Raw genomic sequence first — 47,861 nt, 5'->3', positions numbered from 1 at the left:
GGTGAAGAAGTCGAAATCGTCGGCATCCGTCCGGTTCAGAAGACGACCTGCACGGGCGTTGAAATGTTCCGCAAGCTGCTCGACCAAGGTCAAGCTGGTGACAACGTCGGCGTTCTGCTGCGCGGCACCAAGCGTGAAGACGTTGAGCGCGGCCAGGTTCTCTGCAAGCCCGGCTCGATNACGCCGCACACGAAGTTCGTGGCTGAAGCCTACATCCTCACCAAGGAAGAAGGCGGTCGTCACACGCCGTTCTTCACCAACTACCGTCCGCAATTCTACTTCCGTACCACCGACGTGACGGGCATCATCCGCCTGCGCGAAGGCGTGGAAATGATCATGCCTGGCGATAACGCCGAGCTGGACGTTGAACTGATCACCCCGATCGCCATGGAAGAGAAGCTGCGCTTCGCTATCCGTGAAGGTGGCCGCACCGTCGGCGCCGGCGTCGTTGCCAAGATCGTGGAATAGTTGAAGGCGAGGGGCCGCAGGATACGTACTTTGGCCCCTCGACCCCGATACACGACGGTGGTTAGATAACGACCGATAAAACTAAAAAGACCTCCGGCTTTAGGGCCGGGGGTCTTTTTAGTTTTGCAGGCTGCTAATTAATCGCTGTCGCGTTATGGGATCAAAGGGCCTGCGGCCCTTCGCCTTCAAACCTCACCTAAGACCGGCGCAACCACCTGATCCCAGATATCACCACCGGAACGCCCCATAGCGCCACCATGATTGATGGTTTCGAGCGGGCCGTCTGACATGTAGATATGCAGCGGCACGTAGCGCATATTGAGCGGGCCTTCCTCGATCTGCACAGCCGGGAAATCCAGACCGAATTTCGTCAGGTCGGGCTCCAGGCGCAGGTGCAGCGCTTCATCGAGATAACCGTCTGTGAAATCGAAATGGCTGCGCATCCGCCAACTCACCACATCGGAGACGTGCGGCAAGATGCGGCGGGTATTCTCGGCCGCCACAAAAGCCGGCAGGAACTGCGTGATCGGATCGTAGCCCCATTGCTGGAGCGCGACGGTGGCGTCCACCACACCATAAGGCGGAATCACCACCCAGGCATGGCCCAGAACGGCATCTTGGAAATCCTGAAAATCGTGCCGGTAAAACCCGCAGCACAGACCACGGGTGAGGACTTCGAAAGTGGTCGAGCCAATGACGCTGAAACTCCAGATGCCAAGCCGGTCGAGCATCCGCGCCATCATGGTCGAGGCCTCGACGCAGCCGCCGTGCCAGTTGTCAGCCTCAAAGGCGGAAATGATCAGTTCGCACAGCTTGGGCACGACGGTTCGCAAATGCGCATCATAGGCTGCGTCACGCGGACGAAGCTGCACCCAGCGCGCATAGGATTCGCGCAAGCTGGTCGGATTGAGGCTTGAGGGCTGATCGTAAAAACCGAATTGGGAGGTATCGACGCCGGCCGCGCGCAACTCGGCATCGAGCTTGCGAAACTCGTTGTCTGAGTCGGCCAGGGGAGAGGAGGGTTCCGGCCCTGACGCTTGCATACACTTGCCTTTTAAAGAGGGAATATGGCGGTTAGCCTGTTCGAAGGATGAAGTCCACCACGATCAGAAATCCATGCGGTTCGATGCGACGATATGTTCTGTTTGGAGATGAAATGGCTATAGGCGCAGGGCAGGTTTGGCGCTATGGTTTGCACATGCGAATACTTTTCATGTTGGCGGGTTTGTTGTTTGTCGGGCTGGGCATCATCGGGGCCTTTCTGCCCGTCATGCCGAGCACGGTGTTTTTCATCGTTGCCGCCATTTTCTTCGCGCGCTCCAACCCGGCGTGGGAGGCGAAGATCATGAACCATCCGAAGATCGGCCCGCCCATCCGCGCCTTTCGTGAGCGCGGCGCCATCACCCAAAGCGCCAAGATCGCCGCTGTTTCGGCCATGGCGGTCAGTTCCGTACTGTCGGGCTATCTTATGCGCCACCACGGCTATTGGGCTTTCGTGCCAAGTATGGTTTGTGCCCTATGCGCCGTCTTCATCCTGACGAGACCCTCCCAATAAGAAACCTGATCCGCAACCACAATACGGAAACAAACGGCGCACGCTAAAAGGAAATTGGTCGTATCGGCTGCAACCGCTTGACGCAGGCGTCAGGCACGGACTAGCTTCACCGCCTTGGCCTACGTTGGGAGTGCGCCTGTGAAATCCGTCCGTTTACCCCTGGTCCTGATGGGATCGTTTTTGATGACCACCACCATGATGACGGGAGCCACGATGGCGCAGACACCAGTCGCCAGCGCGCAACAGGCCTACCTTACGCCAGAGCGCGTCTTCGCCGATCCGGCGCTTTCCGGCCCCGGCGCCAGCGGCGTCAAGTTATCGCCCGACGGCACGCTGCTGACCTGGCTGAAGCCCAAGGACAGCGATCATAATATTCAGGACCTATGGGCCGTGCCTGTTAAGGGCGGCGAGCCGTTTCTCTTGGTCGACGCTAACAGCCTGTCCTCGGCGGACAAGGTGCTTTCCGAGGCCGAGAAGTCACGCCGTGAGCGGATGCGCGTGTCGGCGCGTGGCGTCGTGGCTTACGAATGGTCGGAGAACAGCCAGTCGATCCTGCTGCCGCTCGATGGCGACATCTATCTCGTCGATCGCGCCAGCCGCAAGGTCAGCCGCCTGACCGAAACCGCCGGGGATGAGGTGGACGCCAAGCTGTCCCCCAAGGGCGGCGCGGTCGCCTTTGTCCGCGACCAGACCCTGTATCTCAAAGATCTAAAGACTGGGACCGAGACCCAATTGTCGCCGAAGGGCGAGGGCACCACCACCTACGCTACGGCCGAGTTTATCGCCGAGGAAGAACTCGATCGTCACACCGGATATTGGTGGAGCCCGTTGGCGACCCAGATCGTCTACCAGAAGACCGATGAAAGCGGCGTCGACATCGCCCAACGGGTCGAGATCGGCGGCGAGGGTGTCAAGATCATTGATCAGCGTTATCCGTTTGCCGGCAAGCCTAACGCTGTGGTCGAACTGTACGTAAAGACGCTTGGCGGCGGCGATGTGAAGGTGGATCTCGGCAGCAATCCGGACATCTATCTGACGCGGGTCAATTGGGCGAAGGATGGTAAGAGTTTCTACGTTCAGCGTCTGAGCCGCGACCAGCACACGCTGGACCTGCTTCAGGTCGATCCGGTGACTGGCGTTTCAAAAGTCATCCTGTCAGATACATCTGGCACCTGGGTTGAACTACACGATGATTTCCGCCTGCTGGCCGATGGCAGCTTCATCTGGTCATCCGAGCGCGATGGCAACAAGCACGTCTATTACTATGGCTCAGACGGCAAGCTGATCCGTCAGGTGACGCATGGCGACTGGCCGGTCGATAGACTGGCTGATATCAATGAAAAGACCGGTGAGCTTTATTTTGAGGCCTCGAAGGAGACACCGATCGAGCACGGCCTGTACAAGGTCAGCTACAAGACGCCGGGTGAGCCGGTGGCCCTTACAAAGGCCGGCGGCTGGTGGTCGGTCTCGGTCTCCGGCGGCGGTGCGGCCTTTATCGGCAGCTATTCCGATCCAAAGACCCCGACGCAAAGCGCGCTTTACGATGGAACGGGCAAGCGACTGCGCTGGATCGAGGAAAACAAGCTCGACGCCAAGCATCCCTACTATCCCTACAAGGACACCTATAGCCAGCCGGAATTCGGCGAACTGACGGCGGCCGATGGCGAAAAGCTGGAATACTACCTCCTCAAGCCGCGCGGTTTCGACCCGGCGAAAAAGTATCCGGTCATCGTGTCGATTTACGGTGGTCCTGCTGCCAAGACGGTCAAGAAGACCTGGGTCTCGCCGGCCACGCGTCTGTGGCAGGAATCCGGCTATATCGTCTTCTCGCTCGATAACCGCGGCACCCCCGGTCGTTCGGTCAAGTTTGGCCGCTCGATCTACAAGTCGTTTGGCGGACCGGATATCGACGATCAGATCATGGGCGCCAACTGGCTGAAAACCCTGCCCTATGTCGATGGTGACCATATTGGCATCACCGGCTGGTCACAGGGCGGGTTCGTGACCCTGATGGCGATGACGGCCAAAGATACGCCGTTTGCCGCCGGCGCCGCTGGTGCGCCGCCGTCGCAATGGCAGCTTTATGATACCGCCTACACCGAGCGTTACATGTCGACCCCGCAGGATAATCCGAAAGGCTATGCCGGCGGAGATGTGCTGAACCGCATCGATAACCTCAAGCCCGGTGAGCTGTTGCTGATGCACGGTATGGCCGATGACAATGTGCAGCTCACCAACTCGACACGGGTGATGGCGGCCCTGCAAAAGAAGGGCGTACCGTTCGAACTGATGCTCTATCCGGGCGAACGGCACGGTCTCAAGGGCAATGAGCGCAATTTGCAGAAGTTTCGGCTGCAGCTTGATTTCTTCAATCGTAAGCTCAAAGCTGGTTCATAAAACATATCAGGCGGGTCCTTTAGTGGCCCGCCTTTTTCATATCTGAGATTACAAACGCTTCATGACAGCTAATTAAGTTGTATCCGGCGGTACCTGTGACCAAAATGTGTTCATAGCTTCCGGAGAGGAGGCGCCACTAAGGAATGCGAGCATGAAAACTTTTGCCCTGATCACCACTGCTTCGGTCTGCGCCCTGGGCCTGATGGCCGCCAATACCGCTTCGGCCCATACCGAGGTTGAACTGACCAACATCGCCGCCCGCGTTGTTGTCACCCCGGAAAATCGCGATGATGTTGAGCTGAAGGTCGTCTACGGCACGGCCAAGGTGCCGGTCATCATGGTGCGCACCAAGGGCAATACGCTGGTGGCCGATGGTAAGCTGAAAAGCCGCAATCTGAACTGCAAAGCCGGCGGCGTGACGATCGGCGGTCTGGGGCAGGTGGCCAATGCCGATCTGCCGACCGTCTATATCAAGGTGCCGCTCGACGCCAAGGTCTCGGCTGGCGGGGCCACCTACGGCACGGTTGGCGCTAGCAAGACGCTGGAATTCAGCGAAGGCGGTTGCGGTAACTGGCAGATTGCAAGCGTGGCGGGACGGGCCCAGGTCAATATCGGCGGTTCCGGCGACATCAATCTGGTCGATACGGCCGACGCCGAAGTCAATATCGGTGGTTCCGGCAACTTTACTGCCAACTCAGTGGGGGCGCTTGAGGCCAATATCGGCGGCAATGGCGATATCGCCATCAATAAGGTCAATGGCCAGATCTCGGTCAATATCGGTGGCTCCGGCAATGTGAAGCTGGCCAGCGGAACGGCGCCGAGCATGGAAGTCAATATCGCCGGCTCAGGCGATGTCCGCTTTGGCGGTGAAGCGAAGGGACTTGAGGTCAATATCGTCGGGTCGGGCGATGTGCGCGTCCGGTCGGTGAGCGGCAATATAGAGAAGTCGATCATGGGCTCGGGTAATGTCATCGTCGGTCAGTGGTAGCTCCAAGCGCCATGGGACATCCAGTTTGGTAAGGGTAAAGCCCGCCCGAGCTGATGCGAGGCGCTCTGCGGCGCCTGAGTTAAAAATGAATTTCTCCTACCGGATGAATCCTTGCTTTAGCCCTTTACAGGCTTAACCCCTGTGTTAACGATTTAGCCCGGCAGAGCGACCCTCTGCCGGGCTTGGAGTTTTTTGGGGGCGGAAAACGTGTTTGAGGAAGAGGTCAGGCGGCGCATACATTTTGCTCCTGAGCCCGCGTGGGTCAAGATTCAGGATTTCAAGCGCCCGGCCACGCTCGATCAATCCATGGCACCCTACGGTTTCTATACCTGGCTGGTCGATGACCAGTCGCGGCTCGATCTGCATCCGCACCGCTATAACCGCACCATCGAAGAGGTGGTGAACCTGTCGGCCATGAGCTATCTGGCCAATGTCACCCTGCCGTTCAATCCCTATTATGACGACCTGACCATCCACCATATCCGCATCCTGCGCGGCGATGAGGTGATCGAGGTCGATGTCAAATCGCGCTATATCGTCATGCGCCGCGAGCGCAGTTTCGAACGTCTGGTGCTCGATGGCCGCTGGACCATGGCCATTACCCTGCCGGATGTGCGGGTGGGGGATATCATCGACACCGCCATGACGCTTGCCGGTGACCCGGCCTGTTTCCAGGGCGAATTTTCGGTGCCGGTGATGTTACAGAACGTCATCTACTGGGACAAGCGCCACGCCCGCCTTCTGGTGCCGCCGCAGCGCCAGATCTATATGCGGCCGTTTCCGCTCGGCTGGACCGAACCCAAGGTCAGCAAACTGGATGATGGCTACAGCGAAATTCTGTTCGAGGCCGAGCATATCCGTGAGTGCGACTACGAGTCCGACAGCCCCGGTTGGGTGATGCCGGTACGTGGCGCCTATGCCTCCAGTATCGACAACTGGCCGCGCGTCGGCGATGTCATGCGCACCGGCTTTGAGGGCGATAACAATTATCCCGAAGGCCTGCTGGCGGTCATCCAACAGATCGAGGCGGATCACGACAAGGTGGCCGATCGCATAGTTGCTGCCGTGCGCTGGGTACAGGAAAGCATCCGCTACTTCGCGTTTTCGTTCGGGGAGGGTGGTTTTGTGCCGCGCACCCTGAAGGAAATCTATGCCGACCGTATCGGTGACTGCAAGGACGTGTCGAAAATGATCGCGGCTATGCTGACGAAGATGGGGGTGGAAAGCTGGCCGGCCTTGGTTGATACTAAGCGTGGCTTCGACCTGATCAACACCCAGCCGCGACTAGGGTCCTTCAACCACTGTATCTCCATGTGCGTTCACGAAGGGCGCATGTACTGGTTCGAGGGCACGTCGGATGTGGCGCAGGGCGGCGATCTGGCCCATATGGCGCAGAACGATCTCGGCTACGCCCTGATCCTCAAGCCGGGCGGTGATCTGGTCCGCATGATGGACAAGCAGCCGGCGCTTGATTACGAGGTTCGAGAGGTTATCCATCTGCCCGAAAAGAAGGGTGAGGAGACCCTGATCGAGATCGACTACATCTATCGCGGCGCCCGCGCCGATGGCGTGCGGCGCGAACTGCGCCATCAGAGCCTGACAAGCTATGTCGAGGATCGCTGCGCCCTGTTCAGCTATATCTACGGTATGAACATGTGCGCCATCCCGCAGATGATCGACGATCGCGGGCTCAATGAAATCACCATTACCACCCTGGTCACGACCGATAACCCGTGGCACCGAGGCGGTGGCGACAAGGTCTTCTTCAGTCCGGAATCGGGTTTCGACTATGTGCTGGAAGAGCCCGAAGGCCGCCGGCGCTTTCCGTTCGATATCGGCGATGTCCGCGAAGGCCGGATCACCACCCTGATCAAAACCGGCCTGACTCTGGTCTGGCCCGAAAAGGCGAAGGTATGGGATTTCGGCGGGCTTCGCCTCAGTTTTACACCGCATCAGACGGCCGAAGGCTATGAGGCGGTACGTGACTACACCGTGGTCAGGCCGTGGCTTTCCGCCGATGAGAAGATGGCGCTGGATCGTGCCTATAGCGAGATCGGCACCTATGATCGCATGAGTATCTGCGTGCCGGCGCAACCGGCGCTTTCATGGCTGCCGGGCTTTATCACCCGCGCTGCGATCTGGGGCGGTCTTCCGCTGGCGGGTGTCGCCATATGGCTCATCGCCCGTTTACTGTAGGCGTTTGACACACCTGACATAATCTTCTTACATGGCGTCAAGAGGCGCACCAAGCGCCTCATGATAAGATCACGGGAGAAGATTATGACGCCAGTTAACCGCCGGTCGCTGTTGGTTACCGTTGCCGCTTCATCTCTGGTCGCGGCCTGCGGCGGTGGAGGCGGGGGTAGCAGTTCCAGCGGTGGCGGCAGCAGTTCGTCATCCTCTGCCTCCAGTTCATCCTCAATTCCGGGCCGCGTCTTGCCCGATCCGGCCAGCGCGCCGGCGCTGAAGACCTTTTTCGCAGGCAAGTTCAAAATCGGCATGGCGGCCGACTTCGGCACTGCTAATGAGGCGGGCGCCAAGGCGGTTCTGCTCAAGCACGCCAACAGCCTCACCGCCGAGAGCGTCATGAAGGCCAGCCCGATCGGCGTCAGCGCGGGTGTTTATAATTTCGCGCCGGCCGATGATCTGATCGCTTTCGCCCAGGCGAATGGAATTGAGGTGAGGGGGCACGCGCTGGTGTGGCACCAGACGTCGCCGTCGTGGCTCTTCGATGGCGACCGCACGGATATGACCGCTTACAAGGCGCTGGTGCGGGCACGTCTCGAAACCTACATTACCGACGTGGTCACCCATTTCAAGGGCAAGGTCTATTGCTGGGACGTGGTCAACGAGGCGACGCGCGATGATGCCTCGGGCACCTATCGTGACTCGGAGTGGTATCGTCTGTTCGGGTCTGATTTCATCGACTACGCTTTTCATGCTGCCCGCGCCGCTGATCCTGCCGTGCAGTTGTTCATCAATGACTATTCGACGGAAGATGCCGGCAAGCGCGGGCGTCTGATGACCATTGTCCAGGGCATGATCGATCGTGGCGTGCCTGTCGATGGCGTTGGGCATCAGATGCACATCAGTATCAGTTATCCATCGGCGGCGCAGGTTGAAGCCGCCCTGGCCGATGTCGAGGCCAAGGGGTTGATCAACCACATCACCGAAATGGATGTGTCGCTCTATAACGATCCGGGCAGTTGTTTTGGTACGCCGTCGACCTGTCTGGCAGCGCTTGCGCCGGGCACGGGTGCCTATAACACGGCGCTTCAGGCCCAGGCCTTGAAATACCGCGAACTCTTTGCGGTGTTTGCCGCCCATGCCTCCGTCAAGTCGGTGACGACATGGGGCATAACGGACAAGAGTACGTGGCTTAATACCTATCCGGTCACACGCGCGAACTGGCCCTTATTGTTCGATACCTCGGCTAATCCTAAGTCTGCCTTGTGGGCGATCGTGGATCCGGCATTTGTGCCGTAATCAAAGCGCCGGCCATCATGACCTGCGGCACGGCCGGATTTGCTGTGAAAAATGCTGAATAATTGCTGCTTTGCCTGTTGCACGTTCGCCCAAGCACTGATAAACCGCACGCCTCCCATGGATGTGCCAAGGCTTACGCACTGGTCTTCCTTGAGAACTGCAGGGGTGTAGTTCAGCTGGTAGAGCGTCGGTCTCCAAAACCGGATGTCGTGGGTTCGAATCCCTCCGCCCCTGCCAATCTCTTTCGGAACGCATCCGAAAAGTGTCGTACAAATGACTTTGTGCACTCTTCTATGCGGGCCCCATAATTTGGAGGCTTGAAAATTCGTTTTCGAGCCTCATTTCTGTTGTTCGGAAGTCGCGCAATGCGGCGCTAACATAAGATAGGCGTTTTGACGGTGAAGAAACCAGAGACCAAGACAAAGACCGTTGAGCCGGGCCGCAAGGTCGCGATCGGCAAGATTGCACCGGCGGCTGCCAGTGGTAATGCCGCGACGGCGGATGCGGTCAAGACGCCGAAAAAGCCTTTCAATCCGGCGAAGTTCTTCAAGGAAGTTCAGAACGAGGCCAAGCGCATCACCTGGACGTCGCGCAAGGAAGTCTGGATCACCACCGTCATGGTGCTGATCATGGTCGTGCTGGCCGGTGTTTTCTTCTTTGTTATTGACGGCGCTCTCGGCTTCCTGACAAACTATGTCACCAAAATCGGCCAATAAGGACTAACTTACATGGCAAATCCTGCTCCCGCCGAAACGGCTGTCACGTCCAACCCGAACCACAAGTGGTACATCGTCCACGCCTATTCCAACTTCGAGAAGAAGGTGGCCGAGGCTCTGCGCGATCAGGCCAAGAGCCAGGGTCTGGAAGACAAGTTCTCGGAAATCCTCGTACCGACCGAAGAGGTCGTCGAGATCCGCCGCGGCCGCAAATTCAATTCTGAGCGCAAGTTCTTCCCCGGCTACGTGCTGGTGAAGATGCAGCTTTCCGACGAAGCCTATCACCTCGTCAAGAACACGCCGAAGGTCACCGGCTTCCTCGGTTCGGGCGCGAAGCCCATGCCGGTATCGCAAAAGGAAGTCGATCGCATCCTTGGTAACTCGGCCGCCGCCGTTGAGCGTCCGAAGCCCGTCCTGTCGTTCGACATCGGCGAAAAGGTCAAGATCACGTCCGGCCACTTTGCCTCGTTCGATGGCGTTGTTGAGTCGGTCGATCAGGAACACGCCCGTCTGCGCGTTTCGGTGTCGATCTTCGGTCGCGCCACGCCGGTCGAACTGGAATACGCTCAGGTCGAGAAGACCGGCGTTTAATCCAGTCTGGATAATCTTTCAAAAAAAGCGCTCCGGTTTTCCGGAGCGCTTTTTTTATCATTTTGACGTCAGGTCAGGTCGGTCCAGATCCAGTTCGCTTTGCGGAATATGCTCCGCATTTGGCAGGGCCGTACCGATGGCGTCTCCCATCTTCTTGCGATCCCCGACGATGATAACGCTGGCGGCGGCCGGGTCGAGGTGGGTCTTGGCAAAGGCGCTGACCTGTGCCGGCGTGACAGCCGTAACCTTGGCCGTATAGCGCTGGATTTCGGTCAGATCGATACCGTAGAAGGCCAGGTCGCCCAGCACATTGGCCAGTCCGTCAGCGCTGCTTAAGGCGCGGCCATAACCACCCACCAGCACCGATTTGCGCGCCGTCATCTCGTCCGCCCCGACAGGCTCGCTCCCCAGACGCGTCATCTCGGTCTTGATCAGGCCCACCACCTCGGCTGCCGATTCGTTCTTGGTCTGAGTGGCCGCCGTGAAACCACCTGTGGTTTGGCGTGGCGACAGGCCCGAACTTGCGCCATAGGAAAGGCCCCGTTTGATACGGATTTCCTGATTGAGGCGCGCCGAGTAACCGCCGCCGAGCACCGTATTGGTCACTAGTCCGGGATAGTAGTCGACGGCCTTGCGTGAAATGGCCGTTTTGGCGACGAAAACCGCCGCCTGGCCGGTGCCTGGCAGATCGATGATGAGATCGCGCGGTGCGGCGGTCGGGGTGACGGTCGGCGCGGTCAGTGCGGCGCCGGCGGGTGCTTTCCAGTCACCAAAGGTCTTGCGGGCAAGCGCGAACCCTTCCTCCGGTGTGATATCGCCGGTCAGCACAAGCACGGCATTATCCGGGCGCCAGGCCGAGTCATGGAAGCGCACGAGGTCGTCACGCCCGATCTTCGGCAGGGAATTCGGTGTGCCGCCGATAACGTGTCCCATCGGCGTGCCGGCGTAGAGCACCGGGGCGGAAATATAGCCCGCCAGGGTACTGGGGCGTTGATAATTGACTTTCAGGTCATCGAGCGTTTGCGTGCGTACCCGCTCGATCTCCTCGGCGCTGAAGGCCGGGTGTTGGGCGACATCGGCCATGATATCGAGGGCCGGCACCAGGTTCGTCTTCACGACATTGAGGCGCAGCGATGATAACTCCCAGTCTGAACCGGCCGAAAGCTCGGTGCCGAGCGCCTCGCTTTGCACCGCGATGTCCTGCGACGAACGGGTGGTGGTGCCTTCGGTTATGACATTGGCCATCAGGCTGGCGGTTCCGGCCTTGCCGGCCGGATCGGACGAAGCGCCCGCCTTGGCCAGCAGTCGTACCGCGACCAGCGGCAGATCGGAACTATGGGCGACAATGACCTTGAGGCCATTGGGCAAAATCTGTTCGCTCGGCACCGGCAGTACCGGGTCGACGGCCTTGCCAAGTGGCGGCATCGCCTCACGCAGATCGGCGGGGCGCAGGGCATAGACCTCGCCGGTAAACTTGACGCTGGCGACCGTCGGAGCGATCGGCGTTGCTTCTGTTTCTCCCTTCGGGCGTTCGGACTCCGAAAGATAACGGATGGTGGTCGAACGGTTGGCCGCCAGATATTTGCGCGCGGCCGCCTGAACATCGGCGGCGGTCACCGCCGACAGTTCGGCGACGGCGCTGTTGGCGCGGGCGGCGTCCCCCTCAATCAGCATGGCGGCGCCAAGGGCAAACGCGCGATCATCGATGCTTTCACGATTGCGCACGGTGGCGGCGATGAGTTCCGTCTTGGCCTCTTCGAGCTCGCTGGCGGATACCGGCTTATCACGCAGGTCAGCGATCTGGGCGGCCAGCAAGGCTTCACCTTCGGCGGGTGTCTTGCCATCCGACATGATAGCGCCGAAATAGATCAGACCGCCCTGCGCCGACATGTCGCCGTTTGACAGCACTTCAGTGGCCACCTGCTTGTCATAGACGAGGCTGTTATAGAGCCGCGAAGACTTGCCGCTGGACATGATGGCATTGAGCACCTTCACGGCGGCAGCATCCTTGTCGGAAGCCTTGGGTCCAAGCCAGGTCATAACCACGGCGGGGAGGGGGACGTTGGGGCCATAGGTGGTGACGGCTTTGGCGGCTGTACGTTCCGGTTCCACCGCCGTGACGCGGGGTAGGGGCGTCGACGGGTTTTTCAACTTGCCGAGATACTGATCGATCCAGCCATTGAGCTGGCTTTCGTCGAAATTGCCAACCACGATCAGGGCGGCGTTATCCGGGCGATAATAGGTGGCGTGGAAAGCGCGCACATCATCTATCGTCGCCGCGTCCAGTTCTTCGATCGAGCCGATGCCAGGGCGCTTGTAAGGATGCACGGCGTAAGAATATTGCGGAATATACAAGGAGAACAGGCGGCCATAGGGCTGGGCCAGCACCCCCTGGCGCAGTTCTTCCTTCACCACATCGCGCTCGGAGACGAAATTGGCCTGATCAACCACCAGGGCACCAAGGCGTTGCGATTCCGCCCACAGAAGGCGCTCCAGATGCTGGGCGGGCACCGTTTCAAAATAGTTGGTGAGATCATCCCAGGTCGAGGCATTGTTGTTACCGCCGACGTCCTCGGTCAGGCGGTCCAGACTTTCGGGAGGCATGTCGCGGGTCGCCTTGAACATCAGGTGTTCGAACAGGTGGGCGAAACCGGAGCGACCGTTGGGATCGTCCTTGGAGCCGACGCCATACCACATCTGAATGGTGACGTTGGGCGTCGTGGTGTCGCGCGAATAGAAGACCTTCAAGCCGTTCGGCAGCGTGCGCGTCGTGTAGGGGATGGCCGGCACGTTTATTGGCGCTGTGGCGGGCGCCGTTTGCGCCGTGACCGTGGCCGGTATAGCCGCCATCAGCAGGGCGGCTAGAGGCCAGGCAAGGGGCGAGCGGGAGAGGTTGGTCATAAGCCTGGATTTCGTCATGTCTTGCCTGCTGCTGAAAGTTGAGAGTGGAACTATTCTCATGCCCGCGATATATGTAAAGACCCAAGTGCGGATAAGATTTGGCCTTATCTTGCAAGGGGATGGCTTGCCAAGCGGTATCAAACCCGCTATAGCGCCCGCTCTTCGTATCACAACGAGGATAAAACCGTGGGAGGAGAGATCCACACCACGGCTCACAATGTGCCTTTTCTTGGCACTCTAGGAGATATCTAATGGCTAAAAAAATCCTGGGCTATATCAAGCTCCAGGTGAAGGCCGGCTCTGCCACGCCTTCGCCCCCCATCGGTCCTGCACTGGGCCAACGCGGCGTTAACATCATGGGTTTCTGTAAGGAATTCAACGCCCGTACCGAAAACGTGGAAAAGGGTACGCCCCTGCCGACCATCATCACGGTCTATCAGGACAAGTCCTTTACCTTCGTCACGAAGACGCCGCCGGCGACCTTCTTCATCAAGCAAGCCCTGAACCTGAAGTCCGGTTCGAAGCTTCCCGGCCGCGAAGTCGCCGGTTCGATCACGCGCGGTCAACTGCGCGATATCGCCGAAAAGAAGATGAAGGATTTGAGCGCAATCGACCTGGACGCCGCCACCCTGATCATTGAGGGTTCGGCACGTTCCATGGGCCTGAAGGTGGTGGATTAATATGACCAAAACTGCAAAACGCATTCAAGCCTGGGATGTCGACGTCAACAAGTCCTACGGTCTGACCGAAGCCCTCGGCGTGGTTAAGGCCAACGCCAAGGCGAAGTTCGACGAAACCGTTGAAATCTCCATCAACCTGGGCGTTGACCCGCGTCACGCCGACCAGCAGGTCCGTGGCGTTGTCAACCTGCCGTCCGGCACCGGTAAGGACGTTCGCGTCGCCGTGTTCGCCAAGGACAAGAAGGCTGAAGAAGCTCTCGCTGCTGGCGCTGAAGTCGTTGGTGCCGAAGACCTGGTCGAAAAGATCATGGGCGGCTTCATGGATTTCGACCGCGTCATCGCGTCCCCGGACATGATGGCCCTGGTTGGTCGCCTCGGTAAGGTGCTTGGTCCCCGTGGCCTGATGCCGAACCCGAAGGTTGGCACCGTGACCCCGAACGTGGCTCAGGCCGTCAAGGACGCCAAGGGCGGCGCCGTTGAGTTCCGTGTCGAAAAAGCCGGTATCGTTCACGTCGGCGTCGGCAAGGTGAGCTTCACCACCGAAGCCCTCGAACTGAACGTCAAGGCTCTGGTCGATGCGCTGGTTCGCGCTCGTCCGTCCGGCGCCAAGGGTATGTACGTCAAGAAGATCGCTTTGTCTTCGACGATGGGCCCTGGCGTGAAGGTCGATACGGCCTCCGCTTCCTAAGCTGATCTTGCGGCAGGGTGACCTGTTGCAAACCGTTAAAAGCCGCTTCCGATCCGTCGGGGGCGGCTTTTTCTATGCTGCAGAGCTTTTTAAGTCAAAGCGGGCGGCTAAATTTGCAGGTCTTTGCAAAAAGACGGGTGCTATATTACTTTTAATTCACTCGACATATATAAGCGTTTGTAGCATTTTCGGCTCATGATATTTCGTCTTTGAATAACGCGGTTGCTTTTTATAGTTTTTGCGACATCTGTGATTTGGGCGATGCTACATAGTTTCAATTCTATATTTGAAACGCAGGTTTTATCTGAGTGAACTTCCTCTCCGGGTTGCCGCAGCTCAGGTAATGTGGGGGAGGGTGTAGGCGCACCTTCCCCTTTTTAATATCCGTCATCTCAAAAAGAGCAAAGTGATGGGTGCTTTATGTAAACTGCGCCACAACATGCCGGCTTTCACACCCATTCACTCTGAATTGCAAAGTTCAACGATAATCTTAAAGCCTGTATTCGCGCTCGAAATCTCGTCAGAATCGGCTCAAGTTCGCTTTTCTTATTTAAATAAGCGCGGAACAGGGGCTGACATGTCAGTTTATGAAGCCATCTACAAGGTGATGCTGTCCGTTCCGAGCGGCACGGGTGAAATGTTGGCGCATGTCAAGGACATCATCCGCACGACCGCCAGTCATAATCGCCAGGTCGTGTTGGCGTTTCCGCCAAAGGTTGGCGGCACCTTCATGCGCACCGCCTTGCTCCACCTGATGAGCAATAATTACCAGAGTTATCTGTCACGCGGCTCCTATGCCAATCTGGATCAGGCGCGCGACCTCTATTTTCCCACCGTTCTCAGCCAGCATATCATGCAAACGCCGCGACCATCCGCGGCGGTCATGCATCTACATGTCTATCCCGCCCGTCACGTCACCGACATGCTGGAGATCTTCGATATTCCCGTGGTTCTGTCGTCGCGCGATATCCTCGATACTTTGATCAGCGGCATCAATATGATCGAGGGTATGGAACAAGACCCGGATATTTTTATCGATGACTCGATCATCTCCAATGGCAAGCCCATACGAGAGATGTCGCCCGAGGAACGTCGCTACAGCGTGGTTCATTATGTGTCGCTATGGTACGCGCGCTTCTATGGCCAATGGCTGCGTTATGACCGCGAGTGTCGTGCTCAGGGCAAGCGCCCTCCGCTATGGTTGACCTATGAAGAGCTCAAGGATGAGCCACAGATGGTGCTGGCGCGGGTGGCACGCCACGTCGATCCGAAGAACCACTATTCGGAAGAGGGGGTTCGTAAGGCGCTTGCCCTGAGCCTGATGGATACGGAAGCCGTTCGCATCAACAAGGGCGTGTCAGGACGCGGCAGCACCTACTTTACCCCTGAAGAGCAAAAGACGATCTTCGATATCGTCGGCAAGGCCGGCAAGGCCGATCTTATCCGCATGGGCGTCCTCAATGAAGCGGCGCTGGCCAGAGCCGCTATGCTGGGAGACAATAAAGTGCAAGCTTAGGACGCGCGGCTGAAGGTCTGCCGGTAAGCCGTGGGCGTCGTGCCCATCTGTTCGCGGAAATGATGGCGCAGATTGGTCGGCGTGCCGAAGCCGGTATGCTCGGCGATGCGCTCGATGCTGACGTCGCTGGTTTCCAGATGATCGCGCGCCTCGCATAGCCGCACATGCAGCAGCCACTTGGCCGGCGTCATGCCGGTGGCTTCGCTGAAGCGGCGCAGGAAGGTGCGCTCGCTCATGCCGGCGCGCCGGGCGAGATCGGGGATGCGGTGTTCCTGATGCAGGTTTTCGCGCATATGATCGAGCAGGGGGCCTAACCGCCCACTTTCATAATCAGTCGGCACGCTGCGCTCGATGAACTGGGCCTGACCACCGTCGCGGTGCGGCGGCACGACCAGGCGACGCGCCACCTTATTGGCGGCCACCGGACCGAAATCGCGGCGGATCAGGTGCAGGCAGAGGTCAATACCAGCGGCGCTGCCGGCCGAGGTCAGGATCTGCCCCTCATCGACATAGAGCACATCGGGGATGACCTGGATGTCGGGATAGGCCGTCTTGACGTGATCGGTGTATTTCCAGTGCGTGGTGGCGCGTTTGCCGGTCAGCAGGCCACTGGCCGCCAGCACATAGACGCCCGAGCAGATGGTCAGGATGCGGGCGCCGCGCTTATGGGCTGCCAGCAGCATCTGAATCAGTTCGACGGGCACAGGTCGATCGACCGGCCAGCCCGGGATGATGACCGTGCCGGCGTCAGCGAAGGCTTCCAGTCCCGCATCCACCGCCACGCGAATACTGGCCGTGGTGCGTGCCGGCGCACCTTCAAGGCTTGCAACTTGAAAGCTATACCAGTCAGGGCCCATTTCAGGGCGGTCAAGCCCGAACAGTTCGACGGCAATGCTGAACTCGAACAGCGGCATGCCATCAAAGGCGAGGAGGGCGACTTTGCGATTGAGTGCGGGGGCTTTTGGCATGATCTATTCTATAGATGTCATTTACGCCATCTTCAAGCGGCAATCCACCGATGGCATGGTGAAGCGTCAACAGGAGACTTCACATGCCGACCACCTATCCCGCCGCCAAACCAGAAGATGTCATCACCGTCTACAGCGCCAGGCTGGCCATGGAGACCGATTGCGCCGACGTTCATGCCGCCCAGTCACAAGGCGCGAGCGATTTCGTTCTGCTTCATGCCGTGGGGACGGAGCAAGCCTTCAACCGCCGCCATATCCCCGGTGCGCATCATTTTCCGCATCGCCAGCTTTCGGAGGCAGCTCTGGCAAAATGGCCAGGCGATACACTGTTTGTCGTCTATTGCGCCGGACCGCATTGTAACGGCGCCGATCAGGCCATGCTGAAACTGGCCAAACTCGGGCGTCGCGCAAAGCTGATGATCGGCGGCCTGACCGGCTGGGCCGACGAGGGCTTTGCCTTTGTGGAGGGCGCGTGATGCTGGAGCTGCGTCCGAATTGCGAGAGCTGCGACAGGGATCTTCCGCCCGACGCACCCGACGCCATGATCTGCACGTTTGAATGCACCTTTTGCAGCGCCTGCGTGGAAGATGTATGGCGGGGCGTCTGTCCGAACTGTGGGGGCGGTTTCGAGCGCCGTCCTGTCCGGCCGGTGGAAAAGCTGGTGCGTTATCCGGCCTCGACGCAGCGCAGGGTCAACAAATCGCTCCTCGCCCCTTGATTTACGACAGCTTTCCTTGTAAAGGGCGCACCTCGGCTTGGAGAAGCGTACTCAGCTTCGAGGACCTGGACGCCTAACAGCGCTCAGGCAGCGAAGCGGTAGCGCAACTTTAATGTCGTTCTGTCCGAGACTTTCGACGATCAGGGGTCGCCTGGTCATAATATCTGAGAGCCCTCAGGTTTCGAAATTAGACGGGACGCGAAACGCCATCGAAGTTTACCTGTCTTTCCTTAAGTGTGGAAGTCTGGTGCCTTTGGGTGATCAGCATCTCATCTCGACAGCGACTATAGCGTTTGGGGATTTCCTCAGGCGCTTATGTCATTTGTTTTGTCTTTCGGGATTTCCCCGTGAGACGTCACCCCATGGAGGCCAGCAATGGACCGCGCAAAAAAGGCTGAATCGATCGAGGAGCTCAAGAGCGTCTTCGCCGATAACGCCACCGTGGTTGTTACCCAGTATACGGGTATGACCTTTGTGGAAATGTCTGATCTTCGTACCCGTCTTCGTAAAGAAGGCGCCGTGCTGAAGGTGTTTAAGAACCGTCTGGCTCAAAAGGCCCTGGCTGGCTCGGCTGGTGAAAAGGGCGATGCCCTCTTCAAAGGCCCTGTCGCTCTGGTCTATTCGGCTGATCCGGTTACCGCTGCGAAAATTTCGGCCCAATACGCCAAGGAAAATGACAAGCTCAAGATCATTGGCGGTCTGTTCGGTACGGAAGTTCTCACGGCTGACGGCGTCAAGGCTCTGGCCACGCTTCCGTCGCTCGACGAACTGCGCGGCAAGCTTGTCGGCCTGCTTCAGGCACCTGCGACCAAGATCGCCGGTATCCTGGTGGCGCCGGCTGGTCAATTGGCCCGCGTGGTCAAGGCCTACTCAGACAAAGCCGCTTAAACAAACTCATTCATTACACATATCCAACTCTAAACCTTTTAAGGAAATCACATGTCCAAGTTAGACCAATTGGTTGCCGACCTGTCGGCTCTGTCCGTTCTGGAAGCCGCTGAACTCTCCAAGATGCTCGAAGAAAAGTGGGGCGTTTCCGCCGCTGCTCCGGTTGCCGTTGCTGCCGCCGGTGGCGCTGCTGCTGCCCCTGCCGAAGCTGCTGAAGAGCAAACCGAATTCACCGTCACCATCGTTGATGGCGGCGACAAGAAGATCAACGTGATCAAGGAAATCCGTGGCATCCGTGCCGATCTGGGCCTGAAGGAAGCTAAGGACCTGGTCGAAGGCGCTCCTGCCGTCGTGAAGGAAAACATTTCGAAGCAAGAAGCTGCCGACATCAAGAAGAAGCTTGAAGACGCCGGCGCCAAGGTCGAAGTGAAGTAATTTTGGCTTTTGCCAGAATTTAAAAGAACAGGCCCGGAAGTTCGCTTCCGGGCCTGTTTTTATGTGTTTCGAGGCCCCTGAATATGCATCAAGCAATTTCTGCTTGACTCTTTCAAAATAATTCAGCCTTGCCCCTTTACAGATGGGGATAAACGGGGTACGGGACGCTCCCCCTTGAGGCGTATTGCGCTTTGAACCGGGGCCCGCATGCCGGCCTTATGCTCTTTCTGCCGGCGAAGGGACTGATCCGAACAGATGGATCACTTAACAGCGTCTTTGGTCTCACGACTAAAAAAGAGTAGGCGCAAGGCAAATTTTTCGTCCCCGGAAATGGGACAAAACCCAAACCTTGAAGCCCCCGCAGTCTAACTGCATATCGACCACATATTTTAGCGTTCATGACGCCAAGGAAAAACGATGGCCTTATCGTTCACCCAGAAAAAGCGGATCCGTAAGTCATTCGGCCGCATCCCCGAAGCTATCCAGATGCCGAACCTCATCGAGGTGCAGCGCTCATCGTATGAGCAGTTCCTGCAGCGCGATGTCCGTCCGGCCAACCGTATCGATGACGGTTTGGAAGCTGTGTTCAAATCGGTGTTCCCGGTGAAGGACTTCAACGAGCGCGCCACGCTGGAATACGTGTCGTATGAGTTCGAAGAGCCCAAGTACGATGTGGAAGAGTGCATTCAGCGCGACATCACCTATGCTGCGCCGCTGAAGGTCAAGCTTCGCCTGATCGTGTTTGAGTCCGATGAAGAAACCGGCGCCCGTTCGGTGAAGGACATCAAGGAACAAGACGTCTATATGGGCGATATCCCGCTCATGACCGACAAGGGTACCTTCGTCGTCAACGGCACCGAGCGCGTCATCGTTTCGCAGATGCACCGTTCGCCGGGCGTCTTCTTCGATCACGACAAGGGCAAGACCCACTCCTCGGGCAAGCTCCTGTTCGGCGCCCGCGTCATTCCTTACCGTGGTTCGTGGCTCGACTTCGAGTTCGATGCCAAGGACGTCGTCTACGTCCGTATCGACCGTCGCCGCAAGCTGCCGGCCTCGTCCTTCCTCTATGCCCTGGGCATGGACGGCGAAGAAATCCTCACGACCTTCTATGATGTTGTGCCTTACGAAAAGCGTGAAGGTGGCTGGGTCACGCCTTACAAGCCTGAGCGCTGGCGCGGTGTGAAGCCGGAATTCGACCTGATCGACGCCGATACCGGCGAAGTGATCGCGGTCGCTGGCACCAAGATCTCCGCCCGTACCGCCAAGAAGCTGGGCGACACCGTCAAGTCGCTGCTGCTGGCCGCCGATGCGCTGGTCGGCCGTTACCTGGCTCGCGACGCTGTCAACTTCACGACCGGCGAAATCTACGCCGAAGCCGGTGACGAACTCGACGCCGCCTCGATCAACGTTCTGGCTGAGCAGGGCTTCACGACCGTCGACGTGCTCGATATCGACCACGTCACCGTCGGGCCTTACATGCGCTCCACACTGCGCGTCGACAAGAACAGCAGCCGTGAAGATGCTCTGTTCGACATCTACCGCGTCATGCGTCCGGGCGAGCCGCCCACGATCGAAGCCGCTGAAGCGATGTTCAACTCGCTGTTCTTCGACATGGAGCGCTACGACCTGTCGGCCGTTGGTCGCGTCAAGATGAACATGCGTCTTGAAGAGAACGTGGCGGATGACGTGCGCGTGCTGCGCAAGGACGACATCCTCCAGATCCTCAAGATCCTGGTCGGCCTTCGTGATGGCCGTGGCGAAATCGACGATATCGACAACCTCGGTAACCGTCGCGTCCGCTCTGTCGGCGAACTGCTGGAAAACCAGTACCGCGTCGGCCTGCTGCGTATGGAGCGCGCCATCAAGGAGCGCATGTCGTCGGTCGATATCGACACCGTCATGCCGCACGACCTGATCAACGCTAAGCCGGCTGCCGCCGCGGTGCGTGAATTCTTCGGTTCGTCGCAACTCTCGCAGTTCATGGACCAGACCAACCCGCTGTCGGAAATCACCCACAAGCGCCGCCTGTCGGCCTTGGGACCTGGTGGTCTGACCCGTGAGCGCGCCGGCTTTGAAGTCCGCGACGTTCACCCGACGCACTACGGCCGTATCTGCCCGATTGAAACGCCGGAAGGCCCGAACATCGGCCTGATCAACTCCCTGGCCACCCACGCCCGCGTCAATAAGTATGGCTTCATTGAATCGCCTTACCGCAAGGTGATCGACGGCCAGACGCAGGAAGAGGTCGTCTATATGTCGGCCATGGAAGAGTCGAAGCACGTCATCGCTCAGGCCAACATCACCCTGAAGGATGGCCACATCGTCGACGATCTGGTTCAGGGCCGCGTCAACGGCGAACCCGGTCTGCAAATGGCCGCCACCGTCGACTATATGGACGTGTCGCCGAAGCAGGTTGTGTCGGTCGCCGCCGCGCTGATCCCGTTCCTTGAAAACGACGACGCCAACCGCGCCCTCATGGGCTCGAACATGCAGCGTCAGGCCGTGCCGCTGGTGAAGGCCGATGCGCCTTTCGTCGGTACAGGCATGGAAGAAGTCGTGGCCCGCGATTCCGGCGCCACCGTTGCGGCCCGCCGCACCGGTGTGGTCGAGCAGATCGACGGTACACGTATCGTTGTCCGCGCCACCGAAGAAGCCGATGCGAACAAGCCGGGCGTCGATATCTATCGCCTGTCAAAGTTCCAGCGTTCCAACCAGAACACCTGTATCAATCAGCGCCCGATCGTCCGCGTCGGCGACAAGGTGCAGGCCGGCGATATTATCGCTGACGGTCCCTCGACCGACCTCGGTGATCTGGCGCTTGGCCGCAACGTCCGCGTCGCGTTCATGCCGTGGAACGGTTACAACTTCGAAGATTCGATCCTGATCTCCGAGCGCATTGTGCGTGATGACATCTTCACCTCTATCCACCTGGAAGAGTTTGAAGTCATGGCCCGCGACACCAAGCTTGGGCCGGAAGAAATCACCCGCGACATCCCGAACGTCGGCGAAGAAGCCCTGCGCAACCTCGACGAAGCCGGCATTGTGGCCATCGGCGCCGAAGTCCAGCCGGGCGATATCCTGGTCGGCAAGGTGACCCCGAAGGGGGAGTCGCCCATGACGCCGGAAGAAAAGCTCCTGCGCGCCATCTTCGGTGAAAAGGCTTCCGACGTCCGTGACACCTCGCTTCGCCTGCCACCCGGCGTTGCCGGTACGATCGTCGAAGTGCGTGTGTTCAACCGTCACGGCGTTGAAAAGGATGAACGCGCTCAAGCGATTGAGCGCGCCGAAATCGAACGCCTCGGCAAGGACCGCGACGACGAACTGTCGATCCTGGAACGCAACATCTATGGCCGCCTGAAGGAAATCCTGCTGGGCAAGGTCGCCATCTCCGGACCTAAGGGTATGGGCCGCGGTGAAGTGACCGAGGAAAAGCTGGGCGAAGTGTCCAAGGGCCTGTGGTGGCAGATCGCTCTCGAAGACGAGAAGATCATGTCTGAACAGGAAGCCATGAAGCGCCAGTTCGAAGACGCCCGCAAGCGTCTCGACCGCCGCTTCGAGGACAAGGTCGAGAAGCTGCAACGCGGCGACGAATTGCCCCCAGGCGTCATGAAGATGGTCAAGGTGTTCGTGGCGGTGAAGCGCAAGCTGCAACCGGGCGACAAGATGGCCGGCCGTCACGGCAACAAGGGGGTTATCTCAAAGATTCTCCCGGTTGAAGACATGCCGTTCCTCGCCGATGGTGAGCACGTCGATATCGTTCTGAATCCGCTGGGCGTGCCTTCGCGCATGAACGTCGGTCAGATCTTCGAAACCCACCTTGGCTGGGCCTGTCACAATATCGGTCTGCAAATTGCGGCTCTGCTCGAAGACTGGCAGAACGGCGGCCAGAAGCAGGCCTTGATCGATCACCTGCGCGGCGTTTACGGTCCCGATCAGGAGCTTCCGGAAGAGGAAGAAGACCTGATCGACCTGGCGAAGAACCTGTCGCGCGGCGTGCCGATTGCGACGCCGGTCTTTGACGGTGCCCACATCAGCGATATCGAAGACATGCTTGAGTTTGCCGGTCTCGATCGTTCCGGCCAGTCGATCCTGTACGATGGTCTGACGGGTGAGCAGTTCAAGCGTCCGGTCACCGTGGGCATCATCTATATGCTCAAGCTCCACCACCTGGTCGATGACAAGATCCACGCCCGCTCCATCGGGCCATACTCGCTCGTTACCCAACAGCCGCTGGGTGGTAAGGCGCAGTTCGGTGGTCAGCGCTTCGGGGAAATGGAAGTCTGGGCTCTGGAAGCTTACGGCGCCGCCTACACCCTGCAGGAAATGCTCACCGTCAAGTCCGACGACGTGGCGGGCCGCACCAAGGTTTACGAAGCGATTGTCCGCGGCGACGACAGCTTCGAGGCCGGTATCCCGGAAAGCTTCAACGTACTGATCAAGGAAATGCGTTCCTTGGGTCTGAACGTCGAGCTGGAAAACGGGACGACATAAGGACGGCGAGGGGGCAAGGCCCCCTCGCGCTCCCGGCCTAAAACCGGGGGGCGTTCCCTTCGCGTCTTTTGAATTTTTTCGGGCCAAGCGCCCACTTTGGAGTCACTGGAAATCATGAACCAGGAAGTCCTGAATATTTTTAATCCGGTCCAGGTCGCCCCGACCTTCGACCAGATCCGCATCACCTTGGCCTCGCCGGAAAAGATTCTGTCGTGGTCCTTCGGCGAGATCAAGAAGCCGGAAACGATCAACTATCGTACGTTCAAGCCTGAGCGCGATGGCCTGTTCTGCGCCCGTATCTTTGGTCCAACCAAGGATTACGAATGCCTGTGCGGCAAGTACAAGCGTATGAAGTACAAGGGCATTATCTGCGAAAAGTGCGGCGTCGAAGTCACCCTGAGCCGCGTTCGCCGCGAGCGCATGGGTCACATCGAACTCGCGTCTCCGGTCGCCCACATCTGGTTCCTGAAGTCGCTGCCGTCGCGTATCTCGATGATCCTCGACATGGCGCTGAAGGACGTGGAACGCGTTCTGTACTTTGAAAACTACATCGTCACCGAGCCCGGCCTGACGTCTCTGAAGCTGCACCAGCTTCTGAACGAAGACGAGTATTACCGTTGCCAGGAAGAATTCGGCGATGACAGTTTCACCGCTGAAATCGGCGCCGAAGCCGTGCGCAACATGCTCATGGCCATGGATCTCGCCGCGATCGCTGACAAGCTGCGCGCCGATCTGATCGATAACACCTCGGAAATGAAAGCCAAGAAGTATACGAAGCGCCTCAAGCTCATCGAATCCTTCATGGAATCGGGCAATCGCCCCGAGTGGATGATCCTGACGGTCGTTCCAGTCATCCCGCCCGAACTGCGCCCGCTGGTGCCGCTCGATGGTGGCCGTTTCGCCACGTCCGACCTCAACGACCTCTATCGCCGCGTCATCAACCGGAACAACCGTTTGAAGCGCCTCATGGAACTGCGCGCACCGGACATCATCATCCGCAACGAAAAGCGTATGTTGCAGGAATCGGTCGACGCCCTGTTCGACAACGGCCGCCGTGGCCGTGTCATCACCGGCGCCAACAAGCGTCCGCTGAAGTCGCTCGCCGACATGCTGAAGGGTAAGCAAGGCCGCTTCCGTCAGAACCTTCTCGGCAAGCGCGTCGATTATTCGGGTCGTTCGGTTATCACCGTCGGTCCGGAACTGAAGCTGCACGAGTGCGGTATCCCGAAGAAGATGGCGCTCGAACTCTTCAAGCCCTTCATCTACGCCCGCCTCGACGCCAAGGGCCTCTCCGGCACCGTCAAGCAATCGAAGCGCATGGTCGAGCGCGAGCAGCCGCAAGTGTGGGATATCCTGGAAGAGGTCATCCGCGAACACCCGGTCATGCTCAACCGCGCGCCTACGCTCCACCGTCTCGGCATCCAGGCCTTCGAGCCCAAGCTGATCGAAGGTAAGGCCATCCAGCTTCACCCGCTCGTCTGTTCGGCCTTCAACGCCGACTTCGACGGCGACCAGATGGCTGTCCACGTCCCGCTCTCGCTGGAAGCCCAGCTTGAAGCCCGCGTGCTGATGATGTCGACCAACAACATCCTGTCGCCCGCCAACGGTCGCCCGATCATCGTGCCGTCGCAGGATATCGTGCTCGGTCTCTACTACCTGTCCCTCGTGAAGGACGGCGAACAGGGCGAAGGCATGGTGTTTGTTGACCTGAACGAAATCCAGCAGGCGCTGGATAACGGTTCGGTGTCGATGCATGCCAAGATCAAGTGCCGCTTCACCCAGATGGACGCTGACGGCGTCGTGCGTACCAAGGTGGTCGATACCACTGCCGGCCGCATGAAGATCGCCGCGCTTCTGCCGCGTAACGAAAACATCGGCCTCAAGGTCCTGGAAAAGACCCTGACCAAGAAGGAAATCGGCAATCTGATCGACGTGGTTTATCGCCACTGCGGCCAGAAGGCGACGGTGATCTTCGCCGACCAGATGATGGCTCTGGGCTTCAAGGAAGCTGCCCGCGCCGGTATCTCCTTCGGTAAGGACGATATCGTTATTCCGGAAACCAAGGTCGGTATCATCACCGAAACCCGCACCCTGGTTGAAGAATACGAGCAGCAATATGCCGACGGTCTGATCACCAAGGGTGAGAAGTACAACAAGGTCATCGACGCCTGGTCGAAGGCTACCGACCGCGTGTCGGACGAGATGATGAAGGAAATCAGCCGCAAGCACATGACCGCTGACGGCCGTGAAGCTGAAATCAACTCGATCTACATGATGGCCAACTCCGGCGCCCGTGGTTCGCAGGCCCAGATGAAGCAACTCGGCGGTATGCGCGGCCTGATGGCCAAGCCGTCCGGCGAAATCATCGAAACGCCTATTATTTCGAACTTCAAAGAGGGCCTGTCGGTTCTGGAATACTTCAACTCGACCCACGGCGCCCGTAAGGGCCTCGCGGATACCGCGCTGAAGACCGCCAACTCCGGTTACCTGACCCGCCGTCTCGTCGACGTGGCGCAAGACTGTATCATCATGGAAACCGATTGCGGCACCACCCGTGGCATTACGCTGCGTGCGGTCGTCGAAGGCGGTGACGTTCTGGTCAGCCTCGGCCAGCGTGTCCTCGGCCGTACCACGGCGGAAGACATCCGCGACGTGGCGACCAAGGAGGTCGTCGTTGAAGCCGATACCTATATCGATGAAAACGTCGTCGATCTGATCGATAACTCCGGCGTCCAGTCGGTCAAGGTCCGCTCGGTCCTGACCTGTGAAGCCGAACAAGGCACCTGTGCCGCCTGTTACGGCCGCGATCTGGCCCGTGGCACCAAGGTGAACATGGGCGAAGCGGTCGGCGTTATCGCTGCCCAGTCGATCGGTGAACCCGGCACCCAGCTCACCATGCGTACCTTCCACATCGGCGGTACGGCTCAGGTGGCGGAAGCCTCGTTCTACGAAACCACCTCGGACGGCGTGGTCAAACTGTCGGCGGCGCCTACCGTTAAGGGCACGCACGGCGACCTGATCTCGATGTCGCGTAACCTGATCATCACCATCTTCCACGATGGCAAGGATCGTGAAACCTATAAGGTTCCTTATGGTTCGCGTCTGCGCGTTGTCGAAGGCACCACGGTGAAGAAGGGCCAGCGCCTGGTCGAGTGGGATCCGTACACCACCCCGATCATCACCGAAGTCGGCGGCAAGGTCCGCTTCGAGGATCTCACCGACGGCCAGACTGTCCGTGAGGAAACCGACGAAGCGACCGGCATCTCCAACCGCGTGGTTATCGACTTCCGCTCTACGAGCAAGGTCGAAATTCGCCCGGCCATGGGTATCACCGACGACGCGGGCGCCTACAAGAAGCAATCGAGCGGCAGCGATGCCCGCTACCAGCTTCCGGTCGGCGCTATTCTCTCCGTCGGTAACGGCGACGAGGTCAAGCCGGGCGATATTGTTGCCCGTATCCCGACCGAAGGCGCTAAGACCCGCGACATCACCGGTGGTCTGCCGCGCGTCGCCGAACTCTTTGAAGCCCGTCGTCCGAAGGATTGCGCCGTCATCGCCGAAATGGATGGCCGCGTCGAATTTGGCCGCGATTACAAGAACAAGCGCCGGATCAAGATCACCCCGGATGGTGATGGTGAAGCGGTCGAGTTCCTGATCCCGAAGGGCAAGCACATCTCGGTCCACGACGGTGATTACATCCAGAAGGGTGACTACATCATCGACGGCAACCCTGATCCGCACGATCTGCTGCGTATTCAGGGCGTTGAGGCTCTGGCCGAATACCTGGTCAACGAAGTGCAGGAAGTCTATCGTCTGCAAGGCGTGCCGATCAACGACAAGCACATCGAAGTCATCGTGCGTCAGATGCTGCAAAAGGTCGAAATCCTGGAAGCCGGCGATACCGGGCTGATCAAGGGCGACCATCTCGACAAGGCGGAAGTCGATATCGAGAACGCCAAGACTGAAAAGCGCGGCGGTCGTGCAGCCCTCACGCAGCCGATCCTGCTCGGTATCACGAAGGCAAGCTTGCAGACCAAGTCGTTCATCTCGGCGGCTTCGTTCCAGGAAACGACTCGCGTCCTTACCGAAGCTTCGGTTCAGGGCAAGATCGATACCCTGGACGGCCTGAAGGAAAACGTCATCGTCGGCCGCCTGATCCCCGCCGGTACCGGCGCCTACCTCCGTCAGCTCCAGCGCGTCGCCATGAAGCGCGACGAGCAGTTGTCGCATCAGCGCGAAGAGGCCATGGAGCCTCTGCCCGCCGAAGTGCTTCTGGAAGCGCCGGTTGCTTCCGAGTAAGATCGGCAGCCTGATAAAGATCAAAGCCCCTGAGCCTTACGGTTCAGGGGCTTTTTCTTTGTATCGATTTTTTACGCAGGTCCCGACACCCTGAGGCTGACGGAGCGGATTGGCTCTGAGTTCAAGGAGCGCACCATGTCCGAACCTATTATCTACACACCCGATCTCGAACATTCGATCGAGGATGAGGCCGAGATCGCTGAGGAACTGCGGGAAGCCCTGTTGAGCATCAGCAAGACAACCGAGGCCGATGGCTTCCACGGTCTGCGCAGCGTACACGCCAAGAGCCACGCCCTGCTGATCGGAGAACTGGAAGTCGCAGGCAATTTGCCGCCACATCTGGCGCAGGGACTTTTCGGTTACGCCAGCACCTACCCGGTCGTCATGCGCTTTTCCACCACACCGGGCGATATCCTGCCGGACAGCGTCTCCACGCCGCGCGGCCTGGCAATCAAGATTGTCGGCGTGCAGGGCGCGCGTCTGCCGGACAGTGAGAACGACGTGACGCAGGATTTTGTCATGGTCAACGGTCCGGCCTTCCAGACCTCAAACGCCAAGGCCTTCCTCAAAAGCCTGAAACTGCTGGCGGCGACCACCGACAAGGCCGAAGGCGCCAAGGTGGCCATGTCGGCCGTCATGCGCGGTACGGAAAAGGTGATCGAGGCCTTTGGCGGTAAGAGCGGCTTGATCCGTGGCATGGGGGGCGAGCCGGCCAGTCATCCCCTCGGCGAGACCTACTATACCGGCGTGCCGATCCTCTATGGTCGCTATATGGCCAAGCTGTCGGTTGTGCCGGTATCGGAAGACCTGACTATGCTGACGGATCAGCACATCGATGTCGGCCGCAGCAAGACGGCGATCCGTGACGCCATGATCGACCATTTCAACGTCTATGGCGGCGAATGGGACGTGCGTATCCAGCTTTGTAGCGATCTGGAGACCATGCCGATCGAGGACGCCGCCAAGGCCTGGCCCGAAGAGGAAAGCCCCTACGTCACCGTGGCGCGCCTGCGCGTGCAGCCTCAGACCGCATGGAGCGAGGCACGTTCTGAGGTCATCGATGCCATGTCGTTTTCACCGTGGCATGGTCTGGCCGCGCACCGGCCGTTGGGTTCGATCATGCGTCTGCGCAAATCCGCCTACGAGGCGTCGTCACGCTTCCGGGCCGGGCATACGGGCGTAGCCATCACTGAGCCCACAACGCTTGACGGTCTTTTCGCATCCGAAGATGCCGCCGAGGTCTTTTATCCCTGATCATGGCGTTTGACAACTTGTCACCTATGAGTTACATGTAACCCGTAGGTATCTTTTAACGCATGGGAGGCGACCAATGAGTGAGAATGAGAAATTGCTTAGGCAAGCAGAGGGATTAGCAGGTTTCAGGCGTATTATGCTTGTCGTGATCGCTTTATCATATGTTGGATGGATCGTTACTTTTTCACTGGGTGTGACAGGCATTGGCAATCTGCCGCACACCTTGTTGATTACGATCTCGTTAGCGATTTTGCCGGTCTGGGCTGTCAGTATGATTGCGTTTCTATGGGGTATGGTCCGCATGACGCGTGACAAAAAACTTGGGGCACTCATTGATGATGAACGGACACGCGGGATAAATCACCAAGCTATACAAGCGGGCTACTGGGGGATGATTGTCGCGGCAGGCATTTGCTTTTGGCTCAGCTTTTTCCTTGATATCGACATTAGACTGGTCCTGGCTGGTCTTGTGGGGATGGGTGTGGCCGTACCATCCTTAACCTATGCCTGCCTCTACCGCGGTTAAGATGAACGTTCTGAAAAACCGCCTGAAAGACTACCGTGCTGCACGTAGCCTGACCCAGGCCGATCTGGCCGTCATGGCGCAGGTGTCGCGCAAGACGATCAACACCATCGAGAATGAAGTCTTTGTCCCGTCCACGCTTCTGGCCCTGCGTCTGGCGCAGGTTCTGGAAGCAAAAGTCGAGGACCTGTTTTATCTGGAGGATGCATGAAACTGCGCACATGGGGCCGAAAGCCCGATCCCCGTAAACTGGCCGCCGATCAAAAGCGCCGGCAATGGATGATCTATACCGCCATCTACAGCGGCGCCATCGGTGCTATGGTCGTGACAGCCGCCGCCGCCTTCTCACACTAAACCGCCTGACCGGCGGCCCAGCCCGATGACCAGGCCCACTGGAAATTATACCCGCCCAGCCAGCCGGTGACGTCGACGCATTCACCGATGAAGTAAAGCCCCGGACATTTCAGACTTTCCAGGGTCTGCGATGACAGGCCTTCGGTATCGATACCGCCCAGCGTCACCTCGGCCGTGCGGTAGCCTTCGGTGCCATCGGGCATAAACGACCAGCGATTGACGGCATCGGCTAGGGTTTGCAACGTGGCGTTGGAAAGCTCAGCCATCCGGTTTTCGGGCTGTACCTTGTGCCATTCAAGCAGGCGTTCGGAGAGGCGGCGCGGCAGCACCTCGGCCATCACCGTGCCGATCGTCTGCTTCGAGCGATCCTTGCGCTTGGCCTGCAAGTGCGCCAGCATATCGATATCCGGCCGCAGATTGATCTCTAGGGTCTGGCCGGGTTTCCAATAGCTGGAAATTTGCAGGATCGAAGGCCCGGAAAGGCCTCGGTGGGTGAAGAGGAAACCATCGTCAAAGCTGGTCTTGCCGCAGGTCACCCGCGCATTGAGCGATACGCCCGAAAGCCCTTCAATGGCGGCCAGTTTGTCACCGCCCAGCGTGAAGGGCACCAGACCGGCGCGCGTCTCGGTGATGCTGTGGCCGAACTGGCGGGCAATATCGTAGGCCAGACCTGTGGCGCCCATCTTGGGGATGGACAATCCGCCCGTGGCCATCACCAGCTTATCCGCCAGCAACACACCGTTCGACGTGTCGATCTCGAAACCGTCAGGGGTCTTTGTCACGCCTTCGATGCTGACGCCGAGATAAAGCTCACCGCCGGCCTCTTCCAGATCATCGAGCAGCATGTCGATGATGTCGCCGGCCGAAGTTTCGCAGAAAAGCTGGCCTTCAGTCTTCTCGAAATAGGTGATGCCACGCGCCACTACGCGATCAAGGAAATCCCACGGCGTGAAGCGTTTGAGCGCCGAAATGCAGAAATGCTCATTGTGCGACAGGAAGTTCTTCGGCGTGGCTTTCAGATGGGTAAAATTGCATTTGCCGCCGCCGGAAATACGGATCTTTTCGGCCGGCTTTTTGGCATGATCGAGCAGGATGACGCTCTTGCCGCGCCGAGCCGCCTCGATGGCGCACATCAGCCCTGCGGCGCCGGCGCCTATTATCACCACATCGTGTGTCTGGCTGGTCATGGTTTTCCTGAATATTCTGCGATCTTGACGCAAGGTCTGGCTTGCCGGGATGGTAACTTAACCTTAAGGTCAGCCCACGCTGTACCACAAAACAGGAAGCAAACATGTCCGATCTTGAAACCATCACCCAAAAAATCATCGCCGCTGTGGGCGAAAACTCCGGCCTCGGCAAGATCGTGAAAATCGATTTCGGCGATCTTGGCAAGATCCTGATCAATGCGGCCCAGGTGCCGAACGTGGTCAGCAACGACGATGGCCCGGCCGATACCACGGTCGCCATTTCCATCGACGATCTGAAAGCCATGGCCGCCGGTGCGCTCGATCCGATGATGGCTTTCATGACCGGCAAGATCAAGATTCAGGGCGACATGGGCATTGCGCAAAAGCTGCTGCCCCTCATCAAAGGCTAGTGCAGGGTCGTAACGACCCTGCACCCGTTACGCGACGGTGTTAGATATGGGCTTGTCTGCCAAGGCGCAGACAAGCCCATTGTCGTTTCAGCATGCTCTGCCGCGTTATGGGTGCAGGGCCCGCGGCCCTGCTAGCCTGGGCCTTGGGTGTTGGGCTTGGTCTGACCAACGACGCGATCGGACACGAACGGATTGCTCTGCCGCTCCAGGTTGAAGCTCGACATCGGGCCGTGACCGGGCACGAACTGTACATCACCGAGCGGCCATAGCTTTTGCGTGATCGAGTGGATCAGGTCGGCATGATTGCCGCGCGGAAAGTCGGTCCGGCCGATAGAGCCCTTGAACAATACGTCGCCAACCTGCGCAAAGCCGCTGGGCGCATGGTGGAAAATAACGTGTCCGGGGGTGTGGCCGGGGCAATGGATCACATCCCAGGTCGTTTCACCGAGTGTGACGGTATCGCCGTCATGCAGCCAGCGATCGGTCGTGAAACTGCGCATGTCGTCAATGCCGTAGCGCTGGCCCATGCTGGGAATGGAGTCGATCCAGAACTGGTCGTCTTCGTGCGGCCCTTCGATGGGGGCGCCGGTGCGCTCCTTCAGTTCGGCGGCGCCACCGGCATGATCCGCATGACCATGGGTGATCCAGATCTTGTCGACCGTCAGGCCGCGTCGCTTGATCTCGTCAAGGATCGGATCTAGATCGCCGCCCGGATCGATGATCGCGGCCTTGTTTGTCTTCGTGCACCAGACCACGGTGCAGTTCTGCTGCAACGGCGTGACGGGCGCCACGAACAGGCGGATCGGTGGTTCTTCGGACATAGTGACTCACAAAAGAAAAGGCTCAGACCGATGTACGATCTGAGCCTTATCCATTCAAGCTGTTGCCAGCTTATTTCTTGATATCGTCGACGCCGTGACCCAGGGCCTCGACAGGGCCTTCAAGTTCATCGTCTTCCGAGATGTCGATGCCCTTGGCGAGCTTCGAGTGCCAGAAGCCGTAACCCGCATAGATCACCACACCCACCAGAGCGTAGCAAACGAGGATGGTCAGCGGCAGGGTGTTGCCGCGATTGTAGTGATCGATCATCGGCGCGAAGTTTTGCCAGGCCAGGAACAGACAGGCCAGGATGCCGAGCACGGCGGTCACGATGCCGCCGGGCACCTTGAACGGGCGTTCCATTTCAGGGTGCTTGATGCGCAGATAGATGACCGACAGACACACGATCGAGAAGGCGACGGCGGTACCCAGGCTGACGAGATCGCCAAGCAGCGAGATCGGCAGGAAGGAGGCCGCTATGGCGATCATGATGCCGAGCAGGATGGTGCCAAGCCAGGGCGTGCGGAATTTGCGGTGAATCTTGGCGAAGACGGCCGGCAGAAGGCCATCACGCGCCATGGTGTAGAAGATGCGCGTCTGGCCGAAGCACAGGACCAGCATGACCGAGCTGAGACCGGCGACGGCGCCGACCTTGATCAGCAGGCTGATGGCGTTCATCTGGCCGCTGGCGACGTAAGGCCACGGGAAGTTGGCCCAGGTCAGGGCCATGTGGTCGATGGCGACGGCGATGGGGGCAGGGCTGGCCAGTTCGAGATAGGGCACCACGCCGGTCATGACGGCAGCGACGGCCATATAGATGATGGTGCAAATGACCAGAGCGCCGAGGATACCGATCGGCACATCGCGCTTGGGGTTCTTGGCTTCGGCGGCGGCGGTGGAGACGGCTTCAAAACCGACATAGGCGAAGAAGATGATAGCCGCGCCGCGGAAGATGCCGCCAACGCCGAATTCACCGGGATTGCCGGTTGCCTTGGGGATAAACGGATGCCAGTTGGCCGGATTGATATAGGAAATGCCGACGGCGATGAAGGTGAAAAGCACGATGATCTTCAGCACGACGATGGCGTTGTTGACATTGGCCGATTCACTGACGCCCAGCACCAGCAGACAGGTGACGAGGGCGATGCCGATGGCGGCGACCAGATTGAAGGTGCCGGTCATCGACATGGTGGTGTGGCCGGCATCATTGGTGACGGCCTGAACCAGCGGTGTCGCCCATTGCACGGCGGGGTGGGCCGCATCTCCGCCGATAATGGACGGGAAGTGGACGCCGAAATCGCCGAGCAGGCTGACGACATAGCCGGACCAGCCGACCGCCACGGTGGAGGCGGCGATGCCGTATTCCAGCACCAGCAGCCAGCCCATAACCCAGGCGGCGCTTTCACCGAGCGTGCCGTAGGCGTAGGTATAGGCCGAACCGGACACCGGCATGGTGGAGGACAGTTCGGCGTAGCACAGGCCGGCCAGAGCGCAGGCGATGCCGGCGACGACGAAGGACAGCATGATCGCCGGGCCGGCATTGGCGGACGCCACCTGGCCGGTCAGAACAAAAATGCCGGCGCCAATGATAGCGCCGACCCCAAGACTCATCAGATTAATCGGCCCAAGCGTGCGCTTGAGCGGGCTCTTCGCCGCTTCTGCCTGAATCTTCAGAATCGATTTTTTAAGCACAAGCTGGCTTAGGAAATTGGCCATATGACCCCTCGCAAATTTTATAATTATAGCGCTTAAGCCTTATGCACAAAGCGCAAACAGGCCCTGTGAGCGAGCCCCTGATCGTGACGCTATCGTCATATTGTCACTTTGGCAACGGCTTATTAAGCAAGCGCTTGCGACGGATAGCGTCAATGCGCGCAATTCGCGAATTTCGGGCAGTAGCGCGACGATCACGGCGCGAACGTCCGAGTTAAACTTGAGTTCTGGGGGCTTTCTGATACCAAGGCGCGATGTTACCCGTAACGGAAATCTATGCGCCGCTGAAAGACTGGCTGGTGGACCACACCACGGCCCTGATCATTGCGCCGCCAGGTGCGGGCAAGACCACGGGCATTCCTCTGGCTTTGCTCGACGCGCCTTGGCTGGCGGGCCAAACCCTTATCCTGCTGGAACCGCGCCGTCTGGCCGCCCGTGCTGCCGCTGCGCGCATGGCCGAAACCCTGGGCGAGCCGGTGGGCCGGACCGTTGGCTTTCGGGTGCGGGGTGAAAGCAAGGTCTCGGCGAAAACGCGCATCGAGGTGGTGACCGAAGGTATTTTCTCGCGCAAAATTCTCGATGATCCGTCGCTTGAAGGCGTCGGCGGCGTTATCTTCGATGAATTCCACGAGCGCAGCCTTGATGCCGATCTGGGGCTGGCCTTCGCGCGCGATGCGCAAACTGTGCTGCGCGATGATCTGCGCCTTTTGGTCATGTCGGCCACACTCGATGGCGACCGCGTGCTCGGCCTGCTGGAAGGCGCGGGGCGCTTTGAATCACAGGGGCGCACCTTCCGAATTGAGACCCACTATCTCGGCCGCGATCAGGCCTTGATGATGGAGCAGGACATCGCTCGCCATGTGGCGCGCTTGTCGACCAAGCTCAGCGCCGACAAGGCTGAGACCCTGCTGGTTTTTTTACCCGGACAGGGCGAGATACACCGCGTGGCGCGCTTCCTCGAAGAGCGCGGCGTCGCGTCTCATATCGATATCTGCAAGCTCTATGGCGCCATGGATTTCAAGGATCAGGCCCATACTCTGGCGCGCAATGAAGCCGGTCATCCCAAGATCGTTCTGGCCACCGCCATCGCCGAAACCTCTCTGACGCTGGATCGTGTGTCCATGGTGGTCGATTGCGGGCTGTCGCGGCTTGGCCGTTTCGATGCGGCGCGCGGCACGATCCGGATGGTCACCGAGCGGGTATCCAGGGCTTCGGCTGATCAGAGACGAGGACGGGCAGGGCGCACCCAGGCCGGCGATGCCTATCGTCTGTGGGACGCCGAGCAGGACCGCTCGCTGATCCCCTTTGCCAAGCCGGAAATTCTGGAGACCGATCTGTCGCAATTGGCGCTTTCCTTACGGCTATGGGGCGCGAAGTCGACCGAGGGGCTGGCCCTGCTCGATCATCCGCCAAAGGCTGCCATGGAAGAGGCCATGAAGCTGTTACGTTCGCTGGATGCGCTCGATACGGCCGGCGATCTGACGGCGCATGGCAAGGCCATCGCGCACTTGCCTATGGCGCCGCGACTGGCGCACATGCTGATCCGGGCGGCCGAAAACGGTGGGGCGGAACTGGGCGCCAATCTGGCGGTACTCCTGTCGGAAAATGGCCTAGGCGGTAAATCGACCGATCTCGATACGCGGCTGGAAGCCTTGTCGCGCGATCGTTCGCCCAAGATTTCGCAGGCGCGCACTCTGGCGCAAGGTTGGGCAAGGCAGGCGCAAGGCCTGATAAAATCGACGACAAAACAAAAGTTTGTCGGCAAGTTCTCACATCATCTTTTGGCCGAATGCTTTCCGGAGCGGATTGCCAAGGCGCGGGGTAAGGCCGGCGAATTCGTCATGGCCAATGGTCGCGGCGTCTATGTCGACGAACATGATGCCTTGGCGCGTCAACCCTATCTGGCGGTTGGTGATCTCGGCGGTGGCTCGAACCGCGACCGCATTCTGCTGGCGGCGCCTCTGAGCGACGTCGACATCCTGACCCTGTTCGCCGACCGTCTCGACAAGGGCGTGGTGCTGGAGCGCAACAACGGCCGCTTCCGGGCCTTCGAACAGGTCAGGCTCGGTGCTGTGGTCCTGTCCAGCAAGCCGCTTGACAAGATACCGCCTGAACTCCTGCTTCATGCCGAGGCTGAAGAAATTCAGCAAAAGGGGCTGAAAGCGCTGAACTTATCGGAAGGTGCGCAGGCCTTGCGCGCTCGTGTTGCCTTCCTGAAAGCGCAGGACGATAGCTGGCCGGATATGGGCGATGAAACGTTGCTCGGCACTCTGGAAACCTGGCTTGGGCCTTACGCCGCCGGCAAGTCCATGTTGTCGCTTGGCGGCCATGTCATCCTGCAGGCGCTCAGCGATATCCTCGATTACGACCAGCAGCGCGCGCTCGATAAACTGGCGCCGGAAACCTGGCGCATGCCGACCGGCTCCCATATCCGCATTGACTACGAAGCTGAGGGCGGGCCGCGGCTGGAAGTGCGCGTGCAGGAACTTTACGGCACCACCGTCCATCCGGCCATCGGGCCTAATCGCACGCCGATCACCCTTTCGCTGACCTCGCCGGCGCATCGTCCGATCCAGATTACCAGGGACCTGCCGGCGTTCTGGAGCGGCTCGTGGTCTGAGGTGCGCAGCGACATGAAGGGGCGCTATCCGCGTCATGTCTGGCCGGAAAATCCGCGCGAGGCCGATCCGACGACGCGCGCCAAACCCAGAGGAACATAACAGCGGCACATAAATAAGCGCTTGTTGGCCTTTACGGCAATCCGCTTACTGTACCCATCGTATAAGGGTAAACAGGAGCCGCTATGATTACCGTCCACCACCTCGACAATTCGCGTTCGCAACGTATTCTATGGCTGCTGGAAGAGCTGGGTCTGCCATACGAGATCAAGGCCTATAAACGGGACAAAAAGACGATGTTGGCGCCGCCAGAACTGAAGGCGGTTCATCCTCTCGGTAAATCGCCCGTCATTACCGATGGCGCCCGAACCCTGGCTGAAACCGGCGCCATTGTGGACTATCTGGTGTCGACCTACGGCGGCGGTCGTCTCATCCCAACCGCCGGCAGCGAAGAGCGTTTCAGCTATACCTATTGGATGTATTATGCCGAAGGCTCGGCGATGACGCCGCTTTTGCTTAAGCTGATCACCAGCCATATTCGCGGGCGCGCGCCGTTTTTCATCCGGTCGATCGCTGCCGGAATCGCCGATAAGGTCGACGCCACCCTGGTGACGCCAAACCTGACGGCCAATATAGATTTTTGGGAAGATACTCTGAGCCAATCACCATGGTTTGCCGGCGCGGATTTCAGCGCGGCCGATATCATGATGAGCTTTCCGCTGGAAGCGGCTGCCAGTCGCGCCGGTGCGAACACGAAGCCGCATATCATGGCCTGGTTGAAAACCATCCACGCCCGCCCGGCCTATCAGCAGGCGCTCAAGCGCGGTGGCCCTTACACCTATGCTTAGATGGTGATGCAGCCGGCGAAGGCGACGCCGATGAACGGCAGAACGATAAGCTTCAGAATCAACTTCTTCATAACATTACTCCTTGAACCTGAGCGCAGGCTAAGCGGCCATGCCCCTGATGTAAATGGAAAAGGCGCCGTTTTATCGGCGCCTTTTTATCAGGATAAGACTTCCTGACCGTGATCTTAGTTGCGGGTATAGGTCAGGTGGTCCGCGCCGCTGCGATCGATGATGATGCAACCGGAGAGGCTGGTGGCCAGAACGGCGACGCAGAGAAGCTTGATGGCGAGAGATTTCATGGATTTTCCCCTGGAATAGAATGGATTAAAAAGATTTCGAGCTGGTCATAACGTCGGCCGGCTTTTCCCCGGCGCTGGCCGGCGGTGACGTGTCGTAGTCGTGATCGGGCGCCACGTACATGATACAGCCGCTGAGGGCTGAGGCAAGTGCGGCAAGGCAGGCGACCTTGATAAGAAGGTTTTTCATGGCGGGTCTTTCGAAGAGGTGCCGGATGCGCCCCTGATGGAATGAACTTATGCGAGCCTCTATGAACGGTATATGAACCATTTCCACCTTAATTCTTTTTAATAATCAGGTGGCTATTTCGTTTTCTTTTGTCTGTGTCTCTTTTGCCCAATAGTTGGCCAGCGGTGTGCAGATCAAAAGCTGGAGCGGATGGTACAGCATGATCGGCAGCAGGATCAGCCCAAGTCCCGATGGATGACCGGCGAAGATCAGAGACGCCATGGGTATGCCGGTGGCCAGGCCCTTCTTGGTGCCGCAGAAAACCACGGCGGCACGGAAGGCCGGTGCGATATGGAAGGTGTCACAGACTTTCCATAACATCAGCAGCACGATGAAAAACAGGCCCAGCGTGGCGGTGATGACGAGCGCCAGCGTGGCCGGACTGTTAGTGCTCCAGATATGGCGCGCAAAGGAATCGCAAAACGAGGTGTAGACTAGCAAAAGGATGGTGCCACGATCGGCGAGTTGTGCCCATTTTTTGTGTTTTTGCAGCCAACCGCCGATGAGCGGGCGCATCACTTGGCCCACGATCAGCGGCAAGGCCAGCCACAGCATGAGATCTATAAATACCCCCATAATATCAAGATGTTGTCCGCTGCTTTTCAGCAAGAGGCTCATCCATAACGGCGTGATGAAGATACCGAGCAGACTGGAGAGAGTGGCGTTAAAAACCGCCACCGGCACATTACCGCGCGCCGCGGCGGTCATGGCCACGGACGAGGAGACGGTGGAGGGAATGGCGCATAGATAGAAGAAGCCGAGACGCAGGTCCGGGCTGATCAACGGGCCTGTCAGGGTGAGGAAAGCCAGTCCGATCAGGGGAAAGAGCAGAAAGGTCGAGCCCTGAATGATCAGGTGCAGGCGCCAGCGCATAATGCCGTCTTTCAGGGCGACAAACGACATCAGGGCGCCGTTGAGGAAGAAGATCAGCGCCACGCCAAGCTTGGTGACCAGTTCGGGATGTAGCGCACCGCCTTCCGCGCCGAAACTTGGGAACAGCGCCGCCAAAATGATGGCCACCACCATGCCGGTGAGGAAGGGGTCGAGTTTAAACCTCACCTATAGCCCTGCCGCCGCATAGATCATAATGCCGGTCGCTACCGACAGGTTGAGGCTATCGGCGCGGCCCTTCATCGGGATCTTGACGTGGGTGTCGCAGACGGCGGCGATCTCCGGCGTCAGGCCGGATTGTTCGGTGCCCATCAGCAGGAGCGTCGGGCGGACATAGGGGGCGGTGCGGTGATTATGCGTGGCGGTCAGAAGCGTGCCGACCACCGAGCCGGTCCAGCGCTTGCGATCGGCCACAAACTGCTCCCGTGTGCATCTGACGATCGGCAGGGCGAAGACCGAGCCCATGGTGGCGCGTACCGTTTCGACCGAGAACGGATCGACGCAATCGCCGATCAGGATGACCCCGCCAATGCCGGCCGCATCGGCGGTGCGGATGATGGTGCCGAGATTGCCAGGATCGCGGACCTGTTCCAGCGCCACCCAGACATCGTTGGTTTGCGGGTCGATATCCTCAAGCGTCCGGTTCACCTGCGCGAACACGGCTATGACCATTTGCGGATTATCTTTGCGCGATATCTTCTCAAGAATTTCGCGGGTTACTTCCAGAACCTCACCCTTCGCCTTTAGCGTCTCGTCGATGGCGCGTTTGAGCAACGGATGGTAATCCGTGCCATTATCGCTCTTTGGGCCATAGACGAGAATCTGCGGCGCAAAGCCGAGATCAAGGGCATCAATGATGATCTTCAACCCTTCAGACAGAAACTGGCCGGTCGCTTCACGCTCCTTGCGCATATGCAGGGCGCGGATGTCCTTGATCGTCTGGTTGGTGAGGGAGGTGATCTGCTTGATCATTGCGCCATCCATCTCGCAAAGAAGCTGAGGCCGATTTCGCGCGGGGCGATATCGGCTGGCTTGACGCCCTTCGGTGGCTTCGAATCCTCGATCAGGGTCAGTTCGCCGTAATCGACGCGGCCGCCTTTGCCGGGACCAACGGCTTCGGCGACGAGATGCGCCAGAGCCGGGCCGGAGACGCGCGCCGCATAGGCGTTGAGCAACAGGAAAGACGCCTCGTCCGAGAGCAGTTGCGCGCACAGATGGATCATTTCGGGCAGGTCTTCAAACAGACGCCACACCTCGCCGGTCGGGCCGCGGCCATATTTCGGCGGGTCGAGAATGATACCTTCGTATTTCGAACCGCGCTTGACCTCGCGCTGGACGTATTTGCGGGCGTCCTCGCAGATCCAGCGGATCGGCGCATCGCTCATACCGGACAGGGTGGCGTTATCACGCGCCCAGCCGATAGCCTTTTTCGAGGCGTCGACATGGGTGACCTTGGCGCCGGCTTCGGCCGCCACCAGACTGGCGACACCGGTATAGCCGAACAGGTTGAGCACACGCGGGCTGTTGCGTTTGGAAATCGCTTCCTTTTGCCAGGCCCAGTTGGCGGCCTGTTCGGGGAAGAAGGCGAGGTGGCGGAAATTGGTGAAGCGGCCGTAGAACCTGGCCTTCTCCCAACCGAGTGCCCATTGCTCCGCCGGTTTGCGCGTGAAGCGCCAGTTGCCTTCGTCGTCCTCGCCATGGGGATCGAAAATGGCGTCGGCCTTGTCCCAGAGTTGCGGGTACTTTGGCGCCCACCAGCATTGCGGTTCCGGGCGGATGACGAGATAGTCGCCGTAGCGTTCGAGCTTCTTGCCGTCACCGGAATCGACGAGGGCGTAATCAGCCCAGGCCTGGGTGCGCAGAGTGGTGGGGGTGTCGCTGATGATCATGTTTAAGGCCATAAGCGCTGCGTTTGGCTACGTAAAGAGGGCGCGCTTCAAAAACAGGAGTGGATGGCGGACTTTGACAGGCGATCGGCGCGTGTTCGGTCTTGTCCCAATGGAAAGGACGGGTCGCCAATTGATACAGGGCGAAGGCGGCCGCCAGCGATTGCAGACACCAGTAGAACGGTGCGCCAAGGACATCGCGCCAAAGGGGTTTGAGGCCGGCACGTCTTGCGCCTAGCACCAGGGCCATCATGCCGCTTATGGCGCCGATGAGGAAGAGGGACAGGTCGCGCGAACCCAGCGGCGCCAGGACGTCGGCCGGATTGCCGATATATTGCACGACGCTCAGAAGCAGGGCGGCCATCACCAGGGCTGTGAAAGGCGCATAGAAAAGCGCCGCGCTAACGCTCAAACCGACGCCGAGGAAGAGGCCTAACCAGGCGCGCGGCCGAAAAGAGGTAGTGAAACGGGTATGTACCAGAAGGGGCTGCATGTAACCCTTGATCCAGCGTGTCCGTTGCGGAATCCAGGCAAGGGTGTTGGAGGGCGGGGTTTCCAGGGTTGGCGAAGTGATGATGCCGCAGAGATAACCATATTGTGCCAGTCTCATGCCCAGATCGGCATCCTCGTTGACATTATAGGCATCCCAGGCGCCCAGCCGCTTGAGAATAGCGGCTTTGAAGTGGTTGCTCGTGCCACCAAGCGGAAAGGGCAGGTTGAGATGGTGCAGGGCCGGCAGCAGGACATCGAACTGCACGGCATATTCTTAGGCGAAACGCCGGCCGATAAAACTGGTGGCATCGACCGGCCGCAGCGGCGCTTGTATGCAGGCCAGCATAGGGCTTCCTCTGGCGAAGGCGCGGGCGGCCTCACGTAACTGATCGGCGCGCGGGCGGTCCTCGGCGTCATAGATGACGACCAGATCGCCGGTGGCAAGACCCAGCGCATGGTTCAGCGCGCGCGGCTTGATCCGTGGGAAGCCATCGGGCACTTCGATAATCTTCACATAGCCAGGCAGTCGTTGGGCGCGAAAAGCGGCAATTGTGGCGTGGTCGTCTTCTTTCAGGGCGAACAGGATCTCCAGCCGGTCGCGCGGGTAATCGAGATCGAGCATCGCTTTTAGCAGTTGCGGCACGATGTCGGCCTCTTTGTACAGAGCGACGATCACGCTGTAATGGGGCAGGTTTTCGTTGGAGGCGCTGGTCAGGGGATCGGTATGTTCAGTCGCTTGCGGTGGCTTGGTAACGCAGGCGGCCAGTCGCAGAATGGCATTGCTCATAAAACAGGCCCAACTCAGCCAGTACAGGCCGCCGAGTAGGGTCGACGGTGCCTCTACACACAGGGCCGCAAAAACGGACACGAGGAGTATCAGTGCCCCTATCTGTTGCCAGGAGGGCCCAGAGCGTGCCGAAAGACCGGCCCCCAGAGGGCTAACGGGTTTGGCGACGCGCGGACGAAAAACCTGCGGTTTAGCTGTTCCGGCCGACGCAGAATCCTTATACATCCACTTCTGCTTGAAGGTTTCTATGATCACGCCCGCCGCCCCGGATGTTTCACTTTAAAAGGAACAACGCCTTGCGGTATAAAGGCGCAGTTTTTCAACCGCTATAAAAGCAATTGGGGGTAGGTATTTCTAAGTTTAAAGTCGTGCTTGGGTTGATTTTTGGGGTAATGTTTGCGTTAGCTACAGACCTGTCAGCGCAAACGCGTGCGCCACAGGTCAGCAGACCACCCGCAAAAGCGATGCCAGCAAAAGCTCTGAAGGTCGTGTCCCTGGACCAGTGCGCCGACCAGTATGTGCTGGGCCTGGTGCCGCGAAACCAGATCCTGGCGCTGTCCGATCATGCGCGTCTGCACGACTCCAATTTCCGCGATCGTGCTGAGCATGTCCGGCGCATCCGGCCGCAACTTGAGAGCCTGCTGGCGCTTAATCCGGATGTAGTGGTGCGCACCTGGGGCGGTGATATCAACCTGATCAAGGCCCTGACCGATCGTCATATAAAGGTTTTGAATATCAATGACATCTATAGCTATGATCAGGCAAAACCTGAGCTTTTGCGCATCGGTCAGGAGCTCGATCAGGTGGCCAGCGCGCAAATAGAGGCGCGTCGCTTTGATCAGGCCATGGCCGCCATCCGGCAGGTCGGCAAAGGGCGGACCGTGCTCTATTACACGCCCACAGGCTATAGCGCCGGGCCGGACACCATGGTCGCGGATATGTTGCGAAGACTGGGTTTCAGGCTGGAGACTCAGGATAAGGGTTTCTTCTACCTGTCGCCGGAGGTTATTCTGAGCCTGAAACCTGATATCTTCGCCCTGGGGTTTTATGAAGATCATTACGCCATGCGCCGGGTGCCGGGCCGTAATCCGCTTGTCCGTGCGCGCATCGCTTCGATGCCTAATTTCACCCTGCCGGTGCAGATGATCAGTTGCACGGGCTGGTTCACAGCCTACGATCTGGCGGAGTTGTCGAAATCACCCCTGACCGGCTCAGGCGGCATGAAGGCGGTGCCGTGATGCATGTGAGCCTGCGTAGTCTGAGCATCGGCCTGGGCGTAGCCATAGGCGTTTTACTGATCGTTTTGATGCTGTTTGGTGATGTGCCTCTCAGCGGCGTCATGTGGCTGGACGCTTTCATTCACTGGAATTCACTCGGTTCCGAAATCGTCTGGGGCATTCGTTTGCCGCGCAATCTCGCCGGAATCGGTGTTGGCGCCATGCTCGGCATGAGCGGCGCCCTGATGCAGGGGTTGTTGCGTAATCCGCTGGCCGAGCCGGGTCTGCTCGGGGTATCGGCGGGTTCAGGACTGGGTGCGGCCTTGGCCATCGTCTTCGGGTTAGGTCTGACGCCGTTCGCGGTCGAGAGTTTCGCCCTGATCGGCGCCGCGGTCGTTGCCGTCATCCTGCTCATCTTCGTTCAGCGCTTCCCGCAGCGCCAGTCGCTCATCCTGCTCGGCGTCGGTCTGTCGGCGCTGTGCGGCGCCCTGATGGCGCTGGTGTTCAATCTGTCGCCATCGCCGGTCACCACCGCTGAAATGCTGGGCTGGATGATGGGCTCGGTCGCCAACCGCAACTGGTTCGATGTGATGATGTGCGTGCTGGGGCTTGGCGCGGTCAGCGCCATGTCGCTGCAATTGGGCAAGGGCTTGCGCTTCCTGACGCTGGGCGAAGAAACCGCGCGTTCGATGGGTATCGATATGACCCGCTTGACGCAGGTTATCGTCATCGGCTCGTCCCTGCTGGCCGGCCTGTCGGTTTCGGTGGCCGGTGTCATCGGTTTTGTCGGGCTGGCCGCGCCGCATCTGGTGCGCGCCTTTGGTATCAAGGACCCCTATCTGCTGATCTGGCCCTCCGCCCTGACCGGTGCTTTGATGGTCATTGTCTCGGACGGCCTGATCCGCCTGATGCCCCCGACGGCCGATGTGCGTCTGGGCGTCCTGACCTCGCTGGTTGGCGCGCCTCTGTTCGCCATCCTCGCCTATAAGAGCGCCCGTTCATGGATGCAGGACTGATGTCGCAACTCACCCTCACGAACGTCAGCGTCAAACTGGGCCAGGAGACCGTGGTGCAGGATGTCTCGGCTGATCTGACCTCCAGCAAGCTCTATGTGCTGGTGGGGCCCAATGGCGCCGGCAAGACGACCCTGCTCAAGGCCATGGCCAGCCTGCTGCCGTTGAAAGACGGCTTGATCCGCTTCAATGGCGAGGAGCTGGCCGGCCAGACGCCGGCGCGGCGCGCCGAAAGCATCGCCTATCTGCCGCAGGATCGCAGCATCGCCTGGGATCTGGCTTGTGTTGATGTCGCGGCCCTGGGCGCGCAGCACCTGACGCCCGATCTGGCGCGGCAAAAGTCTTTCGCGGAATTGCAGGCACTGGGTTTACAGGAGGTGTCGGATCGCGGCGTCTTCGGCCTCTCCGGCGGGCAGCGTGCGCGCGTGCTGCTGGCGCGGGTTCTGGTCAGTCCGGCCGAGGTGTTTCTGCTCGATGAACCGCTGATCGCGCTCGATCCGGCGTGGCAAAGGCAGGTGCTGATCCGGCTCAAACAACGCGCCGAAGCCGGCCAGACCGTCATCCTCAGCCTGCACGATCTTCACCTGGCGGCACAGTTCGCCGATCAGGTTCTGCTGATGCACAAGGGTAAGCTGGTGAAGATGGATACGCCCGAAAACATCTTTGTTCCCGAGCTGTTATCCGAAGTGTTTAACCTGAAGGGCGAACTGGTATCGGGTGATGGCCAGCGCACCCTCCGGCTGGAAAGTCTGCCTCTTCTTTAGTCCTTCTTCTTTTTCTTTTTTGTCTTCTTCGCCGGTGGGACTTTCTTCTTCTTTTTCTCCGCCACGGCCTTCTTCCGGGTATCCTTGACGGGTTTGGCTGACGGCTTCGGATCCGCCACGGGCGCCATGACGCCACTGGCCGGTGTGGTCAGGGCCGCCGCGGCGGCCGGATTGGTGGTCTGGGCCTTCTGGTAATCGAGATAGCCGATCGGCGCATCCGGCGATGGCGTGTCGCTGAATTCCGGCGTATCGAACGCACCGATCGGGCCGGGGAAGCCGCGCTGGACATCGGCCATAGCGGTCAGGGGGGCGGTGCCACCGGCCAGGCGGGCACGATAGACGCGCATGTTTTCCGTCACGCGCATCATGTAGTTGCGCGTTTCGGTGAAGGGGTGGCACTCGATAAACGACAGGGCGTCGGCCGTGGCGCCACGCGGATCGCCACAGTCGGCAACCCAGGTCTTCATCCGGCTCGGGCCGGCATTATAACCGGCCGCCGCCATGACGTAGGAGCCGTCGAAACGATCGACCAGTTCACCGAGGTGATAGGTGCCGAGCGTCATATTGTATTCCGGCTCGTAAAGCTGGGAGTCGCTGTAGCCCATATTGAGACGGTTGGCGACGGCACGCGCGGTCGACGGGATAAGCTGCATCATGCCGCGCGCATTGGCGTGGGAGCGGACACTCGGATCGAAGCTCGATTCCTGGCGGGTGATGGCCAGCACGAAGGCTTTTTCCGGTCCCGGTACATTGGGAACCGAGCGCAGCGGATAGGCGCGTTCGGGGAGATAGAAGCCGCGCTGCATCGAAACGCGCGCCACCTTCATGGCCATCAGTTGCGAGTCGTAAGCACCGACCAGATCGACCAGCAGGGCCTCTTCCTCGGCATTGGGCAGCACGTCATCGAGGTGGAGCACGATGGCGCGGAACAGGTCCAGTTCGCCGGTCGAACCGAGCAGACGCGCCGCCTTGATCAGGTCACGGCTCTCGAAGCGGTCGCGATCGGCCTGGCTCGGTATCGGGTCCTTGCCGAGTGTGATGGTCTTGATGCCGGCTTTTTCCGCTGCCATCTGGCCATAGAAGGCATAGATATACTGGCCGCCCTGCGCATAGTAACGCTGCGCCAGGGTGGCGTCGGCATCGATGCCGTTGGTTGCCGGACGGTTGCGCGCTTCATAGGCACGGCCCAGCCAGTAGTTGGCGCGCCCTTGCGTGATGGGCGAGGTGCCGGCCGTGGCCAGTTCGTGAAAATGGCGGATGGCCGTGTCGGGGTCGCTCAATTTGATGAGCGCCACCCAGCCGGCGAAGAACTCGGCCTCGGCCTTGCTTTCACCTGCCTCGAAACCGCCGCCGTTCATGGCGTCATAGGCGGCGCGATAATTGCGCGCCTTGAGGGCGGCTTTGAAATAGCCCCAGCGCAGCGAATAGAGCTGCGAGGCGGCGTCCGGGCTGGCCGAGGCCGGCGGCAGGTCGGCCAGAAGCGCGAAACCGAGCGGTTCCAGCCCCTTGCCGGCCAGATACTTGGCGCGGGCAAAGGCGAGGGTTGAATTATGCAGATCGCCGTTCAGGGCGTTCTGATAGAGGGAATCGCCGCTGGCCGAACTGGTGCGCATGGCGATGACGGCATTGGCGATATCGGCCTGATGCTGACCGACATAGGCGGTCATGTCGCGGATCGCCTGCGAATTGCCACTCTGGTAGTTGAGTTCGAGGCAGGTCAGGCGCGCCTGATGGTCGTCCTGGGTGAGATAGGTGCTGAAGGCCTGGTAGAAGTTGACTTGCGGCAAGGCGTCGAACACCTTGGTGCGCCACCAGCTTTTGGCCAGGGCGCGCGCCTCTTCGGTGCGGGTCAGATTGCCATAGGCGGTGATCAGGGCGGTCGCGCCTTCGGTGGTTTGCGGCGGCGAGCCCTTGAACCAGTCGACGGTTTGTTGCGCGGTCATGCCCGACAGGCCGATCAGCTTTTCCGCGGCGATCTGGCGCTTAGCCTCACGCGGCCAGCCCCACAGGTCGCGGCGGGCGGCATCGAGCGCGGCGAAGCTGTAGATATTACCGTCGTTGTTGATGATGGTCCAGGTGACGATCTTGCGCGCCACCGGGCTGCTCAAGCCGGACGCCAGCGAATCAGCCTGGGAAAAATTACGCGACTTGGCGGCCGAAAGCGCCTGCTGCAACAGGGCGGAATCGTTGCCGGACAGGGTGGAGGGAATATAGGGACGGGCGGTATCGGCCGGGGGGGCGGCTGCATCCTGCAAGGTATCGTCCTGCGCCGCCACCGGCTGCAGGGCGCCCAGACTCAGGGCGCTGACCCCCATGACGAGGGCGATTTTGCGGGCGAGGGTGGCGATGGTCTGTCGGTCAGGCTGGGTCATAAAATTCCTGTATCTGGCCAAAAGTTATGCATAGCCAGACTATAGATATAGTTTCTTTTTAGAAAGCCATTGCGACGATGGCTTTGCTTATCTATGGCTATTTTCATATAATCCAAAGCCGGAGATGGCCGAAAAGCCACAACTTTCCGTGTTTGCGGTGAGATGAGAGCCAGAAGACAAGATGACGATGACCGACAGAGCTGCACAACCCCTTTTCCGCGGCGTAATTACCGCTCTGGTGACGCCCTTCAAGGGGGGCGAGGTTGATTATGCGGCGCTGGAGAAACTGGTCGAGTTTCAGATCGCCGGCGGCGTGCACGGCATTGTGCCGGTTGGCACCACGGGCGAGACCTCGACCCTGACCATGGAAGAGCATCGCGCCGTCGTGAAGCTGTGCGTCGAA

The 47,861-nt window shown here is 59.3% G+C and carries 41 protein-coding genes and 1 tRNA gene (1 of these 42 only partly in view); 29 read left to right on the top strand and 13 right to left on the bottom strand.

Features of this window, described 5'->3' with window-relative positions; all coding sequences use genetic code 11:
- Positions 1-468, top strand: a 468-nt coding sequence (locus B060_RS0103365) for an EF-Tu C-terminal domain-related protein (protein WP_018080340.1), incomplete at its 5' end; no start/stop codon positions are given.
- A 185-nt stretch (positions 469-653) separates the two neighbouring features.
- On the opposite strand, the gene B060_RS0103360 is transcribed toward B060_RS0103365, so the two are convergent.
- Complete coding sequence (locus B060_RS0103360) at positions 654-1,511, bottom strand: hypothetical protein (RefSeq protein WP_018080339.1); 858 nt, start codon at positions 1,509-1,511, stop codon at positions 654-656.
- A 155-nt stretch (positions 1,512-1,666) separates the two neighbouring features.
- Here B060_RS0103360 and B060_RS0103355 point away from each other — a divergent pair, with 155 nt between their 5' ends.
- The 8 genes from B060_RS0103355 to nusG all read left to right on the top strand — a co-directional run bounded on the left by B060_RS0103355 (position 1,667) and on the right by nusG (position 10,201).
- Positions 1,667-2,023 carry a YbaN family protein gene (locus B060_RS0103355; RefSeq protein WP_026172560.1) on the top strand — a complete coding sequence of 119 codons (357 nt, stop codon included), beginning with the start codon at positions 1,667-1,669 and terminating at the stop codon, positions 2,021-2,023.
- 168 nt (positions 2,024-2,191) lie between these two features.
- Positions 2,192-4,420, top strand: a complete 2,229-nt coding sequence (locus tag B060_RS0103350) for a S9 family peptidase (RefSeq protein ID WP_018080337.1) — start codon at positions 2,192-2,194, stop codon at positions 4,418-4,420.
- A gap of 151 nt (positions 4,421-4,571) precedes the next feature.
- Positions 4,572-5,408 carry a GIN domain-containing protein gene (locus B060_RS0103345; RefSeq protein ID WP_018080336.1) on the top strand — a complete coding sequence of 279 codons (837 nt, stop codon included), beginning with the start codon at positions 4,572-4,574 and terminating at the stop codon, positions 5,406-5,408.
- A 207-nt stretch (positions 5,409-5,615) separates the two neighbouring features.
- On the top strand, positions 5,616-7,604 hold the full coding sequence (locus tag B060_RS0103340; protein WP_155847624.1) for a DUF3857 domain-containing protein: 1,989 nt from the start codon (positions 5,616-5,618) through the stop codon (positions 7,602-7,604).
- Between the two features lie 84 nt (positions 7,605-7,688).
- Positions 7,689-8,894 carry an endo-1,4-beta-xylanase gene (locus B060_RS0103335; RefSeq protein ID WP_236621564.1) on the top strand — a complete coding sequence of 402 codons (1,206 nt, stop codon included), beginning with the start codon at positions 7,689-7,691 and terminating at the stop codon, positions 8,892-8,894.
- Positions 8,895-9,055: 161 nt separating this feature from the next.
- Positions 9,056-9,131, top strand: a tRNA-Trp gene (locus B060_RS0103330).
- Between the two features lie 161 nt (positions 9,132-9,292).
- Positions 9,293-9,610 (top strand): preprotein translocase subunit SecE, encoded by a 318-nt coding sequence (gene secE / locus B060_RS0103325; RefSeq protein ID WP_162149114.1) that lies wholly within the window; start codon positions 9,293-9,295, stop codon positions 9,608-9,610.
- Between the two features lie 12 nt (positions 9,611-9,622).
- The gene (nusG, locus tag B060_RS0103320) at positions 9,623-10,201 is read left to right on the top strand and encodes a transcription termination/antitermination protein NusG (RefSeq protein ID WP_018080332.1); all 579 of its coding nucleotides are present in this window, start codon (positions 9,623-9,625) and stop codon (positions 10,199-10,201) included.
- A 57-nt stretch (positions 10,202-10,258) separates the two neighbouring features.
- On the opposite strand, the gene B060_RS0103315 is transcribed toward nusG, so the two are convergent.
- Positions 10,259-13,120 carry a M16 family metallopeptidase gene (locus B060_RS0103315; RefSeq protein WP_236621565.1) on the bottom strand — a complete coding sequence of 954 codons (2,862 nt, stop codon included), beginning with the start codon at positions 13,118-13,120 and terminating at the stop codon, positions 10,259-10,261.
- 233 nt (positions 13,121-13,353) lie between these two features.
- Here B060_RS0103315 and rplK point away from each other — a divergent pair, with 233 nt between their 5' ends.
- From rplK to B060_RS0103300, 3 genes are all read left to right on the top strand, one after another.
- Positions 13,354-13,782: a 50S ribosomal protein L11 gene (rplK, locus tag B060_RS0103310; protein ID WP_018080329.1), complete on the top strand. Its 429-nt coding sequence runs from the start codon at positions 13,354-13,356 to the stop codon at positions 13,780-13,782.
- Between the two features lies 1 nt (position 13,783).
- Entirely contained in the window at positions 13,784-14,470 is a 687-nt protein-coding gene (gene rplA, locus B060_RS0103305; RefSeq protein WP_018080328.1) for a 50S ribosomal protein L1, read from the top strand.
- A 577-nt stretch (positions 14,471-15,047) separates the two neighbouring features.
- A complete protein-coding gene (locus tag B060_RS0103300) occupies positions 15,048-15,986 on the top strand; it encodes a hypothetical protein (protein WP_018080327.1) in 939 nt (312 codons plus the stop codon).
- Here the strand turns inward: B060_RS0103300 and ftrA are convergent.
- Positions 15,983-16,954: a transcriptional regulator FtrA gene (gene ftrA, locus B060_RS0103295; RefSeq protein ID WP_018080326.1), complete on the bottom strand. Its 972-nt coding sequence runs from the start codon at positions 16,952-16,954 to the stop codon at positions 15,983-15,985. The genes B060_RS0103300 and ftrA overlap by 4 nt on opposite strands.
- 83 nt (positions 16,955-17,037) lie before the next feature.
- Between ftrA and B060_RS0103290 the strand changes: the two genes are divergently transcribed.
- From B060_RS0103290 to B060_RS27080, 10 genes are all read left to right on the top strand, one after another.
- Positions 17,038-17,430 (top strand): rhodanese-like domain-containing protein, encoded by a 393-nt coding sequence (locus tag B060_RS0103290; protein WP_018080325.1) that lies wholly within the window; start codon positions 17,038-17,040, stop codon positions 17,428-17,430.
- Positions 17,430-17,672, top strand: coding sequence for a DUF1272 domain-containing protein (locus B060_RS0103285; protein WP_018080324.1), 243 nt, complete (start codon positions 17,430-17,432; stop codon positions 17,670-17,672). Before B060_RS0103290 ends, B060_RS0103285 begins: the two co-directional genes overlap by 1 nt.
- Before the next feature lie 375 nt (positions 17,673-18,047).
- Positions 18,048-18,560 carry a 50S ribosomal protein L10 gene (gene rplJ, locus B060_RS0103280; protein WP_018080323.1) on the top strand — a complete coding sequence of 171 codons (513 nt, stop codon included), beginning with the start codon at positions 18,048-18,050 and terminating at the stop codon, positions 18,558-18,560.
- Between the two features lie 51 nt (positions 18,561-18,611).
- The gene (gene rplL, locus B060_RS0103275; RefSeq protein ID WP_018080322.1) at positions 18,612-18,995 is read left to right on the top strand and encodes a 50S ribosomal protein L7/L12; all 384 of its coding nucleotides are present in this window, start codon (positions 18,612-18,614) and stop codon (positions 18,993-18,995) included.
- 417 nt (positions 18,996-19,412) lie between these two features.
- The gene (gene rpoB / locus B060_RS0103270; RefSeq protein ID WP_018080321.1) at positions 19,413-23,486 is read left to right on the top strand and encodes a DNA-directed RNA polymerase subunit beta; all 4,074 of its coding nucleotides are present in this window, start codon (positions 19,413-19,415) and stop codon (positions 23,484-23,486) included.
- Between the two features lie 114 nt (positions 23,487-23,600).
- Positions 23,601-27,785: a DNA-directed RNA polymerase subunit beta' gene (gene rpoC / locus B060_RS0103265; protein WP_018080320.1), complete on the top strand. Its 4,185-nt coding sequence runs from the start codon at positions 23,601-23,603 to the stop codon at positions 27,783-27,785.
- A gap of 135 nt (positions 27,786-27,920) precedes the next feature.
- Entirely contained in the window at positions 27,921-29,039 is a 1,119-nt protein-coding gene (locus B060_RS0103260; protein ID WP_018080319.1) for a catalase family protein, read from the top strand.
- Positions 29,040-29,115: 76 nt separating this feature from the next.
- Positions 29,116-29,565, top strand: a complete 450-nt coding sequence (locus B060_RS0103255; RefSeq protein WP_018080318.1) for a hypothetical protein — start codon at positions 29,116-29,118, stop codon at positions 29,563-29,565.
- Between the two features lies 1 nt (position 29,566).
- Positions 29,567-29,773 (top strand): helix-turn-helix transcriptional regulator, encoded by a 207-nt coding sequence (locus B060_RS0103250; RefSeq protein WP_018080317.1) that lies wholly within the window; start codon positions 29,567-29,569, stop codon positions 29,771-29,773.
- Positions 29,770-29,916, top strand: a complete 147-nt coding sequence (locus B060_RS27080; protein ID WP_018080316.1) for a hypothetical protein — start codon at positions 29,770-29,772, stop codon at positions 29,914-29,916. The genes B060_RS0103250 and B060_RS27080 overlap by 4 nt, the downstream gene beginning before the upstream one ends.
- Here B060_RS27080 and B060_RS0103240 read toward each other — a convergent pair.
- Positions 29,913-31,103, bottom strand: coding sequence for a BaiN/RdsA family NAD(P)/FAD-dependent oxidoreductase (locus B060_RS0103240; protein ID WP_018080315.1), 1,191 nt, complete (start codon positions 31,101-31,103; stop codon positions 29,913-29,915). The two genes, B060_RS27080 and B060_RS0103240, sit on opposite strands and share 4 nt — an antisense overlap.
- A 104-nt stretch (positions 31,104-31,207) precedes the next feature.
- Here B060_RS0103240 and B060_RS0103235 point away from each other — a divergent pair, with 104 nt between their 5' ends.
- Positions 31,208-31,513, top strand: a complete 306-nt coding sequence (locus B060_RS0103235; protein WP_018080314.1) for an SCP2 sterol-binding domain-containing protein — start codon at positions 31,208-31,210, stop codon at positions 31,511-31,513.
- Positions 31,514-31,644: 131 nt separating this feature from the next.
- Here the strand turns inward: B060_RS0103235 and B060_RS23800 are convergent, their stop codons facing one another.
- Positions 31,645-32,334 carry an MBL fold metallo-hydrolase gene (locus B060_RS23800; RefSeq protein ID WP_018080313.1) on the bottom strand — a complete coding sequence of 230 codons (690 nt, stop codon included), beginning with the start codon at positions 32,332-32,334 and terminating at the stop codon, positions 31,645-31,647.
- 70 nt (positions 32,335-32,404) lie between these two features.
- On the bottom strand, positions 32,405-34,048 hold the full coding sequence (locus tag B060_RS0103225; RefSeq protein ID WP_018080312.1) for an amino acid permease: 1,644 nt from the start codon (positions 34,046-34,048) through the stop codon (positions 32,405-32,407).
- Between the two features lie 251 nt (positions 34,049-34,299).
- On the opposite strand from B060_RS0103225, the gene hrpB reads away from it, so the two are divergent.
- A complete protein-coding gene (gene hrpB / locus B060_RS0103220; RefSeq protein ID WP_018080311.1) occupies positions 34,300-36,765 on the top strand; it encodes an ATP-dependent helicase HrpB in 2,466 nt (821 codons plus the stop codon).
- 83 nt (positions 36,766-36,848) lie between these two features.
- Positions 36,849-37,511, top strand: a complete 663-nt coding sequence (locus B060_RS0103215) for a glutathione S-transferase family protein (RefSeq protein WP_018080310.1) — start codon at positions 36,849-36,851, stop codon at positions 37,509-37,511.
- A gap of 324 nt (positions 37,512-37,835) precedes the next feature.
- On the opposite strand, the gene B060_RS27075 is transcribed toward B060_RS0103215, so the two are convergent.
- The 6 genes from B060_RS27075 to B060_RS25960 all read right to left on the bottom strand — a co-directional run bounded on the left by B060_RS27075 (position 37,836) and on the right by B060_RS25960 (position 42,173).
- On the bottom strand, positions 37,836-37,997 hold the full coding sequence (locus B060_RS27075; RefSeq protein WP_018080307.1) for a hypothetical protein: 162 nt from the start codon (positions 37,995-37,997) through the stop codon (positions 37,836-37,838).
- Positions 37,998-38,102: 105 nt separating this feature from the next.
- Positions 38,103-39,095 carry a bile acid:sodium symporter family protein gene (locus tag B060_RS0103195; protein ID WP_018080306.1) on the bottom strand — a complete coding sequence of 331 codons (993 nt, stop codon included), beginning with the start codon at positions 39,093-39,095 and terminating at the stop codon, positions 38,103-38,105.
- The gene (locus tag B060_RS0103190; protein ID WP_018080305.1) at positions 39,096-39,899 is read right to left on the bottom strand and encodes a TrmH family RNA methyltransferase; all 804 of its coding nucleotides are present in this window, start codon (positions 39,897-39,899) and stop codon (positions 39,096-39,098) included.
- Entirely contained in the window at positions 39,896-40,816 is a 921-nt protein-coding gene (locus B060_RS0103185; RefSeq protein ID WP_035423006.1) for a class I SAM-dependent methyltransferase, read from the bottom strand. Before B060_RS0103185 ends, B060_RS0103190 begins: the two co-directional genes overlap by 4 nt.
- Positions 40,767-41,570, bottom strand: coding sequence for a glycosyltransferase family 2 protein (locus B060_RS25965; RefSeq protein WP_018080303.1), 804 nt, complete (start codon positions 41,568-41,570; stop codon positions 40,767-40,769). Before B060_RS25965 ends, B060_RS0103185 begins: the two co-directional genes overlap by 50 nt.
- A 9-nt stretch (positions 41,571-41,579) precedes the next feature.
- Positions 41,580-42,173, bottom strand: a complete 594-nt coding sequence (locus B060_RS25960; protein ID WP_157405618.1) for a glycosyltransferase — start codon at positions 42,171-42,173, stop codon at positions 41,580-41,582.
- A 383-nt stretch (positions 42,174-42,556) separates the two neighbouring features.
- Here B060_RS25960 and B060_RS0103175 point away from each other — a divergent pair, with 383 nt between their 5' ends.
- Genes B060_RS0103175 through B060_RS0103165 form a run of 3 tightly spaced genes read left to right on the top strand, consistent with a single transcriptional unit; the run spans position 42,557 to position 45,086 of the window.
- Positions 42,557-43,330, top strand: a complete 774-nt coding sequence (locus B060_RS0103175; protein ID WP_018080301.1) for an ABC transporter substrate-binding protein — start codon at positions 42,557-42,559, stop codon at positions 43,328-43,330.
- Positions 43,330-44,325, top strand: coding sequence for a FecCD family ABC transporter permease (locus tag B060_RS0103170; RefSeq protein WP_018080300.1), 996 nt, complete (start codon positions 43,330-43,332; stop codon positions 44,323-44,325). Before B060_RS0103175 ends, B060_RS0103170 begins: the two co-directional genes overlap by 1 nt.
- Positions 44,310-45,086, top strand: a complete 777-nt coding sequence (locus tag B060_RS0103165) for an ABC transporter ATP-binding protein (protein WP_018080299.1) — start codon at positions 44,310-44,312, stop codon at positions 45,084-45,086. The genes B060_RS0103170 and B060_RS0103165 overlap by 16 nt, the downstream gene beginning before the upstream one ends.
- Here B060_RS0103165 and B060_RS0103160 read toward each other — a convergent pair.
- Positions 45,083-47,458, bottom strand: coding sequence for a lytic transglycosylase domain-containing protein (locus B060_RS0103160; RefSeq protein WP_018080298.1), 2,376 nt, complete (start codon positions 47,456-47,458; stop codon positions 45,083-45,085). The two genes, B060_RS0103165 and B060_RS0103160, sit on opposite strands and share 4 nt — an antisense overlap.
- Positions 47,459-47,639: 181 nt before the next feature.
- Between B060_RS0103160 and dapA the strand changes: the two genes are divergently transcribed.
- Positions 47,640-47,861 carry the start of a 4-hydroxy-tetrahydrodipicolinate synthase gene (gene dapA, locus B060_RS0103155; protein ID WP_018080297.1) on the top strand. The gene runs 708 nt beyond the window's last position, so 222 of the gene's 930 nt are visible here — the first part of the coding sequence; it begins with the start codon at positions 47,640-47,642; its stop codon lies beyond the right edge, outside the window.

The sequence above is a fragment of the Asticcacaulis benevestitus DSM 16100 = ATCC BAA-896 genome (genome assembly GCF_000376105.1).
Taxonomy (GTDB): Bacteria; Pseudomonadota; Alphaproteobacteria; order Caulobacterales; family Caulobacteraceae; genus Asticcacaulis; species Asticcacaulis benevestitus.
Note: the sequence above shows the minus strand (reverse complement) of the source record. Positions and strands in the feature narration are given on the sequence as shown.

Excerpts from the sequence above, each read along its gene's own strand:
- B060_RS0103360 (WP_018080339.1), bottom strand. The coding sequence starts at position 1,511 with ATGCAAGCGTCAGGGCCGGAACCCTCCTCTCCCCTGGCCGACTCAGAC.
- B060_RS0103355 (WP_026172560.1), top strand. The coding sequence starts at position 1,667 with ATGCGAATACTTTTCATGTTGGCGGGTTTGTTGTTTGTCGGGCTGGGC.
- B060_RS0103350 (WP_018080337.1), top strand. The coding sequence starts at position 2,192 with ATGGGATCGTTTTTGATGACCACCACCATGATGACGGGAGCCACGATG.
- B060_RS0103345 (WP_018080336.1), top strand. The coding sequence starts at position 4,572 with ATGAAAACTTTTGCCCTGATCACCACTGCTTCGGTCTGCGCCCTGGGC.
- B060_RS0103335 (WP_236621564.1), top strand. The coding sequence starts at position 7,689 with ATGACGCCAGTTAACCGCCGGTCGCTGTTGGTTACCGTTGCCGCTTCA.
- nusG (WP_018080332.1), top strand. The coding sequence starts at position 9,623 with ATGGCAAATCCTGCTCCCGCCGAAACGGCTGTCACGTCCAACCCGAAC.
- B060_RS0103315 (WP_236621565.1), bottom strand. The coding sequence starts at position 13,120 with ATGACGAAATCCAGGCTTATGACCAACCTCTCCCGCTCGCCCCTTGCC.
- rplK (WP_018080329.1), top strand. The coding sequence starts at position 13,354 with ATGGCTAAAAAAATCCTGGGCTATATCAAGCTCCAGGTGAAGGCCGGC.
- rplA (WP_018080328.1), top strand. The coding sequence starts at position 13,784 with ATGACCAAAACTGCAAAACGCATTCAAGCCTGGGATGTCGACGTCAAC.
- B060_RS0103300 (WP_018080327.1), top strand. The coding sequence starts at position 15,048 with ATGTCAGTTTATGAAGCCATCTACAAGGTGATGCTGTCCGTTCCGAGC.
- ftrA (WP_018080326.1), bottom strand. The coding sequence starts at position 16,954 with ATGCCAAAAGCCCCCGCACTCAATCGCAAAGTCGCCCTCCTCGCCTTT.
- B060_RS0103290 (WP_018080325.1), top strand. The coding sequence starts at position 17,038 with ATGCCGACCACCTATCCCGCCGCCAAACCAGAAGATGTCATCACCGTC.
- B060_RS0103285 (WP_018080324.1), top strand. The coding sequence starts at position 17,430 with ATGCTGGAGCTGCGTCCGAATTGCGAGAGCTGCGACAGGGATCTTCCG.
- rplJ (WP_018080323.1), top strand. The coding sequence starts at position 18,048 with ATGGACCGCGCAAAAAAGGCTGAATCGATCGAGGAGCTCAAGAGCGTC.
- rplL (WP_018080322.1), top strand. The coding sequence starts at position 18,612 with ATGTCCAAGTTAGACCAATTGGTTGCCGACCTGTCGGCTCTGTCCGTT.
- rpoB (WP_018080321.1), top strand. The coding sequence starts at position 19,413 with ATGGCCTTATCGTTCACCCAGAAAAAGCGGATCCGTAAGTCATTCGGC.
- rpoC (WP_018080320.1), top strand. The coding sequence starts at position 23,601 with ATGAACCAGGAAGTCCTGAATATTTTTAATCCGGTCCAGGTCGCCCCG.
- B060_RS0103260 (WP_018080319.1), top strand. The coding sequence starts at position 27,921 with ATGTCCGAACCTATTATCTACACACCCGATCTCGAACATTCGATCGAG.
- B060_RS0103255 (WP_018080318.1), top strand. The coding sequence starts at position 29,116 with ATGAGTGAGAATGAGAAATTGCTTAGGCAAGCAGAGGGATTAGCAGGT.
- B060_RS0103250 (WP_018080317.1), top strand. The coding sequence starts at position 29,567 with ATGAACGTTCTGAAAAACCGCCTGAAAGACTACCGTGCTGCACGTAGC.
- B060_RS27080 (WP_018080316.1), top strand. The coding sequence starts at position 29,770 with ATGAAACTGCGCACATGGGGCCGAAAGCCCGATCCCCGTAAACTGGCC.
- B060_RS0103240 (WP_018080315.1), bottom strand. The coding sequence starts at position 31,103 with ATGACCAGCCAGACACACGATGTGGTGATAATAGGCGCCGGCGCCGCA.
- B060_RS0103235 (WP_018080314.1), top strand. The coding sequence starts at position 31,208 with ATGTCCGATCTTGAAACCATCACCCAAAAAATCATCGCCGCTGTGGGC.
- B060_RS23800 (WP_018080313.1), bottom strand. The coding sequence starts at position 32,334 with ATGTCCGAAGAACCACCGATCCGCCTGTTCGTGGCGCCCGTCACGCCG.
- B060_RS0103225 (WP_018080312.1), bottom strand. The coding sequence starts at position 34,048 with ATGGCCAATTTCCTAAGCCAGCTTGTGCTTAAAAAATCGATTCTGAAG.
- hrpB (WP_018080311.1), top strand. The coding sequence starts at position 34,300 with ATGTTACCCGTAACGGAAATCTATGCGCCGCTGAAAGACTGGCTGGTG.
- B060_RS0103215 (WP_018080310.1), top strand. The coding sequence starts at position 36,849 with ATGATTACCGTCCACCACCTCGACAATTCGCGTTCGCAACGTATTCTA.
- B060_RS27075 (WP_018080307.1), bottom strand. The coding sequence starts at position 37,997 with ATGAAAAACCTTCTTATCAAGGTCGCCTGCCTTGCCGCACTTGCCTCA.
- B060_RS0103190 (WP_018080305.1), bottom strand. The coding sequence starts at position 39,899 with ATGATCAAGCAGATCACCTCCCTCACCAACCAGACGATCAAGGACATC.
- B060_RS0103185 (WP_035423006.1), bottom strand. The coding sequence starts at position 40,816 with ATGATCATCAGCGACACCCCCACCACTCTGCGCACCCAGGCCTGGGCT.
- B060_RS0103175 (WP_018080301.1), top strand. The coding sequence starts at position 42,557 with ATGCCAGCAAAAGCTCTGAAGGTCGTGTCCCTGGACCAGTGCGCCGAC.
- B060_RS0103170 (WP_018080300.1), top strand. The coding sequence starts at position 43,330 with ATGCATGTGAGCCTGCGTAGTCTGAGCATCGGCCTGGGCGTAGCCATA.
- B060_RS0103165 (WP_018080299.1), top strand. The coding sequence starts at position 44,310 with ATGGATGCAGGACTGATGTCGCAACTCACCCTCACGAACGTCAGCGTC.
- B060_RS0103160 (WP_018080298.1), bottom strand. The coding sequence starts at position 47,458 with ATGACCCAGCCTGACCGACAGACCATCGCCACCCTCGCCCGCAAAATC.